Source organism: Pseudomonas protegens CHA0, from assembly GCF_000397205.1.
GTDB lineage: Bacteria > Pseudomonadota > Gammaproteobacteria > Pseudomonadales > Pseudomonadaceae > Aquipseudomonas > Aquipseudomonas protegens.
In genome coordinates this window covers 2,717,253-2,770,892 of record NC_021237.1, presented here as the reverse complement: position 1 = coordinate 2,770,892, position 53,640 = coordinate 2,717,253, and the positions used below count along the sequence as shown (strand labels likewise).

The window sequence follows — 53,640 nt, the reverse complement described above, 5'->3', positions numbered from 1 at the left end:
GACGGCACTGAAGACTTCCTTGAGCTGGATGGCCCCGGAGTGCTCCAGCTTCTTCTCGCCGTCCTTGCCCACCAGGATCACCTTGGTCTGCGCCCCGGCGCCCAGCTTGAGGCTGCGGATCAGGGCCATGGTGGATTGCGGGTCGATGTCCTTGCCATCGCGCTGGCCGATGGTGTTAATCACCGTGTACAGGACCATGTTGCGTTCGTTGAAGGCTTGACGGGTGGCCGGCTCTTCCAGGGACTTCTTCAGGCTCACCAGGGTCGGGTCCACGGTGCTGGGGGCAATCACGATCAGTGGCCGTGACTTGCCCAGGTCCTGGGTCAATGGGCCGTCGTTGTCGGCCGCCAGGACAGGGCCGGCAACAGCGAGCAGAGTAGCGAAGGTCAATGACCGAATGAACATGCGTCTCTCCTTATGTTTTCCACGCAGTAATGATTGCGCATTGCGGGAAAAGGTCCAGGCCGGGACTCAAAATCTGACATTTTTTTGCCCACGGCGCCGCGCTGGTCATCGGCTTGCCACAGGCCGCGCTCGACCGGGGCTGGCGCCCTTCGAGCGGTCGGCACAACCAGGTTCGCGGTAAGGTTTTGTTGCATATGCAGCAGGAGCGCAGCCCGACAACGACGCCCCTGCAGCACTCGTTCCAACAGCCTTGCGCCCGTTCTTTAATATTCGAATCAATACAACAGCGGCCCTGGGTTGTTTATAAGAACCGCTGCACGACACATTCAACCCACACAACTCCAGCGCTCTTAACAACCATTGAAACGAACCACTCGCAGAACCTCCGGCAACAATCAACAAGAAGATTCCGAAAGTTTGAAACTTATGCCTAAAGTGTCATTTTTCAAACGTCAGAAAACAGGCGCGAATCTCCTACCCCGATAGAAAAATCTGTCTATATCAAGGCTTACAGAGGCCTCTCAGTTTTTTTCCACAGCCCACGCCACGGGCCGCCGCGGCCTTTTAACTGCTGCCCTGCAACAACTCTAAGTTACATGCCCAGGCCTGCTTGAATTGCAGCAGACAATGATCTGGAGCAAATAACCGAAGCCATCACTACTTGTTCTTTTATTGCCGAGGGAACTATAGTGCGGCGCGGCACGGACAGCCCGATACGGCACAACTATAAAGCGGCAACTCGCCCTATTACCGAACACTATCCCTTACGGGTTTTTTCGAATGAGCGTCCGATACCGATGATCCCCCTCCTCATCTGCGATGACTCGAGCATGGCCCGCAAGCAGGTGCTGCGGACCTTGCCCAGCGAGTGGCGGGTGTCCGTGACCCAGGCCTGCAACGGGCGCGAAGGCCTGGAAGCCCTGCGCCGCGGGCTGGGCAAGGTGGCGCTGCTGGACCTGACCATGCCCGTGATGGACGGCTACCAGGTCTTGAGTGCGGTGCAGGAAGAAGGCATCGAGGCGCAGATCATTGTCATCTCCGGCGACATTCAAGAAGAAGCCGTGCGCCGCACCCGCGAGCTGGGCGCACGGGCCTTCCTCAAGAAGCCCTTCGACCCGCAGCAACTGCGCGCCCTGCTCAACGAACTGCAACTGCTGGACAGCACTGACGCCAAGCCATTGGCAGCCCCTTCGCCAGCACCGGTGGTGACCTTTCGCGACGCCTTCCGGGAAACCGTCAACGTTTCCATGGGCTACGCCGCGGCACTGATCGCCAAGGTCCTGGATGTCTTCGTGCACCTGCCGATTCCCCACGTCAATGTGCTGGAAGCCGGCGAGTTGCAGATGCTCCTGGCCGATGCCAACCGCGCCCGGCAACTGACCGCCATCTGCCAGAGCTACATCGGCAGCGGCATCGCCGGCGAAGCCTTGCTGATGTTCTACGACTCCGAAGTGGCCGACATCGCCCAGTTGATAGAGCAAGGCACCGACCCCTACCAGGAAATGGAAGTGCTGATCGACCTCTCCAGCGTGCTGATCGGCGCCTGCCTGAGCAGCATCGCCGACCAGCTGGACGTGTTCTTTTCCGTGGGCCATCCCCAGGTACTGGGGGAACACACCACCATCGACGAGCTGATCGTGCTCAACCAGCAGCGCTGGAAAAAGACCCAGGCGGTGGAGATCAGCTACAGCCTGGAAGAACAGAACATCCACTTCGACCTGTTGCTGTTGTTCACCGAAGGCTCCATGGCCTTGCTGGAACAGAAGCTCGCCTACCTGATGAGTTGAGCCATGCCCAAGAGAATGGATTTCAGTGAATTGCACTGGTTGCTGGCGGTGGTCCAGAGCATCGACGTGGGTATCGTCGTGCTCGACCTGGAGTGCCGGGTCCAGGTGTGGAACAGCTTCATGGAGAACCGCTCCGGAGTGCCCTCCAAGCAGGCCATCGACCAGTCGTTCTTCGAGCTGTTCCCCGAGGTCGAGCGCCCCTGGTTCACCCGCAAGGTGGGGCGCGTGGTAGCCCTCGGCACGCCGGCCTTCACCATCTGGAAGCAGCGGCCGTACCTGGTGCATTTCAACAACTACCAGCCGATCACCGGCCAGGGCGAGTTCATGTACCAGAACACCACCCTGCTGCCGCTGCGTTCCTCCAACAGTGAGATCCACCACGTCTGCCTGGTGATCTACGACCTGACCGACGTGGCAATCAACAGCCTGGCCTTGCAGAAGGCGAACCAGCAGTTGCAGCACCTGTCGCGCACCGACCACCTGACCCAGCTCTACAACCGCGGCCACTGGGAACAGCGCCTGCAGTTCGAATACAGCCGCCACGGCAGCAGCATCGCCCTGCTGATGCTGGACATCGATCACTTCAAGTCGATCAACGACCGCCATGGGCACCAGGCCGGCGATGCAGTGATCAAGCGCGTCTCCGAGCTGATCCACCAGCATGTGCGCGACAGCGACGTGGCCGGGCGCTATGGCGGCGAGGAGTTCGCCATTCTCCTGCCCCACACCGACCTTGCCGGGGCCCGCACCCTGGCCGAGCGCTTGCGCCAGTCGGTGGAAGAGCAGGAGGTGATCCACAACGGCCAGGCCATCGCCTTCACCATCAGCCTGGGCATCGCCTGCCTCGACCGTCCGGCCCGGGATCATCGCTGCCTGATCGAGTGGGCCGACCAGGCGCTGTACGCCTCCAAGCGCGCCGGGCGCAACCGGGTCAGTACCTACGCGCCTTGAACGGCAGCACTGGAAAAACCTGAAAAAAACTCGCTCCCGAGGGATAAACTGCGCGCTTTTCCGGTCCATCCCCCGGTCTGCTACGCCTTTCCCAGCGCCACAAGGAGTCCTGCGCGCATGTCCCAGTCGAATTCGAACCACTCCCCGCAAGAGCAATGGCAGCAAGCCGTGCTGACCTATGCCCGCGACATCAATCGCTATGTCGAGACCGGCAACCGCGACGGCTGGAAGGGCTTGAAGGAACCGCACTTGCCCGATACCGAGCACCTGCTGCCAGACTGGCAGGCGGCCCTGGAAGCGAGCAACCAGGAGCCCTACGACGCAGCCCGGCGCCAGGCATTCCGCCAGGAGTGGCCGCCGGCGCACTTCCCATTGTCGCCACGCCTGGAAAGCCAGGGACGGATGATTCCGACCCTGGCCCTGTTGCCGGACGGCAGCCTGCTGGCGCGCATCGGCGCACCTTACGAGGCTGGCGAGGTGGTGCATATCGACGACGCAAGGATCCAGACCCTGGAGCAGGTGGAAGGCTTCGGCATGTGCCCCCAGCGGCGCTATTTCGCTTGGGCCCGGGCTGACGGCATCCAGCTCACCGACGGCTGGAACGGGCCAGAGGTGGCAAGTTTTGCCTGGCCCGATCCCCACGCGAACCTGCCGGCGGGGGTGGCGCTTGAAGACACCGGGCGCCCTAGCCCCAGCAGCCTGGTCCCCTTCCCCGACGGGCGCCGGGTACTGCTGGTGAGCTCCGACGGCATCTTCGTCCTGCAGGCCGAGGGCGCCACGCGCCTGCTGCCGAGCCTGGAAGACCTGCAGCAAGAGCTGGCCGACGGCGTCGCCCCCGAGGACCTGGGCATCGGCCTGAGCATGGAGCATGGCGCGGTGTCGCCCGATGGCCAGTGGATCGCCGTGGGCGAGCAAAGCAGCTCGCACCTGGTGTTCGATGCAAGGTTGCAACGGGTAGCGCAGATCGGCCCCGCCAGCGAGTACCCGCATTTCGCCCATTTCAACCAGCGCGGCGATCGCCTGCTGCTCAATGCCTGCCACTTCTATGGCGGTGCCAGCGTGGGAGTGGCGGTGGCCGACCTGCCAGGGCTGAGCACCGACTTCTACAGTGACGATGCGCGCACCCCGGTGCTGCAGGAAGGCGCCCGGGTGTATGCCGCGGCATCACGGGGCGACGAATTCATCATCGGCGACGCCTACGGCTATCTGCGGGCCTTCAGCGAAAACGGCGAGGAACGCTGGCAGCACTATATCGGCTCGACCCTCACCGCCATGGACATCAGCCCCGATGGCAAGACCCTGGTGGCCGCCACCTATGCCGGGATCATCGTCAAGCTTGACCTGGACGCCGGGCGCCCGGACTGGCAGATCGGCACCGGCGAGCACCTTGAAGTGCAGCGCTGGCTGTTCTGGAAAGACTTCGCCAAGCCGCTGCTGTGGTGACCGGGGGTTAAACCGGCGGGCGCGAGAAACTCACTTGCAGTTGCAGGTGATCCGGATCGTCGATCGCCCGCAGGTACTCCTCCACGCTGACCTCGCCGGCACTGGACCGGGCCCCCGGGGCCGGCACATGGCCGGCGAGCAGCTTGTGCACCACCGCCACCGCCGCGCAGCTGGGAATCTCCGGCCCGTGGTCATGGGTTGCGGTGAGCTGCACGCTCATCGACAGTGGCTGGCCGTCCTGGCCCAGGCCGTGCACGTCGATGTACAGGGCACTGAGCCCATCTCCGAAACGTTCGAACCAGGTGCCGCAGCGATGCAGGCGCGCCGCCCAGGGCGCCGGGTCGCGCACCAGGCCGAGCTTCACCGCCTGGGCCAGCAGCGCATTGGCCAGCCCGGCGATCTTCAGCCCGGCGCCGGCCTGGAAGCTCAGGGTGTGGGCACCGTAGCGCTCGGCGAACAGATCCAGGTCCGGCACATCGACATTGGCCACCAGCCGCGTGCCCAGCCTGGGCAGCTTGCGCAGGGTCAGGCCCTGCCAGCCGATCACCGGGTGCGGCCGGCCGTCCTTGAGTTGCAGGATGGGTTTGCCGGCATAGGCCAGTACGCCCTGGATGGTGGACAGGCCGGGCATCTTCGCCGAGGAGGAAATGCCGTGCTCGATGCGCTCGATGCGGGAAAAACGCTCACGGTGCTCATCGATCATCGCCGCCGACAGGGTCGGCACCGAGCTGCAGCCGCTGAGCAGCGTCACCCCGGCGGCCCGGGCGGCCTCATCCAGAGTGCCAATGCCGCGCACGAACTGGCGACAGTCGGCCAGGTCGCAGTAGTTGACCCCGGCCTCGATGCAGCCCCGGGCCACCGCGTAGGACTGGCCCTGGAACGGCCCGCCGGTATGGATCACCCAGTGCACCTTAAGGGCCTTGAGCGCCGGCACCCATTGCGGCCCCATGGCATCGCCGCACCAGCCTTCGCAGGGCTGCCCGCCTTCAGCCTGCAAGGCCTGAACCTTGGCCGCGAGCTTGTGCGGGTCGCGCCCCGAAATCAGCAGATGCACCCCAGGGGTATGGATCAGATAGCGGCAGACGATGCTGCCGAAATTGCCATAACCACCCACCACCAACACCCTGAGCGCCATTGCCTGCATCCTTGAACTAAGCCGTTGCGCAGCGTGAACGCTGCCATTCGAGGCGCGGCAGCTTGGTGGATTTGCCAGCGCTCGACAAGCCCCCGCCAACCTTCGACATGCCCCCGAAACGCCCCTGGCAAGTGCTTGTAATATTCAGTTAGAAAAAAAATGCCAATGCCGGTCCGGCATAATGCTATGCAAAATCCTCATCATCTACGGCCCTGGAGCGTGATAGCCTCGTCCTGCTATGTCGGCCTCGCATAATAAACCCGTCGGTTCGCGCAACCGAACGGGATAAAGACGCCTTGCTACCCACCTTGTTTCATCTTCATCTGCCCAACTAACGTTTCGCTGTGAGCCGCTCTTTCCCCGGCTCGCCAAGGGAACTGATTGCAAAATTTGACTCGACCTCAAGGTCGATCTCTCGATCCTATCTCGGAGCTGTTATGTCCAGGCTTTCCCATCAAGATTTGCGCCGCGGTTTCCGTGAACTGATCGCTTCCAACTCCTGCTACCACACCGCTTCCGTATTCGACCCGATGTCTGCCCGTATCGCCGCCGACCTGGGTTTCGAAGTGGGCATCCTCGGCGGCTCGGTGGCTTCGCTGCAAGTGCTGGCGGCCCCCGACTTCGCCCTGATCACCCTCAGTGAATTCGCCGAACAGGCCACCCGCATCGGCCGCGTGGCGCAGTTGCCGGTCATCGCCGACGCCGACCACGGCTATGGCAACGCGCTGAACGTGATGCGCACCGTGGTCGAACTGGAACGCGCCGGCATTGCCGCGCTGACCATCGAAGACACCCTGCTGCCGGCCCAGTTCGGGCGCAAATCCACCGATCTCATCTCGGTGGCCGAAGGCGTCGGCAAGATCCGCGCCGCCCTGGAAGCCCGGGTTGATCCGGAACTGGCGATCATCGCCCGGACCAACGCCGGCATCCTTCCGGTGCAGGAAATCATCAGCCGTACCCAGCAGTACGAGCGTGCCGGCGCCGACGCCATCTGCATGGTGGGCATCCGTGATTTCGAACAGCTGGAACAGATCTCCGAGCACCTGAGCGTGCCGCTGATGCTGGTGACCTACGGCAACCCGGCGCTACGGGACGATGCGCGCCTGGCCGAGCTGGGCGTGAAGATCGCCGTGGACGGTCATGCCGCCTACTTCGCCGCGATCAAGGCCACCTACGACTGCCTGCGCGAGCAGCGGCAGATCTTCACCCAGGCGTCGGACCTGAGCGCTACCGAGCTGGCCCACACCTACACCCAGCCCGAGGAGTACATCGTCTGGGCCAAGGAGTTCATGAGCGTCAAGGAGTAACACCGGCGATTGGCCGGGGTGAGGCGCCACGCCTCAACCCTGGGCCGATTTCAGCGCGCCTTCCACGCAGTCGAGGATCTGCCCGATGGTCCAGGGCTTGCGGATGAAGGACACCGGATAACGCACCCCGGAACTCTCGGGGGTCTCGAAACCCGACATGACCACGATCGGCAACTGCGGCCAGCGCTCGCCGCACAAATTGCTCAGGCTCGCGCCATTGAGGGTGCCGGGCATGGTGATATCGGTCAGCAGCAGGGCCACGTCCGCGGCCTGTTCCTGCAGGAATTCCCAGGCCCGATCCGCGCTGTCCATCGCCTGGGTGGCAAACCCTTCGTCCTGCAGGATCTCGCAGAGAAACTCCAGCACCGTCGGCTCATCCTCCACCACCAGGATCAAACGGGATTGGGCGCCGGGATTGACTGGCGTGGCTGGGTTCATGAGGGTGACACTCCCTGACGGATTGAGGCGGCTACACACAGGACCGCTGACAAGAGTTATGAGCGGCGCCTTGACGATAAATTCATTTACGCTGCAAGGCCGGCGCGTTTTTAGTACCGGTCCGATCCGCACGCGGAAGCGGGCGCCCCGTTCTTTCACCCACGGCAGGAACATCTTCAACCATGCAGTTCGATCCCAAGCGCCTGGCCCTGGCCCGGCATGTGGTGGTATTCAGCGGTGCCGGGGTCTCGGCGGAAAGCGGCATCCCGACCTTTCGTGACGCCCTGACCGGCCTGTGGGAACACTTCGATCCGGCGCGCCTGGCCACCGTGCAAGCCTTTCGCGAAGACCCGGCGCTGGTCTGGGGCTGGTATGAATGGCGACGCCAGAAAGTGCTCCAGGCCCAGCCCAATCCAGCCCATCTGGCCCTGGCCGAACTGTCCCGGCGGGTGCCGCGCCTGACCCTGATCACCCAGAACGTCGACGACCTGCACGAACGCGCCGGCAGCCCCTCGGTGCTGCACTTGCACGGCAGCCTGCACACCCCCAAGTGCTTTGCCTGCAACCGCCCGTTCAAGGGCCAACTGCCCTTGCCGGACTTGCCGGAACAGGGCGCCAGCCTGGAGCCGCCGCGCTGCACCGGTTGCAACGGCAAGATCCGGCCCGGGGTGGTGTGGTTCGGCGAACCCCTGCCCCAGGCAACCCTCAAGGCCGCCTTCAACGCCGCCGAAGAATGCGACCTGCTGCTGTCGGTGGGCACCTCCGGGCTGGTCCAGCCGGCGGCGCGAATTCCCCAACTGGCGCTGCAGCACGGCGCCTGCGTGGTGCATATCAATCCCCAGCCCCAGGCTTGCACCGGCGCCGAGGAATACAGCCTGGAGGGCAAGGCCGGGCAGTTGCTGCCGGAACTATTGCGCCAGGCCTTTGCCTGATTCCCTGGCAGCTCAAGCCGGGCCGCCGCTTCTGTTCAAGGACGCTTTCACATGCCGCAATCCCCCGACTCTTCATGGCTCGAAGCCGCCTGGGCGCAACGTGAAGAACAGATCTACCCGGCGCTGTTCGGCGCACTGGGCCCGGGAATCTATCCCCTGGACATGGCGCTGTTCAGCCAGGTCTTTGGCCAGCACGACGTCGATCCGCGCTGGCTCACCCACGGGGTCTTCGAATCACCGCCCAATGCCGGACGCAGCAGTTGGCTATACGTCACTTCGGGCCTGTCCAATGCCTGGGAAGATGCCCGGCCCGATGCCGATGGCGAATCCGGCATGGGCCACGAACTACTGCTGGAAACCCGCGAACAGTCACCCTGGGCCCTGCGCCTGTTACGCAATTTCTGCGCCTACCAATTGCTGCTGGCCGCCGGCCGTTGTGGCGAGCAGCCGCCGTTTGGCGAATGGGACCGCATGCGTACCGGCGAGCCGATCAATGGCGGCGACAGCCTGTTGCAGGCACTGCTGTTCATCCCCGCGCCGGGTTTTGCCGGCCCCCGGCAACTGCTGAGCGGGCGCTTCGGATTTCTGCAGATCATCGGCCTGACCCTGGCCGAACACGCCTGGGGCCAGGCCGAGGGCTACCCGGCCCTGATGGAGCGCCTAGCCCTGGCCGGGGCAGCGCCGGTGCTGGACCCGACCCGAGCCAGCCTGTGCTGAAGGCCGGTGGAAAATCCGCCACGACCAGGGCGGATCGTCATTTTTCCCGCCACGCCAGGCCCGCATGAGGTAGATTCAAGCAGCGAACAATCTCGCGACGACGTTTGCTTTCTTGCCCTGCCGCTGGAAACCAAGCCCCGTACCGGTGGCTCTGTTCACTGCCCCGCTATTTTTTCGCCACTGGCCGCGCATGGTGCGGTGGCGACGCTTTCAGGAAATGGATGAATGCCGCAAAGACAAGTGATCAATGCTTCGGTGAGCCCGAAAGGCAGCCTGGAGACCCTCTCGCAACGTGAAGTGCAACAGCTCAGCGCCGCCGGTTCCGGCAGCATCTATACCCTGTTCCGCCAGTGCGCCCTGGCCATCCTCAATACTGGCGCCCACGTCGACAACGCCAAGACCATCCTCGACGCCTACCACGATTTCGAAGTGCGCATTCACCAGCAGGATCGCGGCGTGCGCCTGGAACTGCTGAACGCACCGGCCGATGCCTTCGTTGATGGCGAGATGATCGCCAGCACCCGGGAAATGCTCTTCAGCGCCCTGCGCGACATCGTCTACACCGAGAACGAACTGGACAGCCAGCGCATTGACCTGGACAGCTCCCAGGGCATCACCGACTACGTCTTCCACCTGCTGCGCAACGCCCGCACCCTGCGCCCCGGCGTGGAGCCCAAGATGGTGGTGTGCTGGGGCGGCCACTCGATCAATACCGAAGAATACAAATACACCAAGAAGGTCGGCCACGAACTGGGCCTGCGCAAGCTGGACATCTGCACCGGCTGCGGCCCGGGCGTGATGAAGGGCCCGATGAAGGGCGCCACCATCGCCCACGCCAAACAGCGCATGAGCGGCGGCCGCTACCTGGGCCTGACCGAGCCGGGGATCATCGCCGCCGAAGCACCGAACCCCATCGTCAACGAGCTGGTGATCCTGCCGGACATCGAGAAGCGCCTGGAAGCCTTCGTCCGCGTCGGCCACGGCATCATCATCTTCCCCGGCGGCGCCGGCACCGCGGAGGAGTTCCTCTACCTGCTGGGCATCCTGATGCACCCGGACAACCGCGACCTGCCCTTCCCGGTGATCCTCACCGGCCCCAAGAGCGCGGCGCCCTACCTGGAGCAGCTCAACGCCTTCGTCCTGGCAACCCTGGGCGAAGCGGCGCGCCAGCACTACCAGATCATCATCGACAACCCGCCGGAAGTGGCGCGGCAGATGACCGAGGGGCTCAAGACCGTCAAGCAGTTCCGCCGCGAGCGCAACGACGCCTTCCACTTCAACTGGCTGCTGAAGATCGACGAGAGCCTGCAACGTCCCTTCGATCCGACCCACGAGAACATGGCCAACCTGCAACTGAGCCATGCCCTGGCGCCCCACGAACTGGCGGCCAACCTGCGTCGTGCGTTCTCCGGCATCGTCGCCGGCAACGTCAAGGACCAGGGCATCCGCCTGATCGAGCAGAAAGGCCCGTACAGCATCCACGGCGACCCGGCGATCATGCAGCCCCTTGACCAGCTGCTCAAAGCCTTCGTCGAGCAGCACCGCATGAAGCTGCCCGGCGGCGCCGCCTACGTACCGTGCTACCGCGTGGTCAACTGAGCCCTGCCCTGCTGCCTTGAACAACGCCGCGTTCGCTGCCTGGGAACGCGGCGTTTTTTTGCCCGGCATCCACCCGCAGCGCAAGCGCCTCTGTGCAGCGGCCTTGCGTCCTTGAGCAGCACAAAGAGGCCTGCTGGCCACTCTGACTTTCCCACCTGAGCGATATCGCCTTCCTGCCCTTCCGGCAGCCCCTCCTGAAGGTGCCCCCGTAGCTAAAAGCACCTTCTGCTCCCCTGCACCAATGAGCCTGCCTGGTCCTCCTCGCGGTTTGACAGCTTCCCAGGCAGTGTGAAATAGTTTTTCAAATTAATGGAACTTGATTCCATTTTTATCATAATTCAAAAAAAGGCCCTGTCATTGTGAGCGACGTTCCCGCTGCAACCCTCCTGCCCCTGGATTGTGATTTGCTGGTGATCGGCTCCGGCGCCGCCGGCCTGGCCTGTGCGGTGACCGCCGCGTGGCATGGCTTGAAGGTGATAGTTGTGGAAAAGGATTCCACTTTCGGCGGTGCCAGCGCCTGGTCCGGCGGCTGGATGTGGGTGCCGGGCAATCCCCTGGCACGCCGCGCCGGCATCCATGAAAACCCGCAGCAACCGCGCACCTACCTCAAGCATGAGCTGGGGGAGCGCTACGATGCCGCACGCATCGACGCCTTTCTGGATAACGGGCCGCAGATGGTGGCCTTCTTCGAACAACACACGGCCCTGCAATTCGTCGACGGCAATGGCATCCCGGATATCCACGGCCAGGTGCCCGGGGCCGGGATCGAGGGCCATCAGGTGATCGCCGCGCCGTATGACGCCCGGGCCATCGGCCCACTGCTCAAACGGCTGCGCAAGACCCTGCGGGAAACCTCGTTCCTGGGCATGCCGATCATGGCCGGGGCCGACCTGGGGGCCTTTCTCAGCATGACCCGTTCCTTCAGGTCGCTGCTGCATGTGGCCGGGCGCTTTGCCCGCCACCTGCGGGACCTGGCGCTACACGGCCGGGCCATGCACCTGGTCAACGGCGTGGCGCTGATCGGCCGGCTGGGCAAGTCCGCCGAGGACCTGGGGGTCAACCTGCTGGAGTCCACCCCGGCCCGCTCGCTGCTGCGCGATAGCCAGGGCGTGCAGGGCGCCCTGGTGGACACGCCTGAGGGGCCGCGGGAAATCCGCGCCCGGCGTGGAGTGCTGCTGGCCGCCGGCGGCTTCGCCAATGACCTGCCCCGCCGCCAGGCGTTGTTTCCCCGTGCCCCGGGGCCGGACGAGCACCTGGCCCTGCCGCCGCGCAGTTGCTGCGGCGACGGCATCCGCCTCGGCGAACAGGCCGGTGCCGTGCTGGCCACGGACCTTGCCAGCCCGGTGGCCTGGGCCCCCGTCTCTCGGGTGCGGCATGCCGACGGCAGCATCGGCCACTTTCCCCACATCATCGACCGGGCCAAACCCGGGCTGATCGGCGTGCTGGCCAACGGCAAGCGTTTCGTCAACGAGGCGGACGGCTACTACGACTACACCGCGGCCATGCTGGAGGCGGTTCCCGCGGGCGAGGAAGTGGCGTCCTGGCTGATCTGCGACCACCGCTTCCAGCGTCGTTACGGCCTGGGTTATGCCCGGCCCTTCCCCCTGCCGGTGGGGCCGCTGGTGCGCAGCGGCTACCTGGTACGGGCCGACTCCATCCAGGCCCTGGCCAGCCAGTGCGGCATCGACCCCCAGGGCCTTGCGGCCACGGTGCAGGCATTCAACCAGCATGCCCGCAACGGCCAGGACCCCGAGTTCGGCCGCGGCTCGACGCCCTACAATCGCAAGCAGGGCGACGCCCTGTATCCCGGGCCCAACCCCTGCGTGGCGCCCATCGAACAGGGGCCTTTCTACGCGGTGAAAGTGCTGCCCGGCAGCTTCGGCACCTTTGCCGGGCTCAAGACCAACGCCCAGGCCCAGGTGCTGGATTCGCACGGCACGGCGATCCCCGGGCTGTATGCCGCAGGCACCGACATGGCCAGCGTGATGGGCGGCTTTTATCCCTCCGGCGGTATCAACCTGGGGCCGGCCATGACCTTCGGCTACATCGCCGGGCGCCATGCGGCCGGGGTCAGTGACTACGAAGTGCCGCTGGATCCTGGTGCCGAGGCCACCCGGGGCTGAGCCGCCAGGACGGGCTCAGGGGCCCCGGCCATCGCCGGCGTCCTCATTGACCAGCGGCGCCTGCAGCTGGCGTTCGAGCTGCTGGCCGAGGTAATACACCCCGGCCATGACCCCATGCTCGGGGTCATGCAACTGCCTGGCCCAGGCCTGATCGAAGGCCGCGCCCAGGTCCCGTCGGGTCTGGGCCTGCAGGTCTTCCCGGTCATGGTCCTGGACCAGCGCCCGGACCCCGGCCACTCCCACCGAAATCAGCGCGCCGGCCACCCGCCCCACCGCCGCCGCCACCGCACCGGCCACACTGCGGCTGGCGAACTGGGCCTGGAGCTTGTCACTGGTCACCTGCGCCACCTGGGACACCCCCGGGGCCGGCGCTCCCTGTTCGCCGGTCGGGGTGCCATGGATCTGCTGCAGCAAGGGCCCATAGGCGGGCAAGCGGGCAATGGGCTCGGCCCGTATCAACTGGTTCAAGGAGGCGCGCTGCTCGGGGGCCGGCCCCAGGTCGATGGCCAGCACCTGGTCCAGATGGAGTTCCAGTTGCGGTGCCGGCAGTGGGTAACGGCTGCGGATCTGCGCCAGTTGCTGGCGCAGCAACTGCACATAGAACTCCATGGCCTCGCCGGTGATCGCATCGGCATCGACTTCCAGCGCCACCGGTGCCAGCACCCGTTCCTGGTACTGCTCCTGCAAGTAGGCCGCCAGGCGCCGGGAAGCTTGCCCGGCGTCGCCTTTATCGTTCAGGGAATACCAGCCGACCTTGAGCGACAGCCATTCCTGGGTCCAGTAGCCGCTGAACCAGGGAATGAAGTTTTCCTCGGTCTGCTGGTAGACCCGGGTCCGCCAGTGCTCCATGGAGCCCTGGGCATAGACCTCGGCCTGTTCAGTGGCGCTGCGGGAGGCTTCCAGCAGTTCATGGTTGACCTGGCGCCAGGTGGCCGGGCTGACCGGCATCGCGGCCACCGGCTCGGGGACCCGATGGGCGCAGCCGGCGAGCACCAGCATCAGCACCAGGACCCCGTGGCGGCAGCAGAGCATCGTTGGCCGCAAGGCATGTACCTCCCGCAAAGGCCGCGCCAGGCTCGACAGGTCGCCCTGGCGTTCCAGCAGTATAGGTAGCGCAAAGGCGGGCCCGATCGATTGCGAGCCGGGCTTTTTTCCTGCACCACGAAGAAACACTGCCACCGCCTACCGGCCCTCGGTATATTGCGCCCCGGCGCCTGCGCCACGGATCTGCCCCCTACAAGGAACCCCCATGCTCTACCGTATTGCCGCCGACAGCCTGGTGCTGTTTCACCTGTCCTTTATCGTCTTCGTGCTGCTGGGCGGCCTGCTGGTGCTGCGCCACCCGCGGCTGATGCTGCTGCACCTGCCCGCCGCGGCCTGGGGCGTGGCAGTGGAAGTGCTGCACCTGGAGTGCCCGCTGACCCGCTGGGAAAACCTGCTGCGCCACGCCGCCGGCCAGGACGGCTACGGCGCCGGCTTCATCGAGCATTACCTGATCCCGCTGATCTACCCCGCCGGGCTGACCCCGGGCATTCAGCTGTGGCTGGGTAGCCTGGTGCTGCTGATCAACCTCTGGGTCTATGGCTACCTGGCACGACGCTGGCTGCGCAAGCGCCGCGCCTGAGCCTGCCGCCAGCCGGAACGGCGCACCGTTCCGGCCTTGCCTCCTCTGTTCGCCCCTCTATGAAACAGCCGAGACAGCAGCGCCGACGCCTGAGGCAGGTGTTTCGCTATATACTTTTGTATATTGCGATTTCACACCCCCGAGATTTGCCCATGCACTGCCCCTCATCCACCCCGTTTTGCCTGACCCCGCAGGCGCTTGAGGCCGACTCGGCAGCGCCCCGGGTGCCAGCGCCAGCCCGCCAGGAACGCCGCTCGCGCCTGCGGCATCGGCAACTGATCCTCGATGCCGCCCGCAACGAGTTCGCCGCCAAGGGCTTCAGTGCCTGCCAGACCCTGGATATCGCGCTGCGCGCCGGGGTGCCCAAGGCCAACCTGTACTACTACTTCCACACCAAGGAAAACCTCTACGCCGAAGTCCTGCAGCCCCTGCTGGAACCCTTGCACCAGGCGTCGCGGCTGCTGCGCCCGGAGGCCGATCCGGCGCAGGCGTTGCAGGCCTACATCGAGGCGCGGATGCAGATCGTCGAGGATTTCCCCCTGCGTTCGAAGATTCTCTGCAGCGAGTTGCTGCACGGCGCGCAGCAGTTGCCAGAGGCCTGGCGTGAAAGCCTGGAGGCGCAGAACCGCAGTGAAATCGCTTGCCTGCGCAATTGGGCCGAACGTGGCCTGATCCGCGCCATTGCCCCGGAGCACCTGCTGCTGTTCATAGGAGCGGCGACCCAGACCTACCCCACCCTGGGCTGGCAGATCGCCCTGATGAGCGGCGTAGCCCAGCCCTCCAGCAGGGACTTCCAGAGCGTCGCGGCCACCCTGACCCGCATGGTGCTGGCCGGGGCACTGCCGGCGCTGGCGAGCGCCCAGGGGCTGCCGGCCCGGGCCCTGGCGATCTAACCCGGTTCGAGTCCGCCCAGGCGTTCGCAAGCCAGGGTCAGGGCCTGCCAGGTCGGCTCGTCAGCGGGAATCAGGTGTTCGATGCGCAGCGACGCCACGGTGATGTCCTGGGGCATGCCGAAGGTGGTGAAGGTGGACAGAAAACGCAGCTCGCCCCCGGGCCCGCGCACCCGGGTCAGCAGCAACGGCTCGGCCGGGCTCGGGGTCGCCGGCGACTCTCCGGGGAACGGCAGGCCGGCCAGCAGCGCCGCCAAGCCGGGGTCGCCCATGGCCTCTCGGGAGGCCCGCTGCCAGGCCACCTGGCGCACCTCCTCGGCATTGATCAGGCAGTCACCGAAACCACCGGGCTCCAGCAGGGCCGTCAACAGGTTGAAGCCCTGTTCCATGGCGTGTTGCGACAACCCCAGCAGTTGGAACAGCGCCGCGGTAGCCTGATTGGCCGCCAGCACTTGCCAGCCACTGTCGATGACGATGGCTGGCGCCGGGTTGTTGGCCTTGAGCAGGTGCATCAGCGCTGCGCGCACCGGCGCCAGGCCGGGGTCGGCCAGGGGCAAGGCGGCGTAGCGCGGCGCATAGCCCGCGGCGAGGAACACCCGGTTGCGCTGGGGCAAGGGGGTGTCCAGGGTGGTCAGCAGCGCATCCAGCAAGGCCGGGCTGGGCTGGGCGCGGCCGGTCTCGACGCAGCTCAGGTGGCGCTGGGAAATCCCCGCCTGCAACGCCAGGTCCAACTGGCTCAAGCGCGCCTGGCGCCGTAACTGGCGCAACTGTGCGCCCACCGGCAAGGGCCCGGCGCGGGGAGCTTCAAGGGTGCAGGGCATGGCGGCGCGACCGCTGTCGGGCACAGGCATCCCGGCTCAGCCCACACGCTTGCAGAAGATCAGTTCGGAGTCCTGCCCGTCGAGGTTCTCGATCACCCCACTGGGCTGGAAACCGGCCTTGGCAATCAGGCCCCGGGCCGCCAGGTTCGACTGGTTGGTGGAGATGAACAGCCGGGGCGTGCGACAGGCCTGCTCGGCGGCGTCGAGCAAGCGCCGGGCCACGCCCTGGCGTTGCTGCCCCGGAGCCACCACCACCAGGGACACGAAGCCATGGTCGAAGAAGTCATGGTTCAGCAGCAGGTAGCCGACGACCCGGCCGGCCGCCACCTCCACCCAACCCTGGCCACGGCCCACCGCCACGCGTACGGCATCGCCCCGGCTGGCGTGGGCCTGGGCATAGGTGTCGCACTCGAGCATGGCCGGTACATCATCGGGCCCGGCCACGCGGATCACCCGGCCTGCGCCGGGAGCCTGCTGGTTGGAAGTCATCGCTGTTCAATCCTTGAAAGTGAAAGTCGCACCGCCCCAGCTGACAGCCTGAAGCGCCCCGCTGTCTATGACCTGGGGGGTCATTGAGTGACAACAGGCTTGCCACTTAGCCTGTTCGCTCCCGCTTGTTCAAGGATTTTCACCGTGAAAAACACACTCTGGCGACTCTGCATCGGGCTGTTCGCCGGCCATGAGCTGGATGCCGTGGCGCAGCGTGAATGGCGCCTGCTGTATGGCCTGCGCAACCTCGACCCCATGCTCGGGCAGCACCTGTTCATTGCCCTGCACGTCCCCCTGTGTGCCGGGCTGGTCCAGCTGTGCGGCCATCGGCGCCGTCGCGTGCGCGAGCTTGCCCGCCAGTGGCTGGCGGCGCTCGCCCTGCTGCATGCCGGATTACATCAACGCCTGCGCGACGACCCGCTGTACCTGTTCGACTCCCTGCTGTCGCAAAGCCTGATCTTTGGCTGTGGCGCAGCCGGCCTGCTGTATCTGCTGCTGGGCCTGGCCACCCGCAACCGCCGCGCCGTACACCCTGCCCATCCCTGATCGAGGACTGCGCCATGCGCCACCCTTACCCCGCCCTGCTGGCTCTACTGGGCTTCAGTGCCTACACCCTGTACTGCCTGTTCCAGGCCGAACAGTCGCTGCTGCAATTCGGCCTGCAACTGCTGTCGCGCCCGGACACCGCACAAGTGGTGATCGACCTGTACCTGATGGCGCTGCTGGCGGCTGCGTGGATGCTGGGAGACGCCCGCGCCCGTGGGCGCTCCTGGCGTTCGGTGCTGCCCTATCTGCTGCTGACGGCGGTCTTCGTCTCCATCGGGCCCTTGCTGTACCTGGTGGTTCGCGACCTGCGCCCGCCCCGGCAGCCACTGGCCGGCGGCGCTTGAGCGCGGGCCTCAGATCAGGCGCTGGATCTCCTTGTGGCGCCACACCAGCTTGAAGTAGCAGACCTGCAGCACCAGCATGGTCAGGTAGGCCACCGGGAACGCCATCCACACCCCTTGCAGGCCGAAATGTGCGTCCAGCACATAGGCCGCCGGCACCTGCACCCCGAGGATGCAGAAGATCGAGATCGCCACCGGCACCAGCACCGTGCCGCTGGCGCGCATGATGCCGCCGACCACCGCCTGGAAACCGAACACCAGGATGCTCCAGAGCATGATGTGCAGCAGGTGCTGGGCCTGCACCAGGGCTGCCGGGTCGATGATGAACAGGCCCAGCAGCCAGTGGGAAATCAGGTAGCCGAGCAGCACCAGGGCGCCGGTGAGGCACAGGTTGATCGCAAGCCCGGTACGCAGGATCGGGGTGATGCGCTCCAGGCGCCCGGCGCCGATGGCCTGGGCGCCGAGGATCGAGGCGGTGATAGCGATCGACAGCGCCGGGAACTGCACGTAGTTGACGATCTGGGTCACCGCGCCATAGGCCGCCGTGGCCTGGGAACCGTGGCGGTTGACCAGGGCCAGGATCACCAGTTCGGAAAGCGAGATGACCACCATCTGCACCCCGGTGGGCAGGCCGATGCGCAGCACCTTGCCGAGTATCGCCCGGTTCAGCCGCAGCGCCGCGAACAGCGCCCGGTCCGGGGCCAGGGGGTGGTCGCGGCCACTCAGGCGCCAGACCAGAAACCCCATGGCCAGGATATTTCCCGCCAGCCCGGCGAAGGCCGCACTCTGGATACCCATGGGCGGCAGGCCCAGCCAGCCACGGATCAACGCCGGGGTCAGCAGCAGCCCCGCCAGGGTCGAGACCATCAAGGCCAGCAGGGGCGACAGGGTATCGCTGACACCCCGCAGCAACTGGGTGTAGAGCACGAACACCAGCAGCAGCGGCATGATCAGCATCATCACCCGGGCATAGCCCACTGCGTCGTCCAGTACATCCGCCGGTGTGCCCAGGCCCTGCAGGGCCGGGCGGGCGAACAGCATGCCCAGCACCGCCCCCAGCAGGCCGATCAAGGCCCCCAGCATCAGGGTACTGCCGGCCACCGACTTCACCGCATCCAGCTCCCGGGCACCCCAGGCCTGGCCGATCAGCACAGAGGCACCGGCCCCCAGGCCGATCACCAGGGCAATGAAGAAGAACACGATGGGGAACATCCCCGACACCGCCGCCAACGCCTGGGTGCCCAGCAACTGGCCAATGTAGATACCGTTGAGGGTGCCGGAAAACGACTGCAGGAAATTCGACAGCACCATGGGCAGCAGGAAGACCAGGTACACCTGCCAGAGGGGGCGCTGAGGGGAAATGGACATGAAACAGGCAACCTCGGATCAAGAGGACGAAGGGCCGCGAAGAAGCCCCGTGGCACGGGGCTCGCGTCGGACCTGAAACATGCAACAACCCAGGCCGCGCACGGCGTTCCGACAGCGCGGCCCGGGGTTTATATCAGTGGTTGACGTCGACCACCACCCGCCCGCGAACCTTGCCTTCAAGCAACTCGTGGGCGACGGTCAGGGCCTCTTCCAGGCCCACTTCGCGGGTGATCCGCTGCAGGTGCTGCTGGTCCACCTCGGCGGCCAGGCGTTCCCAGGCATGCACCCGCTCGTGATAGGGACGGGTCACGCTGTTGATCCCCAAGAGGCTCACCCCACGCAGGATGAAGGGCGCCACCGAGGCCGGGAAATCCATGCCCTGGGCCAACCCGCAGGCGGCCACCAGGCCATCGGCGGCGGTGCCGGCACAGACGTTGGCCAGCGTATGGCTGCCCACCGAGTCGATGGCCGCCGCCCAGCGTTCCTTGGCCAGCGGACGCCCCGGCTGGGACAGCTCGGCGCGCTCGATGATGCGGCTGGCGCCCAGCGCCTTGAGGTAGTCGGCCTCCTCCGGACGCCCGGTGGCGGCGATCACCGAGTAGCCCAGGCGCGACAGCAGGCTGATGGCAAAACTGCCGACCCCGCCGCTGGCACCGGTGACCAGCACCTCGCCGTGTTCGGGGGTCAGGCCGCTGCGCTCCAGGGCGATCAGGCAGAGCATGGCAGTGTAGCCGGCGGTGCCGATGGCCATGGCCTGGCGCGCGCTGAAGGCTTCAGGCAGGTGGATCAGCCAGTCGCCCTGCAACCGGGCCTTCTGCGCCAGCCCGCCCCAGTGGCTCTCGCCCACGCCCCAGCCATTGAGCAGCACCTGCTCACCCGGGCGAAAGCGCGGATGGCTGCTGGCTTCGACGGTGCCTGCCAAGTCGATACCGGGGACCATGGGAAACTGCCGCACCACCGGGCTCTTGCCGGTGATTGCCAGGCCGTCCTTGTAGTTCAGGGTGCTGTAGGCCACCCGGACCGTGACATCGCCCTCAGGCAGTTGCGCCTCCTCCAGCTCGCGCAGATGGGCGCGATAACCTGCAGTGTCTTTGTCGATCACAATGGCCTTGAACATCATGGACTCCTGTTGGCAAGGGAGGCTGCAGCGCTGGCTGCAACGGCGTAGAGCGCGAACGCGCCATCCTACGCAAGCCTCTGCAAGGCGTCCATGAGCCTCCCCTCCCCACCCGCGACGCTCGAAACAGCCCACTGCCCACGCCGGCGTCGCGTATCGCAGTACAGCCCGGCGCGCCCGGCCTGCCGGAACCGGGGCGTGGAGTAGCCCGGGCGTGGCAGAACCTGGCCCCAGAGCGCTACCATGCGGCGGCATCTGCCCCCTGACCGAACGGATTTCCGACCTTGTCCCATCTCCTGGAAAAAGCCGCCGCGCGCGGCGACCTTGCTGCTCTCGAGCGCCTGCTGGATGCGGGTGCGGACCTTGAATGGCAGCACAAGGGCACCGGCCGCACGGCCTTGCTGGCCGCCACTATCGCCGGGCACCGGCCGGCCGTGGCGCTGCTGCTGGCGCGCGGCGCGAATGTCCAGCAGCCGTGCAAGGCCCTGGGCTACAGCCCCCTGGCCTGGGCCGCCAGCCACGGCGACACTGCCCTGGCCGAGTTGCTGATCGCCCATGGCGCAGCGCTCGAACAGGCCAGCCCCGAACTGCAACGCACCGCCCTGATGAACGCCGCCCAGGCTGGCCACGAGGCAATGGTGGCCTTGCTGCTCAAGGCCGGCGCCAACCCCTCGCCCGTGGATTTCCAACAACGCAACGCCTGGTCCCTGGCCGAAGAAAATGGCCATGCCCAGGTCATGCAACAGCTGGAGCAGGCCGGTACCGGGGCACCGCCAGCACCTGCACCGGCCCCTTCCCTGCCCTGGCCGCCGCTGGTGCCTGGCACTGACAGCAGCGCAGATCCGGTCACCCAGGTGCGGGCCTATACCCTGGCTTTGTACTCTTGGGAACAGCGCGGCAACGCCCTGGGCCACGACGCGCTCGACGCCGCCTTCTGGGCCGAACCGCAACAGCTGCTCGAACGTTTTTGTACCCTGCGACCGCGGGCCTATCCGCGAGCCTCCTATGGTTACCCCACGACCCACGCCGAGGCCGACGAACTACTGGGCTGCCAGTTGCTCAAGCCCGCCCAGGCCGAAGTGCTGGTGCGCGACCCGGCGTCCCGGGCCCTTTGCTACGAGCATCGCTTCGTGGTCAAGCGGGTTGCCGGCCAATGGCGCATCGACAGCGTCAAGCGCCGCCTGGCCGGCACCCAGAAATGGGCAAACGCCATTCTCTAGCGGGGGCAAGGGGCAAGAGCGAACGGGCGCAGCCTGCTCGACGTGCGGCACGGTTCGAGCTCGTCGCCCTTGGCGTGCAGTTACCCGCCATCACCACCGCTGTCCAGATCCGCGTTGAAACACCTGCCGACAAGCCCCTGGCCCGACAGCAGGCGGCCGCCAGCCAGCAGCAATTGCTGGTTGGCGGGCGGGCTGCTGCCCGTGGTTAAATGCCGCCCCGAAAAAATGACCGGCCCCACTGATGACTCCTCTCGCCCTCGCCACCCTCAACCAGCACCTGTTGACCGCCCTGGCCGCCGCGCCCGGCGAAACCCGGCGCCTGTTCCATGGCCGCGGCCGCTGCTGGCCGGGGCTGGAACAGCTGACCGTGGACTGGCTGCAGGGGGTAGTGCTGGTGTCCTTGTTCAAGGAACCCGAAGCCGGGCAACTCGAAGCCCTGCAGCAGTTGCTGGCGGAGCTGGGCTCGACCCCGCAATGGGTGGCCAGCGGCGCCCGCAGCCTGATGCTGCAACACCGCTACCTGCCCGACAGCCGTGGCGAGTGGCTGCTGGGCGAGGCCATCGACAGTTGCACCATCACCGAGGAAGGCCTGCGCTACCAGGTGGACCTGGGCAGCAAGCAGAACAACGGGCTGTTCCTCGACATGCGCTACGGGCGCAACTGGGTGCGGGCCAATGCCCGGGGCAAGAATGTCCTGAACCTGTTTGCCTATACCTGCGGCTTCTCGGTGGCGGCGATTGCCGGCGGCGCCGAGCGGGTGGTCAACCTCGACATGTCCCGGGCGGCCTTGAGCCGCGGCCGCGACAACCACCGGCTCAACGGCCACGACACCAGCCGGGTGAGTTTCCTCGGCCATGACCTGTTCAAGTCCTGGAGCAAGGTCAAGCAGGGCGGACCCTATGACCTGGTGATCATCGACCCGCCGTCGTTCCAGAAAGGCAGCTTTGTCCTCGGCAAGGACTATGCGCGGGTGCTGCGGCGCCTGCCGGAGTTGCTCACGGCCGATGGTTGCGTCCTGGCGTGCATGAATGATCCGGCGTTTAGCGTGGATTTTCTTCTGGAGGGGATGGCCGAAGCGGCGCCGGGGTTGCACTTTGAACAGCGGCTGGAGAACCCGCCGGAGTTTCCGGATGCGGATCCGCAGTGCGGGCTCAAGGCACTGGTATTTCGGCATGGGGCATAGGCCTTGATCCTGGCTGGATAGCCGTTGCTGCAGCAACGGGCGTCCAGCCAGGCCCTTACAACTCCATCCGATACTCGATCACCCCCGGCTTGTGCGCCACCCAGTCATACAACCGTTGCGCCCGCTTGTTGCTCTCCTGGGTATGCCAGTACAAACGAGCGCACTGGTGTTGCCGGGCAAAGGCCTGCACCCACTCGATCAACAGTTTCCCCGCCCCGCTGCCGCGAATCGACGGGGCCACGTACAGGTCTTCCAGATAGCAGAAGTCGCCGACGGCCCAGGTCGAACGGTGCAACACCAGGTTGACGAAGCCGATGACTTCATCGCCCTGCACCGCCACCGCCGAATACATCGGTTCCCGCGAATCGAGGAAACGCTCGAACGTGCGGCGACTGACCTCTTCGCTCAGCGTCACCTGATAGAAATCCTGATAGGCCAGCCACAGCGGCAGCCATTGCTGGTAATCCCCAGGCTGAATCGCCCGTACCGTCACCGCAGGTTGTTGATCGCTCATTACGCGCTCCTCTTGATCATCCACACCGGGATCAGCCCCGGTTATTGAAGAGTGCGCAGGTTAGTGCGTGAGTGGCGGATTTTATCAGGCCAATTCTGCCATCTGTAACAGACCACTTTGCCCAAACCCTCACAGCCCGGGCTGCTGATGGGGCACGCAGTGAATGCCGCCGCCCCCTGCGGCGATAGCGTCGATATCCAGCCGGATCACCTGCCGCCCGGGATACAGGCTGGCCAGCAGGCGGTGGGCCTTGCCCTGGTCAGCCAATTGCTGAGCCCTTTGTGCGAACAGAGCGTGCGCGGCCCGACCTGGGCCTGGCTGATTCACCGCGACAGTGAAAGCAGCCCGCTGACCCGCAGTTTCTCGCAGTGGCTACAGGCTGCGCTGCAGGGTTCGGCCGAAGCTTGAGGCGCCCGCCCGGCAAGGACTGGAGCGATGCAAAACCGCTTTCCATTCCTGCCCCTAACCCCACGCGTGGCGGCGACTTAAGCTGGCGCCAGTGCAATCCGCACTGCCTTCCAGGAGCCGCCCGTGCCCCCGATCCACGACATCAACTGGCCGCTGTGGCTGTCCACCATGCTGCCCATGGCCCTGAGCGCCGGCCCCGGCAATCTGATGGTGGCCAGCTCCGGCGCCCGCAGCGGCGTGCGGCGTTCCCTGCGCTTCATCTGCGGGCTGGACCTGACCTACCTGCTCCTGGCGCTACTGGTGGGGCTGGGGCTGTATCACAGCCTGGCGGCGTACCCAGGGTTGCTCTGGGGGCTACGGATAGCGGGCAGCCTGTACATTTTCTGGCTGGGCCTGCGCCTGCTGCTGCGGCCGTTGCGCAAGCCTGGCGAGCAGAGTGAAGCCCTGCAGTTTCGTGATGGCGTGATGCTGCAACTGGGCAATGTGCAGGGTCTGGTGATGCTGCTGGTCATGTTCTCCACCTTCAGCCCGGGCGCCGATGCGGGCACTGCCGTGGTGCTGGCGCTCAGCGCCGCGCTGATCGCGGTGAACCTGTTCGGCCACCTGCTGTGGGCCAGCCTGGGCTCAAGCCTGCAGCGGCTGATGCACGACCGCCCTCGCCTGCTGCTGGCGCAGAATGCGCTATTCGGCTTGCTGCTGATGGCGGTGGCCGGGTGGCTATTGCTGCGTGGCGCCTAGCGCGTCAGCCGGCCTTGCCCTCACCCTGCAAGCCCTGGCGCGCCAGCAGATCGCAGAGAAATTCCGCCACCCGCTCGACCCGCTCCTGGCCCTGGGTCGCCAGGTTGCGCAGCAGCCAGATATCCGCGCGGTGGGCCGGAGCCTGGGGCAAGACCCGGTGCAGGCCCAGGGGTTCTGCGATATAGGCCGGCAAGGCGGCAATCCCCAGGCCCGCCTGCACCGCCTTGAGCTGCGCCTCCAGGTTGCCGGTGCGCATCCACAACGGCTGATTACCGCTGAGCTGGTCCAGCCAGCGGGCCAGGGGCATGTGGGCCAGGGTCTGGTTCCAGCCGATCAGCGAATGCTGGCGCAGCTCCGAAGGCTTCTCGGGGCAGCCATGGGCTGCGGCATAACCTGGGGAACAGAACAGCGCCTGGGTCAACTCGCCGACCCGGCGCAGGGTGAAGTTGCCGGCTTCCGGCCGTTGCAGGCGCAGCAGCAGGTCGCTGTGGCTCTGGGTGAGCTTGACCGAGCGCGCCGCATTGACGAAATCGAAGCTGATCTGCGGATGCTGCAAGCGAAACTGCGCCAGTGCGGGAATGATCAGGTGGCTGCCCATCAACTCCGGGCATTCGATGCGCACCACCCCGGCCATGCGCGCGCCTGGCCGGGACAACTGACGTTCCATCAGGCGCAAGCGCTCCTCGATCTCCAGGGCCATGGGCAGTAGGGCCTGGCCGGCTTCGGTGAGGAAATAGCCTTGGGTGGTCTTGAGGAACAGCACGCTGCTCAAGGCCTGCTCCAGCACCAGGATCTTGCGCGAGACCGTCGAGGCCGACACCTTCAGCGCCTGCCCGGCGTCGGTGATGTTGCTGGCATTGGCGACGGCAATGAAAAACCGCAGATCGTCCCAGTTCACGCTTACCTGCCCTATCCCTGAAAACCCAGGCCCGGGATCTTATGCGAAATAAGCAGCGCAGCGGTCAGACTTTTCTCCTGTAAAGTGCCCAAAATCTTTCCTGCCCACGGATCGGGAGCCCCCATGCTGGAACTGCACACCCCTCGCCTGAACCTGCGCCCCCTGAACGTCCATGACTGGGAGCTGTTCCTGGCCCTGCACAGCGACCCGGAAAACCTGCGCTATGTCTGCGATCCGCTCTCCCGGATGCAGATCGAGGAGCGTTTCACCTCGCGCCTGCCCCATTGGGACATGGATTGCGACCACTGGCTGTGCCTGGTGATCCGCGATCGCCACAGCGGCGAGGAGCTGGGCTTCACCGGCCTGCGAGTCAGCGACCGGTCCGGCGCCGAAGCCGAGGTCGGCTACCTGCTGGCCCCCGGTCATCAAGGCAAGGGCCTGGCCACGGAATCCCTGCGCACGCTGATGCAATACGCCCGCCACAGCCTGGGGATCAAGCGCCTGGTGGCCACGGTCACCGACGGCAATGCTGCGTCCTGCCAGGTTCTGCAGCGATGCGGTTTCGTCTTCCAGCAACGTGACGAAGGGGCCTTCCGCATGGGTGGCGAAGACTTCGACGACCTGATTTTCAGTTGCCCCCTTACGGCCTGAGTGCGGGTTTGTGGCCCCCGCCTACGCCTGCCTGGCGTGGGTTTTTCTTGACAGCGAAAATTCCCAACGGCTATTGTCTGACAACCTGACTACCAAGGTTTTACCCACCCATGCTTGAACTCCAGCGACCCGACTCTCTCGTTGTGCGTGTGGTCAATGCGATCCGCACCGAGATCGACTCCGGCCGCCTGGCCCCCGAATCGCGCCTGCCCACCGAGCAGCAACTGGCCGAGCAGTTGAACGTCAGCCGCTCGGTGATTCGCGAGGCCATCGCCCAGCTCAAAGCCGACGGCGTACTGATCGCCCGGCGTGGCCTGGGTTCGTACATTTCCAAGACCCCCGCCGGCACCGTGTTCCGTTTCCCCCAGGGCGATGGCCGCCTGCCGGACCTGGCGCAGATGTTCGAGATGCGTTTGTGGATCGAAACCCAGGCCGCGTCGATCGCCGCCCAGCGCCGCGACGCCGCCGACCTGCAACGGATGCAGGGCGCGTTGCAGGAAATGCACGACAAGCGCAGTGATTTCGAAGCCGCGGGGCTGGCCGACGTGGAGTTCCACCGGGCCATCGCCGAGGCCAGCAAGAACGACTATTTCGTGGCCTTCCATGATTTTCTGCGCAGCCAGCTGACCAGCGCCCGCAAGGCCGCCTGGGAGAACTCGGCGCTGCGCATGGTGGGCGGTTCCGCCGATGCCACCCAGGAACACCAGGCGCTGTACCAGGCGATTGCCGCTGGCGACCGCCAGGCCGCCGCCGGTTGCGCCGACGCCCACTTGCGGGCTTCGGCCAAGCGCCTGGGCCTGGAACTGCCGACTATCGATTGACCAAAGCTTCACGCTTCGAGCCGCATGCCACGGCCTGCGGTTTTTTGTCGGATTAGTTAGTCTGACAACCTGATAACCAGACCGAAACGCATTGGATCCAAGGTACCTAAGAACAATGATTTACGACTTTTGCATCATCGGCGGCGGCATCGTCGGCCTGGCTACGGCGATGGAGATCCTCAAGCGCCAGCCCGGCGCTTCGCTGGTCATCCTGGAAAAGGAAAACGTCCTGGCCAAGCACCAGACCGGGCACAACAGCGGGGTGATCCACGCCGGCATCTACTACGCCCCGGGCAGCCTCAAGGCCGACCTGTGCAAGCGTGGCGCCGAGGCCACCAAGCAGTTCTGCAGCGAGCACGGGATCAAGTTCGAGGTCTGCGGCAAGGTGCTGGTGGCGTCCAACGCCCTGGAAGTGCAGCGCATGGAGGCCCTGTACCAGCGCTCGCAACAGAACGGCCTGAAGGTGGAGCGCCTGGACGCCGAGCAACTGCGCCAGCGCGAACCGAATATCGTCGGTCTTGGCGGGCTGTTCCTCGACGCCACCGGCATCGTCGACTACCGCGAAGTCTGCGACACCATGGCCCGGGTGATCCGCCGCGAGGGCGGCGAGATCTGCCTGAGCCAGACCGTCACCGCGATCCAGGAAAGCGCCGACAGCGTCACCGTCAGCAGCCATGGCGGCAGCTGGCGGGCGAAGAAGCTGGTGGCCTGCGCCGGCCTGCAATCGGATCGCCTGGCGGTGATGGCCGGGGTGAAGATCGACCACCAGATCATCCCCTTTCGCGGCGAGTACTTCCGCCTGCCGGCGTCGAAGAACAACATCGTCAATCACTTGATCTACCCGATCCCCGATCCGGAGCTGCCGTTCCTCGGGGTGCACCTGACCCGCATGATCGACGGCAGCGTTACCGTCGGCCCCAACGCGGTACTGGGCCTGGGCCGGGAGAACTACAGGAAGTTCTCCATCAACTGGCGCGACGTGGCGCAGTACGCCAGCTTCCCCGGTTTCTGGAAAACCATCTGGCAGAACCTCGGCTCTGGCACCACCGAGATGAAGAACTCGCTGTTCAAGTCCGGCTACCTGGAGCAGTGCCGCAAGTACTGCCCTTCCCTGCAAGTGGAAGACCTGCTGCCTTATGAGGCGGGGATCCGCGCCCAGGCGGTGATGCGCGACGGCAGCCTGGTGCACGATTTCCTGTTCGCCGAAACCCCGCGCATGTTGCATGTGTGCAACGCGCCCTCGCCCGCCGCCACCTCGGCGATTCCCATTGGCTCGATGATTGCCGACCGGATTTTCCAGGCCGCCTGAAACACCCCGCGCCATCACCTTGCAGTGCAGTGCCCCGGCACTGCCAAGCGGGCCGCGTGTCGCCGCAATACCCCTTGGCCGCCCTTTAGGGCGCGTCGCGCAAGGCTCGCGTCAACTCGACAATAACTACAATGATTCATGAGGATGTACGGATATGACCGCAGTTGAAACCAGCAGTACTGCAGCGGAAACCCCACAGCAAACCAAGAAACGCCTGCGCAAGGTCGCGGCGGCCACCATCTTCGGCTCGATGCTGGAGTGGTATGACTTCTACCTCTACGCCACCATGGCGGCCATCGTCTTCTCGAAGATCTTCTTCGATAACAGCAACCCGAAAAGCGCCACCCTGATGGCCTTCTCGACCTTTGCCATCGGCTTTATCGCCCGCCCCTTCGGCGGCATCCTGTTCGGCTACCTGGGGGACAAGTTCGGCCGCAAGCAGGTACTGGTGCTGACCTTCTGCCTGATGGGCGTGTGCACCGCGCTGATCGGCCTGATCCCCAGCTATGCGTCGATCGGCATCTGGGCGCCGATCCTGCTGGTGGCAATCCGCATCATCCAGGGCCTGGGCGCCGGCGCCGAACTGTCCGGCGCGGCGGTCACCTCCTATGAGCATGCCAGCGAAGGCAAGCGCGGCAGCCAGGGCGCCTGGCCGGCGCTGGGGCTGAACCTGGGCCTGCTGCTGTCGTCGCTGACCATCTACCTGCTGACCATCAACGGCAACGACTTCCTGCTGGCCGGCGGCTGGCGCATTCCGTTCGTCTGCAGCATCGTCCTGGTGGCCGTCGGCCTGTGGGTGCGCAACAGCATTCCGGAAACCCCGGAGTTCAAGGAACTGAGCAAGGAAAGCCAGAAAGCCAAGGCCTCGCCACTCAAGGCGCTGTTCAAGAACGACCTCAAGGGCCTGGCCGTGGTGTTCTTCGTGGCGGTGGGCTACAACGCCCTGAGCTACATCTTCAAGACCTTCTCCCTGGCCTACCTGACCCAGTACAAGAACGTCGATGTGCACGTCACTTCGCTGTCAGTGACCATCGCCAGCCTGATCGCCATCGTCGCCGTGCCGTTCTTCGGCTGGCTCTGCGACAAGTGGAGCAGCAAGACCGTGCTGATCCTCGGCGGGCTGTTCTCGGTGCTGTTCGCCTACCCCTTCCTGGCCCTGCTGAACACCGGTGAGAGCCTGATGATCTACATCGCCATCGGCGTCGGCACCGGCATTCTGGCGCCGATGATGTTCGCCCCACAGGGCTCCTTCCTCAGCCGCCAGTTCCCCACCGCGACCCGCTCTTCGGGCTTCGGCACAGGGCGCGAGATCGGCACCGCCATCGCTGGTGGCCTGGCGCCGCTGGGCGCTCTGTCCCTGGTGACGGCCTCGGCCACCCACTCCACCGACGGCGTGGTGATCATTCTCGCCGTCGCCGCGGTGCTGGTGGTGGTGTTCGCCTTCCTCGACCAGGGCCGCAAGCACTCGGCCTTCAAGAACTGAGGCTGGACCCAACCCTGCCCGGGCCGCTCCAACGGCCCGGGCAGACTTTGCTAAGGTGGCCGCTGAACCCGCATTACAGGCCACCCCATGTCACCCGATAGCGCATTCGGCGTCGATGCCGACGGCTTGATCGCCCTTCCTGCCGCCCCCCCCCTGCAGCCCGAGTACCGAGCCCTGCTCGACGAGCTGTGCGCCGCCCTCACCGCTCCCGCCAGCCCGCCGCTGCATAGCCTGTACCTGTACGGCAGCGTCGCCCGTGGCACAGCCCGGCCTGGAGCTTCCGACCTGGACCTGTGCCTGATCCTGCAAGATCCCGCCGACCCGACCGCGTGCCAGCATCTGGAAAACCTGCGCCAAGCCCTGCAAGCGCGCCACCCGCTGGTGTCGAAGATCGATTTCGATATCGGCGACCTCAACCAGGTGCTGGAAACGCGGAACCTCGGCAGCTGGGGCTATTGGCTCAAGCACCATTGCCGCTGCCTGTGGGGCGAAGACCTGCGCTCGCGCTTTGCACCTTTCAGGCCCAGCCGGGAGATTGCCCTGGCGGTGAACGGTGACTTTCTCGCAGTGCTGGACGACTACGCCAAGCGCATCGACCGCGAACAGAAGCCCGCCGAAGTCCTCCGGCTGCAACGGCAGGCCTCGCGCAAACTCGTTCGCGCCACCAACCTGCTGCGCCAGGAGCAGGAGCCGAGCTGGCCCCAGAGCCTGGATGAGCATGTGTGGCTGTTTGTGCAGCACTACCCGGAAATGGCAGGCACCATCGACGTGTTTCGCCAGGCCGCCGAGGCAACGGCCCCCGCCGGCGCCGGTTTCAGCGACCGCTTGCGGCAGATGGCGCAGTGGATGAGCCAGGCACTGACCCCGCCGCCATCCAGGAATTGACCCATGCAATTGCACCGCACCCGGCAACGGCTGCACCTGGGTTTCAAAACGGCTCAACCCCGCGAGGCGCTGCCCCATCTACTGCAAGCGGCGCCGGAACGGGGGTCGCTGCCGGATCAGACCTGCAGCACCTCGATCCCCAACTGCCGATAGCCTTCGATGTCCACACCCGGCGCCTCCTGCTCGGTCACCAGCCGGTGCAAGCGGTTGCATGGCACCACCACGAAGGGTTCCATGGCGCCGAGCTTGTCGGCGGTGGTCACGGCGATGACCTCGCTGGCACTGTCGAACATTGCCTGCTTGATCGGCACCTCGTCGAAATGCAGGGAGCTGATGCCGATCTCCGGGTGGATCGCGCAGACGCCGGTGAACATCAGGTCGGCCTTGATTCCCTGGATCATGCGCAGTGCTTCATGGCCGCTGGCGGACAGGGTTGCCGGGTTGAGCTGGCCACCGGCGAGAATCACCCTGACCTTGGGGTACTCGGCCAGGGCCACGGCAATCATCGGCGAGGCGGTGACCGCGGTCAGGCTGATGTCCGCCGGCAGCGACTGGGCGATGTGCAGGGTGGTGGAGCCGGAATCGAACAGCACCGTCTGGCCGTCCTGCACCCATTGCACGGCATATTGCGCCAGGCGCAGTTTCGCCTCATTGGTTTCGCCGACCCGGGTGAAATAGTCCTTGCCGCTGTCCTTGGGCCGCGGCAGCGCGCCACCATGGACCCGCTGCACCAGGCCGCCGGCATCCAGCTCCGCCAGGTCGCGACGGATGGTGTCTTCGGACACCGCGAAATGCCGGCTCAGTTCGGCGGCCATGACCTTGCCGTCGCGCTCCAGCAGCAGAAGGATTTTTTGCCGACGCAAGGATGGCAGCTCGGCTGGCGGGTGTTGACCTTGCATGTTTATGCCCGTTATTGCGTGTTTTCGCCAAACTACACAGACACTCGGGCAAAAACAAGCAACCCGATCAGTTGATCAACTGCGGCGCCCGTGAGCGGTACAAGGCCGCTTCCCCGAGGCGCTCGCGCACCAGCGCCTGGGCCTGGCGGGTCATCTGGTCCAGCTGCCGGTCGCGCTTTTTCTCCGCTTCCAGCATGGCTTTGCGCCCGTGCTGGGCCAGCAGGTAGGTGTGGATCTGCCGCACTTCCACCGACTGGTAGATCGGTGCCACATCCAGCACCGCCAGCAGGCCGTCGCTGCCGTGGTCCCGGGTGTTCATCAGCACCTGCGGGCCGCGGGCGCCCAGCAGCTGGAAGCCCAGGGCCTCGAAACACCCCACCTTGGCCACGTTGCAGGCAAGTTCCGCATGGGGGTAACGCGCCAGCATGGCTTGCAGCATCTGCCGGGCAATGCCCTGGCGCCGGTGGCCTTGCAGCACTGCCATGTACGCCACGGCGCAGGCCTGGGGATCGTCCTTGACCGGCAGGTACAGGGTGAAACCCAGCACCTGGTCCGGGGCCTGCGGGTCGGTGGCCACCACCAGCTCCACCGCGATCCCCCGGGAACCGTCCATGGCCTGCAGGTACAGGTGCACCTCATAGCCGACGCCGTACTGGTACAGGTTGTACAGCGGGTTGCTCGGGGCGATGGCCACCGCGCTGACATCGGTGATGTAGTCCACCACCATCTGCTGGATCTGGCTCTGGATGGCTTCGGGCGGCGGGGCTTGGAACAGGGTGATGCTGGACATCGAGGCGGTGACTCCGAGGATTGGGGCATGCCCGGCTACGGCGGGCGCGCCATGATAACCCGGCGCGGGTGACACAGGCGCACAACCGGGCAGCGCATCGGGCGCGTGCATCGGCGAAAAAGCGCGAATGGGATCGGGAGCAAGAGACTGGCTGGCTGCGGCTATGGCGGGGCCATGGCCGCAACCGGCACAGGATACGGATGCACCGGGGCATCCGCGGTGCCCCGCCCGACGAACGCGGGCGGGGCCGAGGGCTTACAGCGCCATGTCGGCCGCTGGGTTGCTCTCTGGCTTGGCCAGGCTGGCCGGAGCCTGAGGCGCCGCGCCCTTGACCGGCGGTGGCGGGGTCAGTTGCAGCACTTCAGCGGTGTAGGCCCATTCTTTGGCCACACGCTCAGGGCTGTCGTTCAGGGCCGTACCGTAGCTCGGCACAATCTGCTTGAGCTTCTCCTGCCAGGCCGGGGTCGCGACCTGGTCCTTGAAGACTTTCTGCAGCACGCTGAGCATGATCGGCGCGGCGGTCGAAGCACCTGGGGATGCGCCCAGCAGGCCGGCGATGCTGCCGTCTTCGGAGGCCACGATCTCGGTGCCCAGTTTCAGCACGCCGCCCTTCTCTTCGTCACGCTTGATGATCTGCACGCGCTGGCCGGCCTGCCACAGGCGCCAGTCTTCCTGCTTGGCGTTGGGGAAGTATTCCTTCAGCGCGGCGAAGCGGTCGTCATCCGACAGCATCAGCTGGCCGGCCAGGTATTCCACCAGCGGGTACTGCTCGATGCCCACCTTGGTCATCGGCCAGAAGTTGTGGGTGGTGGTGCTGGTCAGCAGGTCGAAGTACGAACCTTCCTTGAGGAACTTGGTGGAGAAGGTAGCGAATGGGCCAAACAGGATCACCCGCTTGCCGTCCAGCACACGAGTGTCCAGGTGCGGAACCGACATCGGTGGCGCGCCGACCGAAGCCTTGCCGTAGGCCTTGGCCAGGTGCTGCTCGGCCACGCTGGCGTTGTCGGTCACCAGGAACGAGCCACCCACCGGGAAGCCGGCGTATTCGTTGGCTTCAGGAATGCCCGACTTCTGCAGCAGGTGCAGGGCACCGCCGCCGGCGCCGATGAACACGAACTTGGCGTCGGTCTCGGTTTTCGAACCGTCCTTGAGGTTCTTGTAGGTCACGCGCCACGAGCCGTCTTTATTGCGCTCGATTTCCTGCACTTCGCTGGACAGTTTCAGCGCGAAGTTGGGCTGGGCCTGCAGGTGGGCAACGAACTGGCGAGTGATCTCGCCGAAGTTGACGTCGGTGCCGATCGGGGTCCAGGTCGCAGCGATCTTCTGCGCCGGGTCACGACCTTCCATCATCAGTGGAACCCACTTCTTGATCTGCTCGGCGTCTTCGGAGTACTGCATGCCGCTGAACAGCGGGCTGGCCTGCAGGGCCTCGTAGCGGGCCTTGAGGAACTTGATGTTGTCATCGCCCCAGACAAAGCTCATGTGCGGGGTGGAGTTGATGAACGAACGCGGGTTCTTCAGGACGCCGTTCTTGACCTGCCAGGACCAGAACTGCCGGGAAATCTGGAACGCTTCGTTGATCTCGATGGCCTTGGCGATCTCGATCTTGCCGTCCTTGCCTTCCGGCGTGTAGTTCAGCTCGGCCAAAGCGGAGTGGCCGGTACCGGCGTTGTTCCAGCCGTTGGAGCTTTCTTCTGCGACGCCGTCCAGGCGCTCGACCATCTCCATCGACCAATCCGGCTGCAGCTCATTGAGCCAGACCCCGAGGGTCGAACTCATGATGCCGCCACCGATCAGCAGCACATCCACTTTCTTCGGCTCAGCCGCGTGCGCGGTCGTGAGGCCTATCGACATCGCCAGCCCGATCAGGGCCGTGTTCACTTTCTTAAACATTCTGAGTACCTACGATAGAACGCCATCCGCCGCCCCATCCTCGATCCTGCGTACTCCGGTGATTGCGAAACAGTCATTTCGCAGGTCCTGGACCAACACATTCAAAAGAACTGGAGGGTGGGCACACAAGGCCGACGAGACAGGCTCGACCTCAGTTTTATATCGCTCCGGCGCTGACTTCTTGTCGTTCTTGGCTTCAGCTACTTGAGTGACAGTGTTTCTCAGGGCACGTCACGGGACGCAACCAACAGGCAGTTTCCCCCTGCCCGACCTTGCGCGTCGCAAACTGCCGGACGAACAAGAATGACGCCCGCAACTGCGGGGGCCAACAGGAAATTAGGGGTCGGGTTCAACCAAAGAGGTAAACGAACACTGCCTGACATTACATTCGGCGGGGTCGTGCAGACACTCCCACAGCCTTGCAAGGGACCCGAACAGGCCACTTGAAGCTAAGCACGGGTAAGGTATTTCTGCACAAACGATGAACCGATTCAGCGCAAGAATATCATTACGGCATCAGCCTGTCTTGGCCGGAGCCACGAGCCGCCCGCCCGGGAAAACCTCGACGCTGTACGACACCTGCCGCAATCAATGCGTCACAACGACGCTGGCCGCCCCTCATTCACAGCGGCAAATGCGCCTTCGCCAAGAGGCGACCTTGATGCATGATGGCACCGCGCCACAACACCACCTTCACCCATTTGCTGCAAAGGACGGCCATGCCAGGTATCGACAGTGTTGCAACAGAGTTCCGCGCGTTCCTGAAGTCCTGGGAACAGGAGCGCCCGCACCTTCCCTCGGCCCTCAGCGTGCTCGGCAATGGTTTCGAGGGCTGGCTGAAGTTCGAATTCTATTTCTGGCTGATCCAGCACCGGGGGTTGGCCGGGCCACGCGACGGCTGGCTCGGCGACGTGGGCGTGGAATACAAGGTCGCCCTGGACCAGCGCTGGTCCGACATGGACATTCACCATAAGCAATGTGACCTGTGGATCCGCGACGCAGACAAGCAGCGCTTCCACTTCATCGAACTCAAGGCGCCCTTTGCCAACGCCAACCAAGGCAAGTTGTTCATCTCGGCATCGGACGACTACTGGTACATGACACGCCTGAAGGCCAAGGAAGAAAAGGTCGCCAGCGGCAGCGTGATCATCTTCGGCGTCGGCTTCACAGAGGATAAATGGACAAAGCATCTGGAGGCGGTCGAGGAATACACCGGCTGGGTCGAACACGCCTCCCGCGATATTGGCGAAGTACCCGGGGTCGAGAACCTGCGCTGGGCCGTGCTGACCATGCACTACCCCAGCTAGCTGCAATCCGTCCTTCGATCGTTCAGGCAAATTGGATAGGATGCTGCGCTGCAACGCCGGGAAAGCACCCGGCGCCGCGCCCCCAAGAACAACAAGGAACAACCATGCACCCGACCTCACTGCAAGACACCACCGCCCCCGAAGGCGTGTGCTTCGGCTGCGGCAGCAGCAACCATCACGGCCTGCACATCAAGAGCCACTGGCACGAGGACGGTGTGCACGTGGTGGCCGAGCACCTGCCCGACGCCAAGTACTGCGGCTGGCCGGACCTGGTCTACGGCGGCCTGATCGCCATGCTGGTGGACTGCCACTCCAACTGGACCGCCATGGCCTACCACTACCGCAACGAACAGCGCGAGCCCGGCAGCCTGCCACGCATCGACTGCGTCACCGGCAACCTGGGCATCAAGTTCATCAAGCCCACCCCCATGGGCGTGCCCCTGACCCTGCGCGCCAGGGTCGAGGGTGAAGTAGGCCGCAAGAGCCAGGTGATCTGCGAGGTGTATGCCGGCGATGTGCTGACCGCCATTGGCGATTCGGTCTTCGTGCGGGTCGATACCAGCCAGCTCGCGGCAGCGGCTCACGGTAGAGACGCCTGAGCCGAGGGCCTGGGAAGGCGGTCGGAACTATCGCGTATGCAGGTGGGACAGGTGCCGATAGCCCGCCGCTCGGGCAAAATCCGCCAGCCGCCACAACGAACCGTTAGCCCCCCAGGTGCCATCAGCCACGTCATCCAGCAGGATCGAGGTCATCAGCATTCGCGGATCGTCCTCTGCCAGACAGGCGGCCAGCGCCTGATGCAAGCCCTCGACATAGGCCTGGCGCTGGGCAGCATCGAGCACGCCCGCCGGGACCTTGACCCGGACCATGCAAGGAACCGCCTGGGCACTGGAGTCGGCACCTCCACAACTCCAGAAGCCCGGCGCCAGCTCTTCCAGCAGTACCCAGCACAACGCCCGCTGACGGGGGTCATCACCTATTTGCTCCACCGTCAGGGCCACTTGGGTAACCTCTTGCAAGACCTTGGCACGCTGCCGGGCATCGAAAGCGCCCTGGGGGATCTTGATCAGAATATTAGGCATCGGCATCACCACTTACACAGAAAAGGAGCGGCTATTGAGCCTGTGCTCATCCCTGGCCAACAGCGACCGATTCGACATCTTTCATGCATAATCCGCCAATGAACGATTTCACCGTCTTGCTCCTACCCGGTTCCTTTGCCTCCAGCGTCGCCCTGACCCTGGACATGCTTTCCAGCGCCGCGCTGCTGGCCCCACGCCTGGGGCTCGGGGCTCCGCGCTGGCGGGTTTGTGCCTTGCAGGCTGGCCAGGTAGCCCTGGGCCAGGGCCTGCTGCTCGAGGTCGAGGCCCTGGATGCCAGGGACGATGATCGGTCCTGCTGGATAGTGCCGGGGCTGGGCATTGACACCCCCGAGGCCATCGCCCAGCGCCTGCTGCAAGCAGACATTGCCCCGTTGCTGGATGCATTGCGCGATCATCTGGAACTCGGAGGCGAAGTGGCGGCATCCTGTTCCGCCGTTTTCCTGTTGCAGGCCGCCGGGCTCCTGCCCGGGCGCCGGGTTACGACCTCCTGGTGGTTGGCGCCGCTGCTGCAAGAGTGGGCCGTCGACACCAAGGTGGATCCGGACCAGATGGTTGTGGTCGACCCTCCGCTAACCACCGCCGGAGCAGCATTTGGCCAATCGGATTTGATGCTGCATCTGCTGCGCAGCCGTTTCGGCACGAGCTTGGCAGACGCGGTGGGGCAGACGCTGCTGATTGATCGGCGGCAATTGCAGGCACCGTTTCGGGTACCGGCAATGATGGCCCAGGGCAGCACCCTGATCAGCCGGCTTACCGCCCATATCGAAGCCGGCTTGCCAAACCTGCCCAGCGTCGGCGAACTGGCCGCACAGTTCAGCATGTCCGAACGGACCCTGGGTCGCCAGATACGCAAGGTCACCGGCCACAGCAGCTTGCGCCTGATCCAGAATGTGCAACTGAACCGGGCGAGGGCTCTGTTGCAAAGCAGCAAATATTCGGTGGAGCGCGTGGCCGAGCAGGTGGGATACCAGGACGCCACGGCCCTGCGCCGGCTGATGCGCAAGTTGCTCAACGCCACTCCGAGGCAATTGCGCTGAGCCCACCACGGTCCCCAGGCAAGAGGACTTTTGATACATTGCCGCTCCCTTTCTTTCGAACAGGACACCTGCCCTGACCATGGACATTCAGGAAATCCAGCGCCGCCTGGCCAAGCCGGCGCTGCAATTGATTCCCGGCGGTTTTCGCCCCTCCGGCAGCGACGAGGAAAGCTGGCTGGGCCGGGTCTTTATGTTTCGCGAGGATGAAGAGCTGCCGCGCAACAGCGCCGGGGAAACCCTGCTGCCGTTCGCCCAGCTCTATCTGCCGGCGCTGCCCTTCCACAGCCCGCTGCTGGAAGGCGTGCGGGTGCTCACGGTGTTCGTCGCCAACCCCTTTCCCGAGCCCCTGGAACCCATGGGCGAGCGCTGGCTGATTCGCGAGTACCGTGCCGAGGATGTGCTGGTGCGCAAGGACCTGACTGCCCCCGGGGCCTTTCTCAAGCCCTTCCCGCTCAAGCCCGAGGCAGTGCCCGCGGACTTTCCGCTGTGGGACGGCGGTGGCGTGCCGGAGGACCTGGAGCGGGAAATCCTCGAACTGGAAAACTCCGGGCAGATCGAGTGCTACTACGACCTGGTGAATCATTGCTACCAGCACAAGCTCGGGGGCTACCCCTCGTTCTGCCAGTCGGGAATCGATGTCGGGGACGGCTTCGAATTCGTGATGCAGATTTCCTCCGACGCCAAGATCGGACTCAACGTGGTGCACGGCGGCAGCCTGATGTTCTGGAAACACCCCGCCAGCGGCGAATGGGCGCTGTACTACGACTTCCATTGAGGCGCAGCGGCTAACACCGATTTCATCCACCGGCGGATGAAATGCCCCGGCGCCGGGTGCATCATGGGCGCTGTCCAATTCCCGGGAGACTTGCATGCCCATGCGCTCACTGTTCTTGCCCGCCACAGCCCTGGCCCTGGGCTTGCTGGCGGCCACCGGCGCCGTCGCCGACGACCAGTCGCAACTGATCGAATCGATCAACGCCTACCGCAGCCAGCCGCAACGCTGCGCCAACCAGGCCTCCTCGGAGCTGCCGCCGCTGACCGGCGACCCACGGCTGATCCTGCCGGTGGACAACGTCGGTGACCTGCAGCAGGCCCTGGCCCGGGCGGCATACCCCATGGTCAACGTGCAGGCCATCAGCCTCTCCGGCCCCCGGGATGCCCAGGCGGCGATGCAGGCGGTACGCGAGAGCTTCTGCCAGGTGGTGCTGGACCCGCAGTTCGTCGATATCGGTGTCAATCGCCAGGCCAACCAGTGGCGCATCGTGCTCGCGCGACCGCTGCTGTCCGCGCGCCTGGGGGACTGGCAGGCCGAGGGCCAGCAACTGCTCGCGCAGATCAACAGTGCCCGCGGCCAGCCCCGGCAATGCGGTGGCCAGGGTTTTGCCGCCACCGCGCCCCTGGCCTGGAACGCCACCCTAGGCACCACCGCCGAGGAACACAGCCGGGCCATGGCCAACCAGAACTACTTCGACCACAAGGACCATGACGGCCGCACCCCGGGTGACCGCGCGGAACTGGCAGGCTATGCCGGCCAGCAGGTGGGCGAGAATATCGCCGCCGGCCAGGACACGGTGCGCAAGGTGGTGGACGGCTGGCTGGCCAGCCCCGGGCATTGCGCCAACCTGATGAACCCGGCCTACAGCGAGCTGGGCGCGGCCTACGCGGTGGACCCGAAAAGCGATGCCGGCATTTACTGGACCGCGATGTTCGGCGCGCCCTGAGCCCAGTGCCCGGGGCGTGGCTGCCACGCCCTGAAGCTGCAACCGGGCCCCCAGGACAACGAAGGAGCGCCACTTACTCGCACCGGCCTTTGCGGTGCAAGGCCGGTTGGCCCGCACAACCATCGGTCGGCCGTCCTCACGGTGCGCCCGGGGCTTCTATGCTTGTAGCCCTGCCTTCGGATCATTCGCTCTCCCTCACACAGGAACGCTGATCATGCAAACCTTCGGTTACGCAGCGCAGTCCGCCGGGGTTCCCCTGGCGCCTTTCACCTTCCAGCGTCGCGCCCTGCGCGCCAACGATGTGGCGATGGAAATCCTCTATTGCGGGGTCTGCCACTCCGACCTGCACCAGGCGCGCAACGACTGGGGCGCCAGCCGCTACCCCATGGTCCCGGGCCACGAGATCGTCGGCCGGGTCACCGCCGTCGGCCCCGAGGTCAAGCAGTACAAGGTCGGCGACAGCGTCGCCGTCGGCTGCATGGTGGACTCCTGCCAGGTGTGCGACCAGTGCCGCAAGGGCGAAGAACAGATGTGCCGCGAGCACAATACCCAGACCTACAACGGCCTGGACCGCATCACCCGCGAGGTGACCTACGGCGGCTATTCCAAGCACCTGGTGGTGCGCGAAGAATTCGTCCTGCGGGTGCCCGAGGGCCTGGAGCTGGCCAAGGCCGCGCCGCTGCTGTGCGCCGGCATCACCACCTATTCGCCGCTGCGCACCTGGAATGTCGGGCCCGGCAGCCGGGTCGGGGTCATCGGCCTCGGTGGCCTGGGGCACATGGCGGTCAAGCTGGCGGTGGGCATGGGAGCCAAGGTCACGGTCCTCAGCCGCAGCGCCGACAAGCGCGCCGACGCCCTGGCCCTGGGCGCCGATGCACTGCTGGTGTCCAGCGACCCGCAGGCCATGGCCCGCGCCCAGTCGAACTTCGACCTGATCATCGACACCATTCCGGTGCGCCACGACGTCTCGCCCTACATGCCCCTGCTGGACATCGACTGCACCCTGGTGATCGTCGGCCAGGTCGGGCCGATCGACGAACAACTGACCCTGCCCATGCTCCTGGGCCGGCGCCGGCTGGCCGGTTCACCCATCGGCGGCATCGCCCAGACCCAGGAAATGCTCGACTTCTGCGCGCGCAAGAACATCCTCCCGGACTGCGAAATGATCGCCATGCAGGACATCAACCAGGCCTTCGAACGCATGGAACGGGCCGATGTGCGCTACCGCTTCGTGATCGACATGGCGTCCCTGGGCAACGGCGCCTGAAACCCGGCCTGGCACCAGCAGTGAACGCTCGCAAGTGAATGAAGGGTCGATGACGGCACCCTTGCCTATTGCTTTGCACCGCCGTGTCGATAACCCGTCACACCGCTCCCTCTGGCGCGCCGCTGCCCGCATCCGGGCCGCGACGCACCAGAGGGGGTGACCGACCTTCATTCGATAGCGAGACGATTCAATGGTTATGTTCCTGATCCTGTCAGGGCTGGCACTTACGGTGGCGATGCAGTTCGCGATTTTCTGCGTGGCCCTGAAGAATTCTTTGGGCAATGCCATCCTCAGCCTGTTCATTCCCTTCTATGTGTACGTCTACGCCAGGAAAGACCCGCAAGCCCGGCCCTTTCTCTGGGGCTGGTACCTGGGCATAGCGCTGCTGGTCGCGGGGGTTCTGGCCTCGGCCTAGGCACCGCGCCACAGGCTGCCCCCGGCCAGGCACAAAGCAAAAGCCCCGAACATTCGGGGCTTTTTTTCATCAGGCCTGCCTGCAACTCATTTGTTGGCCGCCATCTGCCCCGCTTCGCCCTGGCTCACCAGGGCCTTGAGCGATGCGTCGAACTGCTTCAGGGCATCGACCTGCAACTCGGTCTGCTGGTTGATCTGCGCAGCGATCTCCGGCGCCGCCTTGCCCCGTACCCAGACCGACGGCAGTTCCTTGGCCTGGATCCCGGCTGCCTGGCCGATGTACTGCAGGTTGGCGTCATAGAACTTGGCGATGAAGCGCGCCTCGACCTTGCTGTTGCGCTTGGTCACCAACTGGTTGTAGGTATCGAGCATCACCACCACATCGGGGTGGGCCTGGACCACCGCGTCAAGGCTGTCATAGACGGTCACCGAACCGAAATGCTTCTGCAGCGAAGCCATCAGCCAGTCGATTGCCCGTTTCGGGTCCGAGCTGTTGACGAAGGCTTGGCTGATGCGCGGATCGAGGCCGGCATTCTTCGCCCCGTTGAGCGCCACCGCATGGTAGTGCTCCAGGTATTGCAGGGTGCTGATGGTGTTTTCGCTGTACAGCACGCCTACCGACTGCGCGTGTTGCAGGTCGGTGCTGCTGTCGGCCATGGGCAGGAAGTGGCAGGAGGCGTCGTCAGTGGCGAGGGTGGCCGCAGAAGCCCCGGTTCCCGCGATCAAAAGCACCACAAGGGTCACTAGAGTCGAGATTCTCATCGGGTGTTTCCTTCTGCAGCAAGCACGGTGTAAGCGCTATCTTCCTCCTTTGCCGGAAAAACGGAACCTGCACTTTTTGATGATAACTATCGATTGCAGCAATGGTTGACAATGGGCACCGATGCGCCTCGAAGGCGGTGGCCTGCGCCGTTCGCGCCCTTCGATAAAGCCGTCAATTTCTGGCATACAGCTCGCCCTGGCCCCGATAGAATCAAGCCCCCTTTTTCTGCAAGACGAGTCCGGACCATGGATGCTCACTCGATACTGACCTACACCCTGGTGGCAGCCATCGCCATCGCCAGCCCCGGCCCCGCTACCCTGGTGGCGCTGCACAACAGCGTGGCCTACGGCGCCAAGTCCACTATCTGGTCATCGTTGGGCAATGTCAGCGGGCTGTTCTGCATGTCTGCCGCGGCCATGCTCGGCCTCGGGGCACTGATCGCCAGTTCCGAATGGATTTTCAACGCGGTGAAGATCGTCGGTGCCGGCTACCTGTTCTACCTGGGTGCCAAGCAGCTGTTCAGCAAGAGCCAACTGCTGAGCGAAGCCAGCGCAGACAGCACCAAGGTCGGCAAGCCGCCGCGCCTGAAGCTGTTCAAGTCGGCCTTCCTGACCGCCGCCACCAACCCCAAGGCGACCATCTTCTTCACCGCCCTGTTCCCCCAGTTCATCGACCAGCACGCCGCGCTGCTGCCGCAGTTCTTCATCCTGACCCTGATCTTCATGGCGCTGTCCCTGACCTCCCTCAGCGTCTACGCGGTGCTGGCCTCCCGGGCCAAGGGCGTGCTGACCCGGCCGGCCCTGTCCAAGTGGGTCAACCGGGTGGTGGGTTCCACCTTTATCTTCTTTGGCACCACCATCCTGGCCATGCGCCGGCAAACGGCCTGAGCCCTCAGGCGCGATGCAAATAGACCTGCTCAAGGAATCGCTGCTGGGCCACTGGGAAACCACTGCCGGCGTGCTGCAATGCGAATTGCAGTTCGGCAGCCGCCTGGTCTACGTCCAGCACCCCAGCAACGAACCGCCCCAGCGCCGGCTCGCGACCGCGCAGCAAGGGGTACAGGCCGCCTGGGACGACATCCCCCAGGCCCTGGCCTTTGCCGAGCGCCTGTGCGTGCCCGGCATGCGCAAGGTCTGGCAGCTGTACGCACAAGGCCTGCTGTCGTGCCCGCCACTGGAGGTCTACTCGATTCATTTCGAGATCAACAGCCCTTACCCGTCCTACACCATTTCCCAGAACCCGGATTTCGACTGGGAGACCAGCCTGACGGTGGAGGACGAGCAGGGACAGGTGCACCGCCTGTCTCTGGCCGAGTACGAACCTGGGGAAGACTTCTGGCTGAGCGTGCGGCGCCTGGGCGCCGGCCAATTCCAGAGCGATACCTGATCAGCCCTTCTTTTTCTGCAAGGCCTTGAGCCGGATGCCGGCCCGCTGCACGGCGGCCATTTTTTCCGGGCGCTTCATGCGCTTCCATTTGCGGATGTCGTCCTTGCTGCGCCCGCAACTCAGGCACAGGTCGCCACTGAGCTGGCAAAGGGCGATGCAGGGGTTGTCGATTTCCTTGGCCATGGCTCAACCCCGGCCCGGGCGCAGGCGCTTCAGGCGTTGCGCCCAATCGCCACCATTGATCCGCCGGCATTGCTCTTCGCTGTCGAAGAACACACGGGTTTCCAGGGCGTCGAGGTGAACATCGGCCTCTTCCAGGGCCCGGGCCGTCAGTTCGAGCATCCGCGCGCCCTGCCCGGCCGCCAGGGCCTGCTCCTTGTGGGCCTGGGTGTCGAAGACCCAGACCACCACCAGGCTCGCCGCAAAGGCGGCGTAGTCCACTTCGTGGGTCAGCCAGGAAAAACCGACGATTTCGGCCTTGGCGGCTTCGCAGGCTTCGGTCAGGGTGGCGGCCAGCAGGCGCTCCGTGGCCGCCTGCTGGCGTTTGTTGAATGGCATGACAAGCCTTGAGTCGCAGCTAAAAGGCCGCACACCATACCTCAAGCCACTCGCCCGCGGCGGCGCTTTGCGGCTAGGCTAGTGCGCTCCTGCCCGCTTCAAGGAAGAACGCACATGCAAAAGACCTCCTTCGCGCTGCTCGTGGCAGCGCTCCAGCTCGCCAGTGCCAGCGCCCTGGCGGCCACGCCGCCGGTGGCCGACGCCATCTGGTTCAACGGCCCGATCATCACCATCGATGACCAGCACCCCAAGGCCCAGGCAGTGGCGGTGAAGGACGGCAAGATCCTCGCCGTGGGTGACCGGCAACAGGTACTCAAGAACAAGGCCCCGGCCACACAGATGCTCGACCTCAAGGGCGCGACCCTGCTACCGGGCTTCGTCGACCCCCACGGCCATGTGTCGATGGTGGGTTTCCAGGCTGCCAGCGCCAACCTGCTGCCGCCACCGGATGGAACCAACAACAGCATCCCCGGGCTCCAGGAAACCCTGCGCCGCTTTGAACAGCAGTCGCCGATCCCCAAGCAGTTCGGCGTGCTGTTCGGCTTTGGCTATGACGATTCCCAGTTGCAGGAACAGCGCCACCCCACCAAGGCCGATCTGGACACCGTGACCCGCGACCTGCCCATCGCCATCGTCCACCAGTCCTCGCACCTGGGGGTGCTCAACAGCAAGGCGCTGGAACTGGCGGGGATCGACGCGTCGACCCCCAACCCGGAAGGCGGGGTGATCCGCCGCGTCGACGGCAGCCAGGAACCCAACGGAGTGCTGGAGGAAAACGCCTTCTTCAACGCCCTGATCAAGATCTTCCCCAAGCTCACCGCCGACCAGGCGGTGGACATGCTCAGCGCCGGGCAGAAGCTGTATGTCAGCTATGGCTACACCACGATCCAGGACGGCCGCTCTTCCCCGGACCAGGTCAAGACCGCGATCAAGGCCGCGGGCGATGGAAAGTTGCTGGCGGACATCGTCTCCTACCCGGATATCCTCACCCCCGGCGTCAAGCAACTGATGGTCGCCCCCTGGTATCACCCGAGCAACCAGCCGGTGGTGTACAACCAGCACTTTCGCATCGGTGGGGTCAAGCTGACCCTGGACGGCTCGCCCCAGGGCAAGACGGCCTGGCTGAGCCAGCCCTACTTCAAGCCGCCCCAGGGCCAGGACGCCAGCTATGCCGGCTACGGCGTGGTCAAGGACGCCGACGCCCTGGCCATCTATAAAGAGGCCCTGGCCAACCGCTGGCAGATCCTTTCCCACACCAACGGCGACCGCGCCATCGACCAGTTGCTCGGTTCCATGCGTGCCGCGGAACAGGCCTACCCCGGGGTCGATGTGCGGCCGGTAATGATCCACGGCCAGACCCTGCGCAAGGACCAGGTGGCCGAACTCAAGCAACTGAAGATCTTCCCTTCCCTGTTCCCCATGCACACCTACTACTGGGGCGACTGGCATCGCCAGTCGGTGCTGGGGCCCGAACGCGCGGAAAACATCTCGCCGACCCAGTGGGTGCTCCAGGCCGGGATGAAATTCACCACCCACCACGATGCACCGGTGGCCCTGCCGGACTCCATGCGAGTGCTGGCAGCCACGGTCAACCGCACCACCCGCAGCGCCTACGTACTCGGCCCGGACCAGCGGGTGACGCCCTTGCAGGCGCTGAAGGCCATGACCCTGTGGTCGGCCTACCAGCATTTCGAAGAAGACCGCAAAGGCTCCATCACCCCGGGCAAGCTGGCGGATTTCGCGGTGCTCTCGGCCAACCCGCTGACCGTCAAACCCGAGACCCTGAGCGAGATCCAAGTGCTCAAGACCGTCAAGGAAGGCCGGGTGATCTATGAGCGTCCGGCAAAGGTGGCAAGCTTGCCGCCGCCGTTCGGGATGCATGGCGATCCGTCATTGCCGGTACCCCAGGGCATCAGGGCCGTGGCCCAGGGCGACGGCGACCTGGGCCCGGCCCTGGATGTGATCTACGACCGGCTGGCGCCTGTGCAGCCTTGAAACCTGCTATGGAAAACGCCGCGACGCCCATCCAGGCACCGCGGCGTTTTTTCTGCTCGCGCTAAGGCGACGGTGGCGAGAGAGCCTGCGTCCGCTAGAGCGCCATGAAGGCCTCGGGGCGGCTACGCCCCCCAGGGAGCAAGCTCCCTGGCCAGGGTTTGCCTTCACCCACACAGCCACATCAGATCTTGCTGCCCAGCGCAGTCGACAGCACCTGATCATGCCCGTAGATGTCCGGGGCATACAGCAGTTGCCCGTGGCTGTCGGCCTGCACCGTCCAGTAGCTGAGCAGGATCGGCACCGGCTTGGCCAGGCGGAACTCGTGGGTCAGGCCGGTGGCCAACAGCTCGTTGGTGCGCAACCGCTCCGCCGGGCTGAGCAGCCAGTCGCGCAGTTGCAGGGCCTGCTCGACCCGCACGCAGCCGGAGCTGAAGGCCCGCGGCCCCTTGCTGAACAGCGCCTGGCTCGGGGTGTCGTGCAGGTACACCGAGAACGGGTTGGGGAAGCGGATGGCGATGCGCCCCAAGGGGTTGCGCGGGCCGGCGCCCTGGCGCAGGAGGATGTTGCCGGGGCGGTCCCAGTCGATGTCCTCGGCCGCCAGGGGCTGGCCGTTGGCATCCAGCACCTGCAGGTTCTGGCGGTTGAGGAATCCCTGGTCGCGGCGGATTTCCGGCAGCTTGTCTTCCTTGAGGATGGTCGGCGGCACGGTCCAGGTGGGGTTCAGGGTCAGCCGGGTGACCTGGGATTTGAGCAAGGGCGTCTGGCGCTCCGCGCGGCCGACCTGGGTGCGGGTCTGCCAGACCACCGCGTCATGCTGATAGAAGGTCAGCTGGGCGGCGGCGACGTTCACCAGCACCAGGTTCGGCTCGTAATCCTGGGCCAGCCAGCGCAGGCGTTCGAGGTTGATGCGCAGCTGTTCGCGGCGCTCGGCCGGGCTGATGTTCATCTCTTTCAGGGTGCCCGCGCCGACCACACCGTCGGCCTGCAGCGAATGGCCAAGCTGGAAGTTCTTCACCGCGCTGACCAGCTCGCCGCTGTAGGCGTTGTCCGGGTTGACCTCCGGGCTTTGCAGGTAGCCGCCGTGGTACAGGCGCAGGGCCAGCTCCGGCACCCGCTTGTCCTGCATGTCCGGGCGCAGCAACGGGCCGCCGGCCACGGCCTGCCACTGGGGCAAGGGTTGCTGGCGCTCATGGGCATAGGCCTGGCGCAGGTTGCGGTATTGCGCGAGGCTGGGGCGCGCCTGCTCGAAGGCCGTGGCGATGTGGGCGATGCCCGGCACGGCAATCGCCAGCAGCGCGCTCTGGCGATCGTCCGGCAGCGGCTGGGCCCGCCACATAGGCTCGAAGCGGCTTTGCGCCAGGCGACCGTAATGCAGGTCCTGCAGGGCTTGCAGGTACTGATGGGTGATATCGATATCGCTGCACAGGCCATCTCCCGCCGGGCTCGCCTGCGGCAGGCGGTAGTGGCCCGGGTCCAGCCCGTCGTCCACCAGTTGCGCCAACTGCGCCTGCAAGCTGGCCAGGCGGCCCGCCACGGACCACACCTGCTGTTCGCCCTGTTGCTGGTAGAAGCCCTGCAACAGCTGCTGGGCCGGGGTATTGAGCCGCGGCGCCAGGGCCGGGCAGGCCACGGCCAGTTGCGTCAGCGCCGTTTGCATCGGGCTCGCCGACAGCTGTGGCAGCTCATCGGCCAGCGCGACCAATGGCGCAGCGAGCAGGCACAGGGTCAAGTAACATGCGGTTTTTTTGAACAACTGCTTTACTCCAATCCGTGGGCGCCCAGCGGGCGGCCAACCATTACGGCAGATGCGGAAAACAATCGGGCCTGGGCATTAAACATATAGACCAGACTGCCGGGGGAACGACAGGACGTCAGGAGCCAAAGTGACCATGGGGACGCTCTATACATGTTGAATTTCTCGTGCCGGTTCTGCCTGGTGGCCATTGCCCTGGGCGCCTTTTCCATTTCGTCCTTCGCCGCCAGCGAAGTCCAGCCCGTCGCCAGCCCCACGCTGTACGCCAGCCTCGCCCACGCCGCCCCGCAACTCAATCCCCAGGCCCTGAAAAGTGCCCTGAGCGCCATGCAATGCGCGGTAGGCAGCGGCGCCCGACAAGCCCGCCACCTGGCGGTGATCGACTACTCGCAGCCCTCCACCGAACGGCGTCTGTGGATCTTCGACCTGCGGACCAAAAAACTGGTGCTGCGCGACCTGGTGGCCCACGGGCAGAAATCCGGGGAAAACTTCGCTACCCAGTTCTCCAATCGCCTGGGCAGCTACCAATCCAGCCTGGGCCTGTTCCGCACCCAGGAAAGTTACGAAGGCAGCCATGGCTACTCGCTGCGCATGGACGGCCTGGAACCGGGCTTCAATGACCGGGCCCGGGACCGCGACATCGTGATCCATGCCGCCGACTACGTGAACCCCTTGTGGAGCCAGCGCCAGGGCCGCATCGGCCGTAGCCAGGGCTGCCCCGCGGTGCGCCCGCAAGTAGCGCGCCAGGTGATAGACAAGCTCAAGGATGGCCAGTTCATGTTCTCCTGGTACCCGGACCAGCGCTGGTTGAAAACCTCGCCCTACCTCAACTGCCAGCCACGCCAGGTGGCGAGCATCCTCAGCGCCAACGGCGGCTGAGCAAGCCGGCCGGATGCTCGGCGCCTGCCCTCTTCGCAGTTGCGCCGCACGCCGGCGGCGAGATACCGTTACCGACCTGGAACGCCACCTCGCCCGAGCTCCACGCCATGCCTTCGCCACATGCCCTGCTTCTGCAACAGCCCGGACCACGCCCGGCGTTCTACCGGGTGGCCGAACACCTGTGGGGCGCTGGCTGCAATGTGGATTCCGATGGCGACAGCCGGACCACCGACGATGACCAGTGGACCGAGCTGACCCTGATACTGCGCAATTCCAGCCAGCAACGGCTGGACATCGAGCCACTGTCCCTGGCGCCCCTGGTCCTGCTGATCCGCGCTTCCCAGGCGGACCTGGGGCAAAAGGCCGCACAGTTTATCCAGTCGGTGGCAGGCGGCACACTCCAGGCCCCCATCAAGGACCGATAAGGATCACGCCCTGCCCCCCGCAGGCGCTGTCCTTCACGACAGGCAGTACTCCCATGACTCCACCCGAAATCGACTTTTTCCCCGACTTCATCGCCGACCCGCATCGGCTGTTCAACCACCTCAAGGACTCCGTGCTGTGGGACGAGCGCATGCGTGCGCGCAAGACCGCCAGTTTCGGCGCGCCCTACGACTACTCGCAGATCACCTACCCCGCCGTGCCGATGCCCGAAGCGCTGGAGCAGTTGTGCGGGCCCATCGAGCAACTGCTGGGCTTTCGCCCCAACAACTGCCTGCTCAACTGCTACCCCGACGGCCAATCCTCCATGGGCTTTCATTCCGACGCCAATGAACAGTTGGTGACAGGCACCGGGGTGGTGATCGTCTCCCTGGGCCACGCCCGGGCCATGGTCTTTCGCCACAAGGAAAGCGGCGCCACCTTCGACTACAGCCTGGCCAGCGGCTCGCTGCTGCACATGTCGGACGAACTGCAGAAACACTGGCTGCACGCGATCCCCAAGGCGCCGGACGCCGGCGAGCGCATCAGCCTGTCGTTTCGCCAGCTCAAGACCGGGTAGTGCTGGACTCGGTCAGGATCGGCCCTTGACTCAAGGGCCGGGCCATCGACAATGCCCGGCTGTATTCAGCGTTTGCCCCGAGGCCCCATGCAGTTGCTTCCCTGGTCGTACCCCTGTCCCGAAGGCTTCACCCTGCGCGGCCTGCGCTCCGCGCCTTCGGGCAAGCCGCTGCTGCACTTCCTGCACGGCAACGGTTTCTGCTCCATGGCCTATCAGCCGATGCTGGCGCTGCTGGCCGAGTCCTTCGACCTGTGGCTCAGTGACGTCCAGGGCCACGGCGATACCGACCATGGCGGCCCGTTCCTGGGCTGGAACCGCACCGCCGAACTGGCAGCCGAGGCCTTCGAAGCCGGGCTCGATGTCTATGGCGAGGTACCGCGCTATGCGTTGGGCCACAGTTTTGGCGGGGTGCTCACCTGCCTGATCGTCGCCGAACGCCCGCAACTGTTTCGCAAGGCGGTGATGCTGGACCCGGTGATCTTCACCCCCTCCATGATCGGTTCCCTGGGCGTGCTGTCGGCCCTGGGCCTGAACCGCCGCCACAGCCTCGCGCGCAAGGCCGCCGCCCGCCGCCGGCGCTGGCCGGATCGCGCCGCCGCCAAGGCCGCGCTGGCCAACCGGGGCATCTTCAAGGGCTGGAGCGACGCGGCCCTGGCCGCCTATGTCGAACACGGCCTGAAGGACGACGAACAAGGCGTGGCCCTCAAATGCGCCCCCGAGCGCGAAGTGGATATCTACAGCTCCTTTCCCCGCCGCCTGTGGCGCTCGCTGCGCCAGGTGAAGACCCCAAGCCTGGTGATCCATGGCCGCGACAGCTACCCCTACGTGGCTCGCTCGATCAAGCGCTGGGCGGCCATCAACCGGCACCTGAGCACTCAGGTGATCGATGGCCAGCACTGCTTCATGCAGGTCGACCCGGCCACCAGCGCCCGCTCCATCCAGGGCTTTCTCCAGACCGAAGGCCGGTGAAAGCCGCGGGCCAGGCGCCCGCGACAGATGTCACCGTGCTATCATTGGCGGGTTTTCCAGGCAGGCCGTGCAACCTGTCGATCCTGGAAAGCACTGGACAAAGGCGCCGATCAGATGCGCCTGCCGCCTGCCTTGTGTGCAAAAAGCCGACGGTGCCGTGGGGCCTGGCCCCACCGCGCACCGCACCGATGCAAACCGCGACTCGCCTCGCCGGTTGTACTTTTTGCCGCCACAAGGAACACAGTCATGCTCTTGAGAACGATGAACATTTCCCGCCGCGCAGGGTTCAGCTTCGCCCTGATCGCCCTGCTGGCCCTGGCCCTGGGAGGTTTCTCCCTGCTGGAAATGCAACGCATGAACCAGCAATCCCTTGAGGTCGACCAGAACTGGCAGCCATCCATCGTTGCCGCCAATGCCCTGGCCCTGACCAGCACCCAGATCCGAACCCTGACCCTGCGCATGCTGGTGGTGCGCGACAGCGGTGACGTGCAGGCCTTGCTGTCGCGCCTCAACGAACTGGAGCAACAGCAGGATCGGCAACAGCAGGCCTATGAAAAACTGATCAACGTCGACGACGAACGCGCCGCCTACGAGCGTTTTGTCGAAGCCGAGGCGCTGTACCTCAAGGACCAGCACCGGATCACCGACCTGATGCGCCAGGGCCACAAGGAAGCGGCGATCGACATCGTCGACGGCGGCCCGTTCCTGGCCAATGCCGACGCCATGCTCAAGGAATTGCTGACCATCATCGACGTCAACACCCGGGGCGGTATCGCCGCGGCGGCGCAAAGCAACCAGGTGTTCAAAGGTGCGGTGGGCATGGTCCTGCTGATCATGCTGGTCGTGGTGGCCCTGACCGTGATCCTGGCCCTGTTCCTGACCCGCAGCATCGTGCGCCCCCTGGGCCAGGCCGTGGAGGTAGCGGAAACCATCGCCCGCGGTGATCTCGGCCAGAGCATCGCAGTCAGCGGCAAGGACGAACCGGCGCGCCTGCTGCACGCCCTGCAGACCATGCAAGCCAGCCTGCGCGGCACCCTGCAGCGGATCGCCGATTCGTCCAACCAGCTGGCCTCCGCCGCCGAGGAACTGCACGCGGTCACCGAGCATTCCAGCCAGACCCTGCACCAGCAAAGCAATGAAGTGGAACAGGCGGCTACCGCGGTCAATGAAATGACCGTCGCCGTGGAGGAAGTGGCGCGCAATGCGGTGAGCACCTCCGAAGCCTCCCAGGAAACCGACCGCACGGCCCATCACGGCCGCGAGCAGGTACAGCACACCGTCGACTCCATCGGCCAACTGGCCGAAGACGTGACCCAGACCTGCCAGCGGGTGGAAAACCTGGCGGTGGACGTGCGCAATATCGGCCAGGTGCTGGAAGTGATCCGCTCGATTGCCGAACAGACCAACCTGCTGGCGCTCAATGCCGCCATCGAGGCCGCGCGGGCCGGGGACGCCGGACGCGGCTTCGCCGTGGTCGCCGACGAAGTGCGGGCCCTGGCCCATCGCACCCAGCAGTCGACCCAGGAAATCGAAAGCATGATCAACACCATCGAGGAAGGCACCGAAGGTGCGGTCAGTGCCATGCGCAACAGCAACGAGCGCGCCCACCTGACCCTGGAAGCCGCCCGCGCTTCGGGGCTGGCCCTGGACCAGATCACCCAGGCCATCACCACCATCAACGAGCGCAACCTGGTGATCGCCAGCGCCAGCGAGGAACAGGCCCAGGTCGCCCGCGAGGTAGACCGCAACCTGATCAATATCCGCGACCTGTCGACCCAGACCTCGGCCGGGGCCAACCAGAGCAATGCCGCCAGCCAGGAGCTGTCACGCCTGGCGGTGGACCTCAATGCCCTGGTGACCCAGTTCAAGCTTTGACGCTTGCCGCTTCAGAAGGCGTAGCGGCCGATCACCTGCCGGACCCTGGCTAGCGCCACGCCCAGATCGGCCATGGCCACCGAGCCCAACGCCAGGCGAATGGCGTGGGGCACCGGGCCGGCGCCGACAAAGGGCTCGGCGGTGGACACCGAGACCTTCTCCCGCAGCAGCGCCATGGCCACCTGATCGGCCCGGACTTCCTCGGGCAAGGGCAGCCAGAGGAAGTAGGAGTTCGGATGGCTGACATAGGCCAGCCCGGCCAGGGCTTCCCGGGCCAGGGCCTGGCGGGCCTGGGCATCCTCGCGCTTCTGGTGCTCCAGGCGCGCCACCGTGCCGTCCTCGATCCAGGCACAGGCCATGGCGGTCATCACCCCCGGGGTGTTCCAGGTGCTGGTGCGGATCGCACGCTCGATCAGCGCCACCCAGGCCGGTGGCGCCACCACATAACCGACCCGCAGGCCGGTGGCCACATTCTTCGAGAACCCCGAGATGTAGACCGTGATCTCTGGTGCCAGGGCAGCCAGCGGCGCGGGAGGATCCTGGGCCAGGAAGGCGTAGGCGGCGTCTTCGATGATCAGCAGCCCGTGGGCCCGGGCAATCGCCACCAGGCGCTGGCGCCAGGCCAGGTCCAGCACCCAGCCCATGGGGTTGTGCAGGGTCGGCATGGCGTATACCGCGCGCACCCGCCGCCGTTGGCACAGGCGCTCGAAGGCCTCCAGGTCCGGCCCCTGCTCGCTCAGGGGAATGGCCAGCAGTTCCAGCCCGTGGGCCTCGGCCACCACCTTGAACCCGGGGTAGGTCAAGGCATCCACCGCCACCACATCACCGGGCCTGAGCAACGCCATCAGGGTGGTCGACAGGCCGTGCTGGGCGCCGCTGACCAGCAGCACCTGCTCGCCCTCCACCACCAGCCCATGGCCTGCCAGGTAGCGCGCTACCGTGGCCCGCTCATGACTGCGCCCGGCGTGGGGCTGGTAGCGCAGCAAGGCTTCCAGGTCGCCGGTCGCCGCCAACTGGCGCAAGGCGCTACGCAGCAGTTCGGCCTGGCCGGGCAACGCCGGGTAGTTGAAGTTCAGGTCCAGGGTGCCCGGTGCCGTGGCGGGCTGGTCCACGCCCTGCCCTGGCGGCAAGGCGGTTTCCCGGACATAGGTCCCACGCCCGGTTTCGCCGCTGACCAGGCCCATGGCTTCCAGCTCGGCGTAGACCCGCGATGCAGTGACCAGGGCCAGCCCTTCCCGCGCCGCCAGCTCGCGATGGGTGGGCAGGCGGGTGCCGGGGGCAAGGATGCCGGTACGGATATCGGCGGCAAAGGTGTCCACCAGTTGTTTGTAGCGGGCACGGGCCATAGGCGCTGTATCCATGACAATTTTTTGATTGTGCTGATTTTCAATCCTAGGATGGGCTCGACACAAGCCCCGCCGCTACGGCCCCCACTTCTTGAGCACTCCCCGAATGGAACGGACATCGACCCTGCAATCCCCAGCCCTGGAAAAAACCGCCAGTGGCTGGCTCAACGGCTTTATCGGCGTGCTGATCTTCAGCGGCTCACTGCCGGCCACCCGGGTCGCGGTGCTGGAGTTCGACCCGCTATTCCTCACCGTGGCCCGGGCCACCATCGCCGGGCTCCTGGCGTTGTGCATCCTGCTGCTGTTCAAGCAGCGCCGTCCGAGCCGCGCCCAGCTCCTGCCCCTGACCATCGTTGCCCTGGGCGTGGTGCTGGGCTTTCCGCTGCTCACGGCCCTGGCCCTGCAGTACGTGACCTCGGCCCATTCCATTGTGTTCCTTGGCCTGTTGCCCCTGGCCACCGCGGTGTTCGGCGTGCTGCGCGGCGGCGAGCGGCCGCGCCCTGTGTTCTGGCTGTTCTCGGTGCTCGGCAGCCTGTTGGTGG

The 53,640-nt window shown here is 65.4% G+C and carries 57 protein-coding genes and 2 pseudogenes (2 of these 59 running past the window's edge); 39 read left to right on the top strand and 20 right to left on the bottom strand.

What is annotated here, in order from left to right; genetic code table 11:
* A protein-coding gene (locus PFLCHA0_RS12615; protein ID WP_015635205.1) for a DUF4174 domain-containing protein crosses the window boundary here: on the bottom strand, positions 1 to 405 show its 5' portion. Its footprint begins 132 nt before the window's first position; 405 of the gene's 537 nt are visible here — the first part of the coding sequence; it begins with the start codon at positions 403 to 405; its stop codon lies beyond the left edge, outside the window.
* 797 nt (positions 406 to 1,202) lie between these two features.
* Between PFLCHA0_RS12615 and PFLCHA0_RS12610 the strand changes: the two genes are divergently transcribed.
* The 3 genes from PFLCHA0_RS12610 to PFLCHA0_RS12600 all read left to right on the top strand — a co-directional run bounded on the left by PFLCHA0_RS12610 (position 1,203) and on the right by PFLCHA0_RS12600 (position 4,586).
* On the top strand, positions 1,203 to 2,192 hold the full coding sequence (locus PFLCHA0_RS12610; RefSeq protein WP_011060756.1) for a response regulator: 990 nt from the start codon (positions 1,203 to 1,205) through the stop codon (positions 2,190 to 2,192).
* Between the two features lie 3 nt (positions 2,193 to 2,195).
* Positions 2,196 to 3,143, top strand: a complete 948-nt coding sequence (locus tag PFLCHA0_RS12605; RefSeq protein WP_011060755.1) for a sensor domain-containing diguanylate cyclase — start codon at positions 2,196 to 2,198, stop codon at positions 3,141 to 3,143.
* A gap of 117 nt (positions 3,144 to 3,260) precedes the next feature.
* Positions 3,261 to 4,586, top strand: coding sequence for a YncE family protein (locus tag PFLCHA0_RS12600; RefSeq protein WP_015635204.1), 1,326 nt, complete (start codon positions 3,261 to 3,263; stop codon positions 4,584 to 4,586).
* 7 nt (positions 4,587 to 4,593) lie between these two features.
* Here PFLCHA0_RS12600 and PFLCHA0_RS12595 read toward each other — a convergent pair whose 3' ends face one another.
* Complete coding sequence (locus PFLCHA0_RS12595; RefSeq protein ID WP_015635203.1) at positions 4,594 to 5,721, bottom strand: saccharopine dehydrogenase family protein; 1,128 nt, start codon at positions 5,719 to 5,721, stop codon at positions 4,594 to 4,596.
* A gap of 437 nt (positions 5,722 to 6,158) precedes the next feature.
* On the opposite strand from PFLCHA0_RS12595, the gene PFLCHA0_RS12590 reads away from it, so the two are divergent.
* Positions 6,159 to 7,028, top strand: a complete 870-nt coding sequence (locus PFLCHA0_RS12590; RefSeq protein ID WP_011060752.1) for an isocitrate lyase/PEP mutase family protein — start codon at positions 6,159 to 6,161, stop codon at positions 7,026 to 7,028.
* 33 nt (positions 7,029 to 7,061) lie between these two features.
* Here PFLCHA0_RS12590 and PFLCHA0_RS12585 read toward each other — a convergent pair whose 3' ends face one another.
* On the bottom strand, positions 7,062 to 7,466 hold the full coding sequence (locus PFLCHA0_RS12585; protein ID WP_011060751.1) for a response regulator: 405 nt from the start codon (positions 7,464 to 7,466) through the stop codon (positions 7,062 to 7,064).
* 182 nt (positions 7,467 to 7,648) lie between these two features.
* Between PFLCHA0_RS12585 and PFLCHA0_RS12580 the strand changes: the two genes are divergently transcribed.
* From PFLCHA0_RS12580 to PFLCHA0_RS12565, 4 genes are all read left to right on the top strand, one after another.
* A complete protein-coding gene (locus tag PFLCHA0_RS12580; RefSeq protein WP_015635202.1) occupies positions 7,649 to 8,398 on the top strand; it encodes an SIR2 family NAD-dependent protein deacylase in 750 nt (249 codons plus the stop codon).
* A gap of 51 nt (positions 8,399 to 8,449) precedes the next feature.
* The gene (locus PFLCHA0_RS12575) at positions 8,450 to 9,115 is read left to right on the top strand and encodes a suppressor of fused domain protein (RefSeq protein ID WP_015635201.1); all 666 of its coding nucleotides are present in this window, start codon (positions 8,450 to 8,452) and stop codon (positions 9,113 to 9,115) included.
* Between the two features lie 225 nt (positions 9,116 to 9,340).
* Positions 9,341 to 10,714 carry a nucleotide 5'-monophosphate nucleosidase PpnN gene (gene ppnN, locus PFLCHA0_RS12570; protein WP_011060748.1) on the top strand — a complete coding sequence of 458 codons (1,374 nt, stop codon included), beginning with the start codon at positions 9,341 to 9,343 and terminating at the stop codon, positions 10,712 to 10,714.
* Between the two features lie 359 nt (positions 10,715 to 11,073).
* Complete coding sequence (locus tag PFLCHA0_RS12565) at positions 11,074 to 12,837, top strand: FAD-dependent oxidoreductase (protein ID WP_015635200.1); 1,764 nt, start codon at positions 11,074 to 11,076, stop codon at positions 12,835 to 12,837.
* A gap of 15 nt (positions 12,838 to 12,852) precedes the next feature.
* Here the strand turns inward: PFLCHA0_RS12565 and PFLCHA0_RS12560 are convergent, their stop codons facing one another.
* Positions 12,853 to 13,881, bottom strand: coding sequence for a hypothetical protein (locus PFLCHA0_RS12560; RefSeq protein WP_227454085.1), 1,029 nt, complete (start codon positions 13,879 to 13,881; stop codon positions 12,853 to 12,855).
* Between the two features lie 205 nt (positions 13,882 to 14,086).
* On the opposite strand from PFLCHA0_RS12560, the gene PFLCHA0_RS12555 reads away from it, so the two are divergent.
* Both PFLCHA0_RS12555 and PFLCHA0_RS12550 read left to right on the top strand, forming a co-directional pair.
* Positions 14,087 to 14,461, top strand: coding sequence for a DUF2784 domain-containing protein (locus PFLCHA0_RS12555; RefSeq protein WP_011060745.1), 375 nt, complete (start codon positions 14,087 to 14,089; stop codon positions 14,459 to 14,461).
* Between the two features lie 152 nt (positions 14,462 to 14,613).
* Positions 14,614 to 15,354 carry a TetR/AcrR family transcriptional regulator gene (locus PFLCHA0_RS12550; protein WP_172621744.1) on the top strand — a complete coding sequence of 247 codons (741 nt, stop codon included), beginning with the start codon at positions 14,614 to 14,616 and terminating at the stop codon, positions 15,352 to 15,354.
* Here the strand turns inward: PFLCHA0_RS12550 and PFLCHA0_RS12545 are convergent.
* Together PFLCHA0_RS12545 and PFLCHA0_RS12540 are read right to left on the bottom strand one after the other, a co-directional pair.
* On the bottom strand, positions 15,351 to 16,172 hold the full coding sequence (locus PFLCHA0_RS12545; RefSeq protein ID WP_172621761.1) for a helix-turn-helix domain-containing protein: 822 nt from the start codon (positions 16,170 to 16,172) through the stop codon (positions 15,351 to 15,353). The two genes, PFLCHA0_RS12550 and PFLCHA0_RS12545, sit on opposite strands and share 4 nt — an antisense overlap.
* 36 nt (positions 16,173 to 16,208) lie before the next feature.
* Entirely contained in the window at positions 16,209 to 16,661 is a 453-nt protein-coding gene (locus PFLCHA0_RS12540) for a GNAT family N-acetyltransferase (protein WP_015635196.1), read from the bottom strand.
* 144 nt (positions 16,662 to 16,805) lie between these two features.
* Between PFLCHA0_RS12540 and PFLCHA0_RS12535 the strand changes: the two genes are divergently transcribed.
* Together PFLCHA0_RS12535 and PFLCHA0_RS12530 are read left to right on the top strand one after the other, a co-directional pair.
* The gene (locus PFLCHA0_RS12535) at positions 16,806 to 17,207 is read left to right on the top strand and encodes a DUF6713 family protein (protein ID WP_019094428.1); all 402 of its coding nucleotides are present in this window, start codon (positions 16,806 to 16,808) and stop codon (positions 17,205 to 17,207) included.
* A 14-nt stretch (positions 17,208 to 17,221) separates the two neighbouring features.
* On the top strand, positions 17,222 to 17,551 hold the full coding sequence (locus PFLCHA0_RS12530) for a DUF2834 domain-containing protein (protein WP_011060740.1): 330 nt from the start codon (positions 17,222 to 17,224) through the stop codon (positions 17,549 to 17,551).
* A gap of 9 nt (positions 17,552 to 17,560) precedes the next feature.
* Here the strand turns inward: PFLCHA0_RS12530 and PFLCHA0_RS12525 are convergent, their stop codons facing one another.
* Positions 17,561 to 18,916, bottom strand: coding sequence for an MATE family efflux transporter (locus tag PFLCHA0_RS12525; protein WP_011060739.1), 1,356 nt, complete (start codon positions 18,914 to 18,916; stop codon positions 17,561 to 17,563).
* A gap of 133 nt (positions 18,917 to 19,049) precedes the next feature.
* Complete coding sequence (acuI, locus tag PFLCHA0_RS12520; RefSeq protein WP_011060738.1) at positions 19,050 to 20,033, bottom strand: acrylyl-CoA reductase (NADPH); 984 nt, start codon at positions 20,031 to 20,033, stop codon at positions 19,050 to 19,052.
* A 284-nt stretch (positions 20,034 to 20,317) separates the two neighbouring features.
* On the opposite strand from acuI, the gene PFLCHA0_RS12515 reads away from it, so the two are divergent.
* The 3 genes from PFLCHA0_RS12515 (at position 20,318) to PFLCHA0_RS12510 (ending at position 22,436) form a co-directional block, all read left to right on the top strand.
* Positions 20,318 to 21,253 carry an ankyrin repeat domain-containing protein gene (locus PFLCHA0_RS12515; protein ID WP_015635193.1) on the top strand — a complete coding sequence of 312 codons (936 nt, stop codon included), beginning with the start codon at positions 20,318 to 20,320 and terminating at the stop codon, positions 21,251 to 21,253.
* Between the two features lie 74 nt (positions 21,254 to 21,327).
* The gene (locus PFLCHA0_RS32075) at positions 21,328 to 21,462 is read left to right on the top strand and encodes a hypothetical protein (protein ID WP_015635192.1); all 135 of its coding nucleotides are present in this window, start codon (positions 21,328 to 21,330) and stop codon (positions 21,460 to 21,462) included.
* 32 nt (positions 21,463 to 21,494) lie between these two features.
* Complete coding sequence (locus PFLCHA0_RS12510) at positions 21,495 to 22,436, top strand: class I SAM-dependent methyltransferase (RefSeq protein ID WP_015635191.1); 942 nt, start codon at positions 21,495 to 21,497, stop codon at positions 22,434 to 22,436.
* A 55-nt stretch (positions 22,437 to 22,491) separates the two neighbouring features.
* Here the strand turns inward: PFLCHA0_RS12510 and PFLCHA0_RS12505 are convergent, their stop codons facing one another.
* Positions 22,492 to 22,950, bottom strand: a complete 459-nt coding sequence (locus PFLCHA0_RS12505) for a GNAT family N-acetyltransferase (protein ID WP_011060736.1) — start codon at positions 22,948 to 22,950, stop codon at positions 22,492 to 22,494.
* Between the two features lie 129 nt (positions 22,951 to 23,079).
* Positions 23,080 to 23,202 (bottom strand): annotated as a pseudogene (locus tag PFLCHA0_RS31960) (agmatine deiminase family protein); the annotation flags it as partial.
* Between PFLCHA0_RS31960 and PFLCHA0_RS32130 the strand changes: the two are divergent.
* Positions 23,146 to 23,358 (top strand): hypothetical protein, encoded by a 213-nt coding sequence (locus tag PFLCHA0_RS32130; protein WP_324608082.1) that lies wholly within the window; start codon positions 23,146 to 23,148, stop codon positions 23,356 to 23,358. The pseudogene PFLCHA0_RS31960 and the gene PFLCHA0_RS32130 sit on opposite strands and share 57 nt — an antisense overlap.
* 123 nt (positions 23,359 to 23,481) lie before the next feature.
* Entirely contained in the window at positions 23,482 to 24,096 is a 615-nt protein-coding gene (locus tag PFLCHA0_RS12495; protein WP_015635189.1) for a LysE family translocator, read from the top strand.
* A 4-nt stretch (positions 24,097 to 24,100) separates the two neighbouring features.
* Here the strand turns inward: PFLCHA0_RS12495 and PFLCHA0_RS12490 are convergent, their stop codons facing one another.
* On the bottom strand, positions 24,101 to 24,994 hold the full coding sequence (locus PFLCHA0_RS12490) for a LysR family transcriptional regulator (RefSeq protein ID WP_015635188.1): 894 nt from the start codon (positions 24,992 to 24,994) through the stop codon (positions 24,101 to 24,103).
* 123 nt (positions 24,995 to 25,117) lie between these two features.
* On the opposite strand from PFLCHA0_RS12490, the gene PFLCHA0_RS12485 reads away from it, so the two are divergent.
* The 5 genes from PFLCHA0_RS12485 (at position 25,118) to PFLCHA0_RS12465 (ending at position 30,143) form a co-directional block, all read left to right on the top strand.
* On the top strand, positions 25,118 to 25,645 hold the full coding sequence (locus tag PFLCHA0_RS12485) for a GNAT family N-acetyltransferase (RefSeq protein WP_015635187.1): 528 nt from the start codon (positions 25,118 to 25,120) through the stop codon (positions 25,643 to 25,645).
* Positions 25,646 to 25,755: 110 nt separating this feature from the next.
* Positions 25,756 to 26,466, top strand: a complete 711-nt coding sequence (locus tag PFLCHA0_RS12480) for a FadR/GntR family transcriptional regulator (RefSeq protein ID WP_011060731.1) — start codon at positions 25,756 to 25,758, stop codon at positions 26,464 to 26,466.
* A 115-nt stretch (positions 26,467 to 26,581) separates the two neighbouring features.
* Entirely contained in the window at positions 26,582 to 27,775 is a 1,194-nt protein-coding gene (gene lhgO / locus PFLCHA0_RS12475; RefSeq protein WP_011060730.1) for an L-2-hydroxyglutarate oxidase, read from the top strand.
* A 154-nt stretch (positions 27,776 to 27,929) separates the two neighbouring features.
* Positions 27,930 to 29,258 (top strand): MFS transporter, encoded by a 1,329-nt coding sequence (locus PFLCHA0_RS12470; protein ID WP_015635186.1) that lies wholly within the window; start codon positions 27,930 to 27,932, stop codon positions 29,256 to 29,258.
* An 87-nt stretch (positions 29,259 to 29,345) separates the two neighbouring features.
* Positions 29,346 to 30,143, top strand: a complete 798-nt coding sequence (locus PFLCHA0_RS12465) for a nucleotidyltransferase domain-containing protein (protein WP_015635185.1) — start codon at positions 29,346 to 29,348, stop codon at positions 30,141 to 30,143.
* 116 nt (positions 30,144 to 30,259) lie between these two features.
* On the opposite strand, the gene PFLCHA0_RS12460 is transcribed toward PFLCHA0_RS12465, so the two are convergent.
* The 3 genes from PFLCHA0_RS12460 to mqo form a co-directional block, all read right to left on the bottom strand.
* Positions 30,260 to 31,042, bottom strand: coding sequence for a DeoR/GlpR family DNA-binding transcription regulator (locus tag PFLCHA0_RS12460; RefSeq protein ID WP_015635184.1), 783 nt, complete (start codon positions 31,040 to 31,042; stop codon positions 30,260 to 30,262).
* 67 nt (positions 31,043 to 31,109) lie between these two features.
* Positions 31,110 to 31,832 carry a GNAT family N-acetyltransferase gene (locus PFLCHA0_RS12455; RefSeq protein ID WP_015635183.1) on the bottom strand — a complete coding sequence of 241 codons (723 nt, stop codon included), beginning with the start codon at positions 31,830 to 31,832 and terminating at the stop codon, positions 31,110 to 31,112.
* Between the two features lie 255 nt (positions 31,833 to 32,087).
* Positions 32,088 to 33,725: a malate dehydrogenase (quinone) gene (gene mqo / locus PFLCHA0_RS12450; protein ID WP_011060725.1), complete on the bottom strand. Its 1,638-nt coding sequence runs from the start codon at positions 33,723 to 33,725 to the stop codon at positions 32,088 to 32,090.
* A gap of 665 nt (positions 33,726 to 34,390) precedes the next feature.
* On the opposite strand from mqo, the gene PFLCHA0_RS12445 reads away from it, so the two are divergent.
* Both PFLCHA0_RS12445 and PFLCHA0_RS12440 read left to right on the top strand, forming a co-directional pair.
* On the top strand, positions 34,391 to 35,032 hold the full coding sequence (locus PFLCHA0_RS12445; RefSeq protein WP_011060724.1) for a hypothetical protein: 642 nt from the start codon (positions 34,391 to 34,393) through the stop codon (positions 35,030 to 35,032).
* Positions 35,033 to 35,136: 104 nt separating this feature from the next.
* The gene (locus PFLCHA0_RS12440; protein WP_011060723.1) at positions 35,137 to 35,631 is read left to right on the top strand and encodes a PaaI family thioesterase; all 495 of its coding nucleotides are present in this window, start codon (positions 35,137 to 35,139) and stop codon (positions 35,629 to 35,631) included.
* A 27-nt stretch (positions 35,632 to 35,658) separates the two neighbouring features.
* Here PFLCHA0_RS12440 and PFLCHA0_RS12435 read toward each other — a convergent pair whose 3' ends face one another.
* Positions 35,659 to 36,114 carry a tautomerase family protein gene (locus PFLCHA0_RS12435; protein ID WP_015635182.1) on the bottom strand — a complete coding sequence of 152 codons (456 nt, stop codon included), beginning with the start codon at positions 36,112 to 36,114 and terminating at the stop codon, positions 35,659 to 35,661.
* A 98-nt stretch (positions 36,115 to 36,212) separates the two neighbouring features.
* Here PFLCHA0_RS12435 and PFLCHA0_RS12430 point away from each other — a divergent pair, with 98 nt between their 5' ends.
* The 5 genes from PFLCHA0_RS12430 (at position 36,213) to PFLCHA0_RS12410 (ending at position 40,575) form a co-directional block, all read left to right on the top strand.
* Positions 36,213 to 37,172: a GlxA family transcriptional regulator gene (locus tag PFLCHA0_RS12430; protein ID WP_011060721.1), complete on the top strand. Its 960-nt coding sequence runs from the start codon at positions 36,213 to 36,215 to the stop codon at positions 37,170 to 37,172.
* 79 nt (positions 37,173 to 37,251) lie between these two features.
* Positions 37,252 to 37,947: a YwqG family protein gene (locus PFLCHA0_RS12425; protein WP_015635180.1), complete on the top strand. Its 696-nt coding sequence runs from the start codon at positions 37,252 to 37,254 to the stop codon at positions 37,945 to 37,947.
* Between the two features lie 100 nt (positions 37,948 to 38,047).
* Positions 38,048 to 38,893 (top strand): CAP domain-containing protein, encoded by an 846-nt coding sequence (locus PFLCHA0_RS12420; protein WP_170866308.1) that lies wholly within the window; start codon positions 38,048 to 38,050, stop codon positions 38,891 to 38,893.
* A gap of 214 nt (positions 38,894 to 39,107) precedes the next feature.
* Positions 39,108 to 40,160, top strand: coding sequence for an NAD(P)-dependent alcohol dehydrogenase (locus PFLCHA0_RS12415; RefSeq protein ID WP_015635179.1), 1,053 nt, complete (start codon positions 39,108 to 39,110; stop codon positions 40,158 to 40,160).
* 190 nt (positions 40,161 to 40,350) lie between these two features.
* On the top strand, positions 40,351 to 40,575 hold the full coding sequence (locus PFLCHA0_RS12410; protein WP_011060717.1) for a hypothetical protein: 225 nt from the start codon (positions 40,351 to 40,353) through the stop codon (positions 40,573 to 40,575).
* An 86-nt stretch (positions 40,576 to 40,661) separates the two neighbouring features.
* Here the strand turns inward: PFLCHA0_RS12410 and PFLCHA0_RS12405 are convergent, their stop codons facing one another.
* The gene (locus tag PFLCHA0_RS12405) at positions 40,662 to 41,336 is read right to left on the bottom strand and encodes a hypothetical protein (RefSeq protein ID WP_015635178.1); all 675 of its coding nucleotides are present in this window, start codon (positions 41,334 to 41,336) and stop codon (positions 40,662 to 40,664) included.
* 246 nt (positions 41,337 to 41,582) lie between these two features.
* Here PFLCHA0_RS12405 and PFLCHA0_RS12400 point away from each other — a divergent pair, with 246 nt between their 5' ends.
* Positions 41,583 to 42,224, top strand: coding sequence for a LysE family translocator (locus PFLCHA0_RS12400; protein ID WP_041752171.1), 642 nt, complete (start codon positions 41,583 to 41,585; stop codon positions 42,222 to 42,224).
* A gap of 13 nt (positions 42,225 to 42,237) precedes the next feature.
* Complete coding sequence (locus PFLCHA0_RS12395) at positions 42,238 to 42,723, top strand: hypothetical protein (RefSeq protein ID WP_011060714.1); 486 nt, start codon at positions 42,238 to 42,240, stop codon at positions 42,721 to 42,723.
* Here the strand turns inward: PFLCHA0_RS12395 and PFLCHA0_RS12390 are convergent, their stop codons facing one another.
* Both PFLCHA0_RS12390 and PFLCHA0_RS12385 read right to left on the bottom strand, forming a co-directional pair.
* On the bottom strand, positions 42,724 to 42,906 hold the full coding sequence (locus PFLCHA0_RS12390; RefSeq protein WP_011060713.1) for a DUF1289 domain-containing protein: 183 nt from the start codon (positions 42,904 to 42,906) through the stop codon (positions 42,724 to 42,726). It lies immediately after the preceding gene.
* A 3-nt stretch (positions 42,907 to 42,909) separates the two neighbouring features.
* Positions 42,910 to 43,281: a hypothetical protein gene (locus PFLCHA0_RS12385; protein ID WP_015635176.1), complete on the bottom strand. Its 372-nt coding sequence runs from the start codon at positions 43,279 to 43,281 to the stop codon at positions 42,910 to 42,912.
* Between the two features lie 114 nt (positions 43,282 to 43,395).
* On the opposite strand from PFLCHA0_RS12385, the gene PFLCHA0_RS12380 reads away from it, so the two are divergent.
* The gene (locus PFLCHA0_RS12380) at positions 43,396 to 45,276 is read left to right on the top strand and encodes an amidohydrolase (protein ID WP_015635175.1); all 1,881 of its coding nucleotides are present in this window, start codon (positions 43,396 to 43,398) and stop codon (positions 45,274 to 45,276) included.
* Between the two features lie 181 nt (positions 45,277 to 45,457).
* Here PFLCHA0_RS12380 and PFLCHA0_RS12375 read toward each other — a convergent pair whose 3' ends face one another.
* A complete protein-coding gene (locus PFLCHA0_RS12375; RefSeq protein ID WP_015635174.1) occupies positions 45,458 to 47,029 on the bottom strand; it encodes a L,D-transpeptidase family protein in 1,572 nt (523 codons plus the stop codon).
* A 153-nt stretch (positions 47,030 to 47,182) separates the two neighbouring features.
* On the opposite strand from PFLCHA0_RS12375, the gene PFLCHA0_RS12370 reads away from it, so the two are divergent.
* From PFLCHA0_RS12370 to PFLCHA0_RS32315, 6 genes and pseudogenes are all read left to right on the top strand, one after another.
* Complete coding sequence (locus PFLCHA0_RS12370) at positions 47,183 to 47,908, top strand: murein L,D-transpeptidase catalytic domain family protein (RefSeq protein WP_015635173.1); 726 nt, start codon at positions 47,183 to 47,185, stop codon at positions 47,906 to 47,908.
* A 107-nt stretch (positions 47,909 to 48,015) separates the two neighbouring features.
* Positions 48,016 to 48,333, top strand: coding sequence for a hypothetical protein (locus tag PFLCHA0_RS12365; RefSeq protein ID WP_015635172.1), 318 nt, complete (start codon positions 48,016 to 48,018; stop codon positions 48,331 to 48,333).
* 53 nt (positions 48,334 to 48,386) lie between these two features.
* Positions 48,387 to 48,908 (top strand): alpha-ketoglutarate-dependent dioxygenase AlkB family protein, encoded by a 522-nt coding sequence (locus PFLCHA0_RS12360; RefSeq protein ID WP_015635171.1) that lies wholly within the window; start codon positions 48,387 to 48,389, stop codon positions 48,906 to 48,908.
* An 87-nt stretch (positions 48,909 to 48,995) separates the two neighbouring features.
* Positions 48,996 to 49,877, top strand: a complete 882-nt coding sequence (locus PFLCHA0_RS12355; RefSeq protein ID WP_015635170.1) for an alpha/beta fold hydrolase — start codon at positions 48,996 to 48,998, stop codon at positions 49,875 to 49,877.
* Positions 49,878 to 49,904: 27 nt separating this feature from the next.
* A pseudogene (locus tag PFLCHA0_RS32320) lies at positions 49,905 to 50,894 on the top strand (MCP four helix bundle domain-containing protein); the annotation flags it as partial.
* A complete protein-coding gene (locus PFLCHA0_RS32315) occupies positions 50,889 to 51,752 on the top strand; it encodes a methyl-accepting chemotaxis protein (protein ID WP_370059491.1) in 864 nt (287 codons plus the stop codon). The pseudogene PFLCHA0_RS32320 and the gene PFLCHA0_RS32315, both read left to right, overlap by 6 nt.
* 11 nt (positions 51,753 to 51,763) lie before the next feature.
* Here PFLCHA0_RS32315 and PFLCHA0_RS12345 read toward each other — a convergent pair whose 3' ends face one another.
* Positions 51,764 to 53,098 (bottom strand): aminotransferase-like domain-containing protein, encoded by a 1,335-nt coding sequence (locus PFLCHA0_RS12345; RefSeq protein WP_041752169.1) that lies wholly within the window; start codon positions 53,096 to 53,098, stop codon positions 51,764 to 51,766.
* 106 nt (positions 53,099 to 53,204) lie between these two features.
* On the opposite strand from PFLCHA0_RS12345, the gene PFLCHA0_RS12340 reads away from it, so the two are divergent.
* A protein-coding gene (locus PFLCHA0_RS12340) for a DMT family transporter (RefSeq protein ID WP_015635166.1) crosses the window boundary here: on the top strand, positions 53,205 to 53,640 show its 5' end (the start). Its footprint extends 461 nt past the window's final position; the window shows 436 of its 897 coding nt (coding positions 1-436); its start codon is at positions 53,205 to 53,207; the stop codon falls past the right edge of the window.

What these genes read in the sequence shown, in the direction of transcription:
- PFLCHA0_RS12580 (WP_015635202.1), top strand. Translation starts at nt 7,649, where the DNA reads ATGCAGTTCGATCCCAAGCGCCTGGCCCTGGCCCGGCATGTGGTGGTA.
- PFLCHA0_RS12505 (WP_011060736.1), bottom strand. Translation starts at nt 22,950, where the DNA reads ATGAGCGATCAACAACCTGCGGTGACGGTACGGGCGATTCAGCCTGGG.
- PFLCHA0_RS12605 (WP_011060755.1), top strand. Translation starts at nt 2,196, where the DNA reads ATGCCCAAGAGAATGGATTTCAGTGAATTGCACTGGTTGCTGGCGGTG.
- PFLCHA0_RS12365 (WP_015635172.1), top strand. Translation starts at nt 48,016, where the DNA reads ATGCCTTCGCCACATGCCCTGCTTCTGCAACAGCCCGGACCACGCCCG.
- PFLCHA0_RS12405 (WP_015635178.1), bottom strand. Translation starts at nt 41,336, where the DNA reads ATGAGAATCTCGACTCTAGTGACCCTTGTGGTGCTTTTGATCGCGGGA.
- PFLCHA0_RS12555 (WP_011060745.1), top strand. Translation starts at nt 14,087, where the DNA reads ATGCTCTACCGTATTGCCGCCGACAGCCTGGTGCTGTTTCACCTGTCC.
- PFLCHA0_RS12410 (WP_011060717.1), top strand. Translation starts at nt 40,351, where the DNA reads ATGGTTATGTTCCTGATCCTGTCAGGGCTGGCACTTACGGTGGCGATG.
- PFLCHA0_RS12385 (WP_015635176.1), bottom strand. Translation starts at nt 43,281, where the DNA reads ATGCCATTCAACAAACGCCAGCAGGCGGCCACGGAGCGCCTGCTGGCC.
- PFLCHA0_RS12470 (WP_015635186.1), top strand. Translation starts at nt 27,930, where the DNA reads ATGACCGCAGTTGAAACCAGCAGTACTGCAGCGGAAACCCCACAGCAA.
- PFLCHA0_RS12525 (WP_011060739.1), bottom strand. Translation starts at nt 18,916, where the DNA reads ATGTCCATTTCCCCTCAGCGCCCCCTCTGGCAGGTGTACCTGGTCTTC.
- PFLCHA0_RS12425 (WP_015635180.1), top strand. Translation starts at nt 37,252, where the DNA reads ATGGACATTCAGGAAATCCAGCGCCGCCTGGCCAAGCCGGCGCTGCAA.
- PFLCHA0_RS12540 (WP_015635196.1), bottom strand. Translation starts at nt 16,661, where the DNA reads ATGACTTCCAACCAGCAGGCTCCCGGCGCAGGCCGGGTGATCCGCGTG.
- PFLCHA0_RS12445 (WP_011060724.1), top strand. Translation starts at nt 34,391, where the DNA reads ATGATGGCACCGCGCCACAACACCACCTTCACCCATTTGCTGCAAAGG.
- PFLCHA0_RS12600 (WP_015635204.1), top strand. Translation starts at nt 3,261, where the DNA reads ATGTCCCAGTCGAATTCGAACCACTCCCCGCAAGAGCAATGGCAGCAA.
- ppnN (WP_011060748.1), top strand. Translation starts at nt 9,341, where the DNA reads ATGCCGCAAAGACAAGTGATCAATGCTTCGGTGAGCCCGAAAGGCAGC.
- PFLCHA0_RS12435 (WP_015635182.1), bottom strand. Translation starts at nt 36,114, where the DNA reads ATGCCTAATATTCTGATCAAGATCCCCCAGGGCGCTTTCGATGCCCGG.
- PFLCHA0_RS12545 (WP_172621761.1), bottom strand. Translation starts at nt 16,172, where the DNA reads ATGCCCTGCACCCTTGAAGCTCCCCGCGCCGGGCCCTTGCCGGTGGGC.
- PFLCHA0_RS12355 (WP_015635170.1), top strand. Translation starts at nt 48,996, where the DNA reads ATGCAGTTGCTTCCCTGGTCGTACCCCTGTCCCGAAGGCTTCACCCTG.
- PFLCHA0_RS12585 (WP_011060751.1), bottom strand. Translation starts at nt 7,466, where the DNA reads ATGAACCCAGCCACGCCAGTCAATCCCGGCGCCCAATCCCGTTTGATC.
- acuI (WP_011060738.1), bottom strand. Translation starts at nt 20,033, where the DNA reads ATGTTCAAGGCCATTGTGATCGACAAAGACACTGCAGGTTATCGCGCC.
- PFLCHA0_RS12430 (WP_011060721.1), top strand. Translation starts at nt 36,213, where the DNA reads ATGAACGATTTCACCGTCTTGCTCCTACCCGGTTCCTTTGCCTCCAGC.
- PFLCHA0_RS12485 (WP_015635187.1), top strand. Translation starts at nt 25,118, where the DNA reads ATGCTGGAACTGCACACCCCTCGCCTGAACCTGCGCCCCCTGAACGTC.
- PFLCHA0_RS12465 (WP_015635185.1), top strand. Translation starts at nt 29,346, where the DNA reads ATGTCACCCGATAGCGCATTCGGCGTCGATGCCGACGGCTTGATCGCC.
- PFLCHA0_RS12460 (WP_015635184.1), bottom strand. Translation starts at nt 31,042, where the DNA reads ATGCAAGGTCAACACCCGCCAGCCGAGCTGCCATCCTTGCGTCGGCAA.
- PFLCHA0_RS12345 (WP_041752169.1), bottom strand. Translation starts at nt 53,098, where the DNA reads ATGGCCCGTGCCCGCTACAAACAACTGGTGGACACCTTTGCCGCCGAT.
- PFLCHA0_RS12455 (WP_015635183.1), bottom strand. Translation starts at nt 31,832, where the DNA reads ATGTCCAGCATCACCCTGTTCCAAGCCCCGCCGCCCGAAGCCATCCAG.
- PFLCHA0_RS12550 (WP_172621744.1), top strand. Translation starts at nt 14,614, where the DNA reads ATGCACTGCCCCTCATCCACCCCGTTTTGCCTGACCCCGCAGGCGCTT.
- PFLCHA0_RS12530 (WP_011060740.1), top strand. Translation starts at nt 17,222, where the DNA reads ATGCGCCACCCTTACCCCGCCCTGCTGGCTCTACTGGGCTTCAGTGCC.
- PFLCHA0_RS12420 (WP_170866308.1), top strand. Translation starts at nt 38,048, where the DNA reads ATGCGCTCACTGTTCTTGCCCGCCACAGCCCTGGCCCTGGGCTTGCTG.
- PFLCHA0_RS12610 (WP_011060756.1), top strand. Translation starts at nt 1,203, where the DNA reads ATGATCCCCCTCCTCATCTGCGATGACTCGAGCATGGCCCGCAAGCAG.
- PFLCHA0_RS12510 (WP_015635191.1), top strand. Translation starts at nt 21,495, where the DNA reads ATGACTCCTCTCGCCCTCGCCACCCTCAACCAGCACCTGTTGACCGCC.
- PFLCHA0_RS32315 (WP_370059491.1), top strand. Translation starts at nt 50,889, where the DNA reads ATGCAAGCCAGCCTGCGCGGCACCCTGCAGCGGATCGCCGATTCGTCC.
- PFLCHA0_RS12440 (WP_011060723.1), top strand. Translation starts at nt 35,137, where the DNA reads ATGCACCCGACCTCACTGCAAGACACCACCGCCCCCGAAGGCGTGTGC.
- PFLCHA0_RS12400 (WP_041752171.1), top strand. Translation starts at nt 41,583, where the DNA reads ATGGATGCTCACTCGATACTGACCTACACCCTGGTGGCAGCCATCGCC.
- PFLCHA0_RS12370 (WP_015635173.1), top strand. Translation starts at nt 47,183, where the DNA reads ATGTTGAATTTCTCGTGCCGGTTCTGCCTGGTGGCCATTGCCCTGGGC.
- mqo (WP_011060725.1), bottom strand. Translation starts at nt 33,725, where the DNA reads ATGTTTAAGAAAGTGAACACGGCCCTGATCGGGCTGGCGATGTCGATA.
- PFLCHA0_RS12380 (WP_015635175.1), top strand. Translation starts at nt 43,396, where the DNA reads ATGCAAAAGACCTCCTTCGCGCTGCTCGTGGCAGCGCTCCAGCTCGCC.
- lhgO (WP_011060730.1), top strand. Translation starts at nt 26,582, where the DNA reads ATGATTTACGACTTTTGCATCATCGGCGGCGGCATCGTCGGCCTGGCT.
- PFLCHA0_RS12480 (WP_011060731.1), top strand. Translation starts at nt 25,756, where the DNA reads ATGCTTGAACTCCAGCGACCCGACTCTCTCGTTGTGCGTGTGGTCAAT.
- PFLCHA0_RS12415 (WP_015635179.1), top strand. Translation starts at nt 39,108, where the DNA reads ATGCAAACCTTCGGTTACGCAGCGCAGTCCGCCGGGGTTCCCCTGGCG.
- PFLCHA0_RS12575 (WP_015635201.1), top strand. Translation starts at nt 8,450, where the DNA reads ATGCCGCAATCCCCCGACTCTTCATGGCTCGAAGCCGCCTGGGCGCAA.
- PFLCHA0_RS12395 (WP_011060714.1), top strand. Translation starts at nt 42,238, where the DNA reads ATGCAAATAGACCTGCTCAAGGAATCGCTGCTGGGCCACTGGGAAACC.
- PFLCHA0_RS12390 (WP_011060713.1), bottom strand. Translation starts at nt 42,906, where the DNA reads ATGGCCAAGGAAATCGACAACCCCTGCATCGCCCTTTGCCAGCTCAGT.
- PFLCHA0_RS12360 (WP_015635171.1), top strand. Translation starts at nt 48,387, where the DNA reads ATGACTCCACCCGAAATCGACTTTTTCCCCGACTTCATCGCCGACCCG.
- PFLCHA0_RS12595 (WP_015635203.1), bottom strand. Translation starts at nt 5,721, where the DNA reads ATGGCGCTCAGGGTGTTGGTGGTGGGTGGTTATGGCAATTTCGGCAGC.
- PFLCHA0_RS12590 (WP_011060752.1), top strand. Translation starts at nt 6,159, where the DNA reads ATGTCCAGGCTTTCCCATCAAGATTTGCGCCGCGGTTTCCGTGAACTG.